This is a genomic window from Micromonospora sp. NPDC049230 (assembly GCF_040647875.1).
Classification (GTDB): domain Bacteria; phylum Actinomycetota; class Actinomycetes; order Mycobacteriales; family Micromonosporaceae; genus Micromonospora.
The window spans coordinates 1-56280 of the sequence record NZ_JBEZCZ010000045.1; the positions used below are offsets into that span (position 1 = coordinate 1).

At 71.9% G+C, this 56280-nt stretch carries 53 protein-coding genes and 2 pseudogenes (1 of these 55 only partly in view); 29 read left to right on the top strand and 26 right to left on the bottom strand.

Going from position 1 to position 56280, the window contains the following annotated elements; genetic code table 11:
* Positions 1–94 precede the first annotated feature (94 nt).
* Complete coding sequence (locus AB0A95_RS28705) at positions 95–1693, bottom strand: cellulase family glycosylhydrolase (RefSeq protein ID WP_357558863.1); 1599 nt, start codon at positions 1691–1693, stop codon at positions 95–97.
* A 1190-nt stretch (positions 1694–2883) separates the two neighbouring features.
* Positions 2884–4092, bottom strand: coding sequence for a DUF349 domain-containing protein (locus AB0A95_RS28710; RefSeq protein WP_357558864.1), 1209 nt, complete (start codon positions 4090–4092; stop codon positions 2884–2886).
* Positions 4093–4242: 150 nt separating this feature from the next.
* On the opposite strand from AB0A95_RS28710, the gene AB0A95_RS28715 reads away from it, so the two are divergent.
* The 3 genes and pseudogenes from AB0A95_RS28715 to dapF form a co-directional block, all read left to right on the top strand.
* Positions 4243–5058: a hypothetical protein gene (locus AB0A95_RS28715; RefSeq protein WP_357558865.1), complete on the top strand. Its 816-nt coding sequence runs from the start codon at positions 4243–4245 to the stop codon at positions 5056–5058.
* Positions 5055–6014 carry a tRNA (adenosine(37)-N6)-dimethylallyltransferase MiaA gene (gene miaA, locus AB0A95_RS28720; protein WP_357558866.1) on the top strand — a complete coding sequence of 320 codons (960 nt, stop codon included), beginning with the start codon at positions 5055–5057 and terminating at the stop codon, positions 6012–6014. The genes AB0A95_RS28715 and miaA overlap by 4 nt, the downstream gene beginning before the upstream one ends.
* A gap of 7 nt (positions 6015–6021) precedes the next feature.
* Positions 6022–6846: pseudogene (gene dapF, locus AB0A95_RS28725) on the top strand (diaminopimelate epimerase); the annotation flags it as partial.
* A gap of 146 nt (positions 6847–6992) precedes the next feature.
* On the opposite strand, the gene AB0A95_RS28730 reads toward dapF, so the two are convergent.
* Positions 6993–8459, bottom strand: a complete 1467-nt coding sequence (locus AB0A95_RS28730) for an NAD-dependent malic enzyme (RefSeq protein WP_357070375.1) — start codon at positions 8457–8459, stop codon at positions 6993–6995.
* Between the two features lie 183 nt (positions 8460–8642).
* Between AB0A95_RS28730 and hflX the strand changes: the two genes are divergently transcribed.
* Entirely contained in the window at positions 8643–10097 is a 1455-nt protein-coding gene (hflX, locus tag AB0A95_RS28735; RefSeq protein ID WP_357558867.1) for a GTPase HflX, read from the top strand.
* Between the two features lie 50 nt (positions 10098–10147).
* Positions 10148–11911: a hypothetical protein gene (locus AB0A95_RS28740; protein ID WP_357558868.1), complete on the top strand. Its 1764-nt coding sequence runs from the start codon at positions 10148–10150 to the stop codon at positions 11909–11911.
* 66 nt (positions 11912–11977) lie between these two features.
* On the opposite strand, the gene lexA is transcribed toward AB0A95_RS28740, so the two are convergent.
* Positions 11978–12763, bottom strand: coding sequence for a transcriptional repressor LexA (lexA, locus tag AB0A95_RS28745; protein ID WP_355064023.1), 786 nt, complete (start codon positions 12761–12763; stop codon positions 11978–11980).
* A gap of 540 nt (positions 12764–13303) precedes the next feature.
* Between lexA and nrdR the strand changes: the two genes are divergently transcribed.
* Positions 13304–13804 carry a transcriptional regulator NrdR gene (nrdR, locus tag AB0A95_RS28750; protein ID WP_357558869.1) on the top strand — a complete coding sequence of 167 codons (501 nt, stop codon included), beginning with the start codon at positions 13304–13306 and terminating at the stop codon, positions 13802–13804.
* A 33-nt stretch (positions 13805–13837) separates the two neighbouring features.
* Positions 13838–16741, top strand: coding sequence for a vitamin B12-dependent ribonucleotide reductase (locus AB0A95_RS28755; RefSeq protein ID WP_357558870.1), 2904 nt, complete (start codon positions 13838–13840; stop codon positions 16739–16741).
* Positions 16742–16903: 162 nt separating this feature from the next.
* On the opposite strand, the gene AB0A95_RS28760 is transcribed toward AB0A95_RS28755, so the two are convergent.
* Together AB0A95_RS28760 and AB0A95_RS28765 are read right to left on the bottom strand one after the other, a co-directional pair.
* A complete protein-coding gene (locus AB0A95_RS28760) occupies positions 16904–17803 on the bottom strand; it encodes a bifunctional 5,10-methylenetetrahydrofolate dehydrogenase/5,10-methenyltetrahydrofolate cyclohydrolase (protein WP_357558871.1) in 900 nt (299 codons plus the stop codon).
* 169 nt (positions 17804–17972) lie between these two features.
* Positions 17973–18284 (bottom strand): NIPSNAP family protein, encoded by a 312-nt coding sequence (locus tag AB0A95_RS28765; protein WP_357558872.1) that lies wholly within the window; start codon positions 18282–18284, stop codon positions 17973–17975.
* Positions 18285–18446: 162 nt separating this feature from the next.
* Between AB0A95_RS28765 and AB0A95_RS28770 the strand changes: the two genes are divergently transcribed.
* The gene (locus AB0A95_RS28770) at positions 18447–19385 is read left to right on the top strand and encodes a DUF2332 family protein (protein WP_357558873.1); all 939 of its coding nucleotides are present in this window, start codon (positions 18447–18449) and stop codon (positions 19383–19385) included.
* A 44-nt stretch (positions 19386–19429) separates the two neighbouring features.
* On the opposite strand, the gene AB0A95_RS28775 is transcribed toward AB0A95_RS28770, so the two are convergent.
* Complete coding sequence (locus AB0A95_RS28775) at positions 19430–20371, bottom strand: MerR family transcriptional regulator (protein WP_357558874.1); 942 nt, start codon at positions 20369–20371, stop codon at positions 19430–19432.
* 47 nt (positions 20372–20418) lie between these two features.
* Complete coding sequence (locus AB0A95_RS28780; protein WP_357558875.1) at positions 20419–20652, bottom strand: dihydrofolate reductase family protein; 234 nt, start codon at positions 20650–20652, stop codon at positions 20419–20421.
* A 131-nt stretch (positions 20653–20783) separates the two neighbouring features.
* Here AB0A95_RS28780 and AB0A95_RS28785 point away from each other — a divergent pair, with 131 nt between their 5' ends.
* The gene (locus AB0A95_RS28785; RefSeq protein ID WP_357558876.1) at positions 20784–21038 is read left to right on the top strand and encodes a DUF5522 domain-containing protein; all 255 of its coding nucleotides are present in this window, start codon (positions 20784–20786) and stop codon (positions 21036–21038) included.
* Between the two features lie 98 nt (positions 21039–21136).
* A complete protein-coding gene (locus AB0A95_RS28790) occupies positions 21137–21685 on the top strand; it encodes a hypothetical protein (RefSeq protein WP_357558877.1) in 549 nt (182 codons plus the stop codon).
* A 22-nt stretch (positions 21686–21707) separates the two neighbouring features.
* Here AB0A95_RS28790 and AB0A95_RS28795 read toward each other — a convergent pair whose 3' ends face one another.
* Positions 21708–22397 (bottom strand): metal-dependent transcriptional regulator, encoded by a 690-nt coding sequence (locus AB0A95_RS28795; RefSeq protein ID WP_357558878.1) that lies wholly within the window; start codon positions 22395–22397, stop codon positions 21708–21710.
* 100 nt (positions 22398–22497) lie between these two features.
* Here AB0A95_RS28795 and AB0A95_RS28800 point away from each other — a divergent pair, with 100 nt between their 5' ends.
* From AB0A95_RS28800 to AB0A95_RS28810, 3 genes are read left to right on the top strand one after another with little or no spacing between them, the layout of a single operon-like run.
* Positions 22498–23358 carry a sulfurtransferase gene (locus tag AB0A95_RS28800; protein WP_357558879.1) on the top strand — a complete coding sequence of 287 codons (861 nt, stop codon included), beginning with the start codon at positions 22498–22500 and terminating at the stop codon, positions 23356–23358.
* Positions 23359–23406: 48 nt separating this feature from the next.
* The gene (locus AB0A95_RS28805) at positions 23407–24588 is read left to right on the top strand and encodes an acetoin utilization protein AcuC (RefSeq protein WP_357558880.1); all 1182 of its coding nucleotides are present in this window, start codon (positions 23407–23409) and stop codon (positions 24586–24588) included.
* Positions 24589–24602: 14 nt separating this feature from the next.
* Positions 24603–27158, top strand: a complete 2556-nt coding sequence (locus AB0A95_RS28810) for a GNAT family N-acetyltransferase (protein WP_357558881.1) — start codon at positions 24603–24605, stop codon at positions 27156–27158.
* Between the two features lie 10 nt (positions 27159–27168).
* Here AB0A95_RS28810 and AB0A95_RS28815 read toward each other — a convergent pair whose 3' ends face one another.
* The 4 genes and pseudogenes from AB0A95_RS28815 to sigB all read right to left on the bottom strand — a co-directional run bounded on the left by AB0A95_RS28815 (position 27169) and on the right by sigB (position 29591).
* Positions 27169–27576, bottom strand: coding sequence for a VOC family protein (locus tag AB0A95_RS28815; protein ID WP_357558882.1), 408 nt, complete (start codon positions 27574–27576; stop codon positions 27169–27171).
* Positions 27573–28080: pseudogene (locus AB0A95_RS28820) on the bottom strand (SRPBCC family protein). Before AB0A95_RS28820 ends, AB0A95_RS28815 begins: the two are co-directional and overlap by 4 nt.
* Positions 28077–28454, bottom strand: coding sequence for a metalloregulator ArsR/SmtB family transcription factor (locus AB0A95_RS28825; RefSeq protein ID WP_357558902.1), 378 nt, complete (start codon positions 28452–28454; stop codon positions 28077–28079). The pseudogene AB0A95_RS28820 and the gene AB0A95_RS28825 overlap by 4 nt, the downstream one beginning before the upstream one ends.
* Before the next feature lie 120 nt (positions 28455–28574).
* Positions 28575–29591, bottom strand: a complete 1017-nt coding sequence (gene sigB, locus AB0A95_RS28830; RefSeq protein ID WP_357558883.1) for an RNA polymerase sigma factor SigB — start codon at positions 29589–29591, stop codon at positions 28575–28577.
* Positions 29592–29822: 231 nt separating this feature from the next.
* Here sigB and AB0A95_RS28835 point away from each other — a divergent pair, with 231 nt between their 5' ends.
* Positions 29823–30611, top strand: a complete 789-nt coding sequence (locus tag AB0A95_RS28835) for a sporulation protein (RefSeq protein WP_357558903.1) — start codon at positions 29823–29825, stop codon at positions 30609–30611.
* A gap of 160 nt (positions 30612–30771) precedes the next feature.
* Here the strand turns inward: AB0A95_RS28835 and dtd are convergent, their stop codons facing one another.
* The 3 genes from dtd to AB0A95_RS28850 all read right to left on the bottom strand — a co-directional run bounded on the left by dtd (position 30772) and on the right by AB0A95_RS28850 (position 33839).
* Complete coding sequence (dtd, locus tag AB0A95_RS28840) at positions 30772–31194, bottom strand: D-aminoacyl-tRNA deacylase (protein ID WP_357558884.1); 423 nt, start codon at positions 31192–31194, stop codon at positions 30772–30774.
* A gap of 82 nt (positions 31195–31276) precedes the next feature.
* Entirely contained in the window at positions 31277–32761 is a 1485-nt protein-coding gene (locus AB0A95_RS28845; RefSeq protein ID WP_357558885.1) for a methyltransferase, read from the bottom strand.
* A gap of 34 nt (positions 32762–32795) precedes the next feature.
* Positions 32796–33839, bottom strand: coding sequence for a CPBP family intramembrane glutamic endopeptidase (locus AB0A95_RS28850; RefSeq protein ID WP_357558886.1), 1044 nt, complete (start codon positions 33837–33839; stop codon positions 32796–32798).
* Between the two features lie 90 nt (positions 33840–33929).
* On the opposite strand from AB0A95_RS28850, the gene AB0A95_RS28855 reads away from it, so the two are divergent.
* Entirely contained in the window at positions 33930–34505 is a 576-nt protein-coding gene (locus AB0A95_RS28855; RefSeq protein ID WP_357558887.1) for an HhH-GPD-type base excision DNA repair protein, read from the top strand.
* A 3-nt stretch (positions 34506–34508) separates the two neighbouring features.
* On the opposite strand, the gene AB0A95_RS28860 is transcribed toward AB0A95_RS28855, so the two are convergent.
* Positions 34509–34820, bottom strand: coding sequence for a hypothetical protein (locus AB0A95_RS28860; RefSeq protein ID WP_074318058.1), 312 nt, complete (start codon positions 34818–34820; stop codon positions 34509–34511).
* Positions 34821–34833: 13 nt separating this feature from the next.
* Positions 34834–35121, bottom strand: a complete 288-nt coding sequence (locus AB0A95_RS28865; RefSeq protein ID WP_124771959.1) for a hypothetical protein — start codon at positions 35119–35121, stop codon at positions 34834–34836.
* 103 nt (positions 35122–35224) lie between these two features.
* On the opposite strand from AB0A95_RS28865, the gene AB0A95_RS28870 reads away from it, so the two are divergent.
* Positions 35225–35584: a DUF3099 domain-containing protein gene (locus tag AB0A95_RS28870; RefSeq protein WP_357070318.1), complete on the top strand. Its 360-nt coding sequence runs from the start codon at positions 35225–35227 to the stop codon at positions 35582–35584.
* A gap of 54 nt (positions 35585–35638) precedes the next feature.
* Here the strand turns inward: AB0A95_RS28870 and AB0A95_RS28875 are convergent, their stop codons facing one another.
* Together AB0A95_RS28875 and AB0A95_RS28880 are read right to left on the bottom strand one after the other, a co-directional pair.
* Positions 35639–36538, bottom strand: coding sequence for a PfkB family carbohydrate kinase (locus AB0A95_RS28875; RefSeq protein ID WP_357558888.1), 900 nt, complete (start codon positions 36536–36538; stop codon positions 35639–35641).
* Positions 36535–37470 (bottom strand): pseudouridine-5'-phosphate glycosidase, encoded by a 936-nt coding sequence (locus tag AB0A95_RS28880; RefSeq protein WP_357558889.1) that lies wholly within the window; start codon positions 37468–37470, stop codon positions 36535–36537. Before AB0A95_RS28880 ends, AB0A95_RS28875 begins: the two co-directional genes overlap by 4 nt.
* An 88-nt stretch (positions 37471–37558) precedes the next feature.
* Here AB0A95_RS28880 and AB0A95_RS28885 point away from each other — a divergent pair, with 88 nt between their 5' ends.
* The 3 genes from AB0A95_RS28885 to AB0A95_RS28895 all read left to right on the top strand — a co-directional run bounded on the left by AB0A95_RS28885 (position 37559) and on the right by AB0A95_RS28895 (position 40391).
* A complete protein-coding gene (locus AB0A95_RS28885; RefSeq protein WP_007456912.1) occupies positions 37559–37777 on the top strand; it encodes a DUF3039 domain-containing protein in 219 nt (72 codons plus the stop codon).
* Between the two features lie 40 nt (positions 37778–37817).
* Positions 37818–38480: a trimeric intracellular cation channel family protein gene (locus tag AB0A95_RS28890; RefSeq protein WP_357558890.1), complete on the top strand. Its 663-nt coding sequence runs from the start codon at positions 37818–37820 to the stop codon at positions 38478–38480.
* A 177-nt stretch (positions 38481–38657) separates the two neighbouring features.
* Positions 38658–40391, top strand: a complete 1734-nt coding sequence (locus AB0A95_RS28895; RefSeq protein WP_357558891.1) for a DEAD/DEAH box helicase — start codon at positions 38658–38660, stop codon at positions 40389–40391.
* Positions 40392–41028: 637 nt separating this feature from the next.
* On the opposite strand, the gene AB0A95_RS28900 is transcribed toward AB0A95_RS28895, so the two are convergent.
* On the bottom strand, positions 41029–41262 hold the full coding sequence (locus AB0A95_RS28900) for a hypothetical protein (RefSeq protein WP_030337431.1): 234 nt from the start codon (positions 41260–41262) through the stop codon (positions 41029–41031).
* Positions 41263–41507: 245 nt separating this feature from the next.
* Positions 41508–43112 (bottom strand): RNA polymerase sigma factor, encoded by a 1605-nt coding sequence (locus AB0A95_RS28905; RefSeq protein ID WP_357558892.1) that lies wholly within the window; start codon positions 43110–43112, stop codon positions 41508–41510.
* Positions 43113–43400: 288 nt separating this feature from the next.
* On the opposite strand from AB0A95_RS28905, the gene AB0A95_RS28910 reads away from it, so the two are divergent.
* Positions 43401–44222 carry an inositol monophosphatase family protein gene (locus AB0A95_RS28910; RefSeq protein ID WP_357558893.1) on the top strand — a complete coding sequence of 274 codons (822 nt, stop codon included), beginning with the start codon at positions 43401–43403 and terminating at the stop codon, positions 44220–44222.
* Positions 44223–44246: 24 nt separating this feature from the next.
* Here AB0A95_RS28910 and AB0A95_RS28915 read toward each other — a convergent pair whose 3' ends face one another.
* Positions 44247–44762 carry a LytR C-terminal domain-containing protein gene (locus tag AB0A95_RS28915; protein WP_357558904.1) on the bottom strand — a complete coding sequence of 172 codons (516 nt, stop codon included), beginning with the start codon at positions 44760–44762 and terminating at the stop codon, positions 44247–44249.
* A gap of 433 nt (positions 44763–45195) precedes the next feature.
* Here AB0A95_RS28915 and AB0A95_RS28920 point away from each other — a divergent pair, with 433 nt between their 5' ends.
* Both AB0A95_RS28920 and AB0A95_RS28925 read left to right on the top strand, forming a co-directional pair.
* Positions 45196–45492 carry a DUF4193 domain-containing protein gene (locus AB0A95_RS28920; RefSeq protein ID WP_007075406.1) on the top strand — a complete coding sequence of 99 codons (297 nt, stop codon included), beginning with the start codon at positions 45196–45198 and terminating at the stop codon, positions 45490–45492.
* Between the two features lie 116 nt (positions 45493–45608).
* Entirely contained in the window at positions 45609–46457 is an 849-nt protein-coding gene (locus AB0A95_RS28925) for a hypothetical protein (RefSeq protein WP_357558894.1), read from the top strand.
* A 19-nt stretch (positions 46458–46476) separates the two neighbouring features.
* Here the strand turns inward: AB0A95_RS28925 and AB0A95_RS28930 are convergent, their stop codons facing one another.
* A complete protein-coding gene (locus AB0A95_RS28930) occupies positions 46477–47004 on the bottom strand; it encodes a DUF3093 domain-containing protein (RefSeq protein ID WP_357558905.1) in 528 nt (175 codons plus the stop codon).
* A 90-nt stretch (positions 47005–47094) separates the two neighbouring features.
* Here AB0A95_RS28930 and dut point away from each other — a divergent pair, with 90 nt between their 5' ends.
* The 4 genes from dut to AB0A95_RS28950 all read left to right on the top strand — a co-directional run bounded on the left by dut (position 47095) and on the right by AB0A95_RS28950 (position 49523).
* Entirely contained in the window at positions 47095–47631 is a 537-nt protein-coding gene (gene dut / locus AB0A95_RS28935) for a dUTP diphosphatase (protein WP_357558895.1), read from the top strand.
* A gap of 25 nt (positions 47632–47656) precedes the next feature.
* The gene (locus AB0A95_RS28940; RefSeq protein WP_357558896.1) at positions 47657–48319 is read left to right on the top strand and encodes a DUF3710 domain-containing protein; all 663 of its coding nucleotides are present in this window, start codon (positions 47657–47659) and stop codon (positions 48317–48319) included.
* A 114-nt stretch (positions 48320–48433) separates the two neighbouring features.
* Positions 48434–48814 carry an OB-fold nucleic acid binding domain-containing protein gene (locus AB0A95_RS28945; protein WP_357070298.1) on the top strand — a complete coding sequence of 127 codons (381 nt, stop codon included), beginning with the start codon at positions 48434–48436 and terminating at the stop codon, positions 48812–48814.
* A 25-nt stretch (positions 48815–48839) separates the two neighbouring features.
* Positions 48840–49523: a DUF3159 domain-containing protein gene (locus tag AB0A95_RS28950; protein ID WP_357558897.1), complete on the top strand. Its 684-nt coding sequence runs from the start codon at positions 48840–48842 to the stop codon at positions 49521–49523.
* Between the two features lie 40 nt (positions 49524–49563).
* On the opposite strand, the gene AB0A95_RS28955 is transcribed toward AB0A95_RS28950, so the two are convergent.
* Positions 49564–50253: a TrkA family potassium uptake protein gene (locus AB0A95_RS28955; protein ID WP_357558898.1), complete on the bottom strand. Its 690-nt coding sequence runs from the start codon at positions 50251–50253 to the stop codon at positions 49564–49566.
* 3 nt (positions 50254–50256) lie between these two features.
* On the bottom strand, positions 50257–50922 hold the full coding sequence (locus AB0A95_RS28960; protein ID WP_357558899.1) for a TrkA family potassium uptake protein: 666 nt from the start codon (positions 50920–50922) through the stop codon (positions 50257–50259).
* A gap of 164 nt (positions 50923–51086) precedes the next feature.
* Between AB0A95_RS28960 and AB0A95_RS28965 the strand changes: the two genes are divergently transcribed.
* The 3 genes from AB0A95_RS28965 to dxs all read left to right on the top strand — a co-directional run.
* Positions 51087–53165: an APC family permease gene (locus AB0A95_RS28965; RefSeq protein WP_357558900.1), complete on the top strand. Its 2079-nt coding sequence runs from the start codon at positions 51087–51089 to the stop codon at positions 53163–53165.
* An 85-nt stretch (positions 53166–53250) separates the two neighbouring features.
* Entirely contained in the window at positions 53251–54474 is a 1224-nt protein-coding gene (locus tag AB0A95_RS28970) for a TRAM domain-containing protein (protein ID WP_357558906.1), read from the top strand.
* Between the two features lie 136 nt (positions 54475–54610).
* Positions 54611–56280 carry the 5' portion of a 1-deoxy-D-xylulose-5-phosphate synthase gene (gene dxs / locus AB0A95_RS28975; RefSeq protein ID WP_357558901.1) on the top strand. The gene runs 277 nt beyond the window's last position, so only the first 1670 of its 1947 coding nucleotides appear in the window; it begins with the start codon at positions 54611–54613; its stop codon lies beyond the right edge, outside the window.

The following is a 56280-nucleotide window of genomic DNA, read 5'->3' on the forward strand; positions in this document are numbered from 1 at the left end:
TCTGTTTCAAACGGCCGGGCCGGGCCGTGGCGGCCCCCCCCCCACCGCCCGTCCCGGGTCGTGCGTCGGAGGCCGGCCAGCACCTCCGAGACACTCAGCAGCTGACGCCGTTGAGCTTCACCGTCGCGGGGGTGCTGGCCGTGCCGTTGGCCGTGAAGCCCACGGTGACCGACCCGCCCGCCGACAGGGACGGGGCGTGGCTCGGAGCGGCCGCGGTGACAGTCGTGCCGGACTGCGTGACTGTGGCGTTCCAGCCACTGCCCAGCGTCACCCCGGACGGCCAACTCCAGGTGACCGACCACGGGTTCACCGCGGCCGTACCGGTGTTCTTCACCGTCACCTCGCCCTGGAAACCACCCTGCCAGGCGTTGACCTGCCGGTAGGTGACCGTGCAGGCACCCGGGGGCGGGGTGGTCGGCCCACCGGTGGGCCCGCCGGTCGTCGGTCCGCCGGTGGGTCCGCCGCCGGACGGGGCGATCAGGTACGGCTGGAGGATCGCCTGCTTGGTGGTGTTGACGTTCGTCCAGTCGTCCAGGGCGATGCCGCCGGTGTCACCCGAGTTCGGGTTCCACGACCAGTAGGTGAAGGACATCCCGGTGACCCCGGTGCCGGTGTACGCCATCAACTTCTCCAGCCACACCTTGTCCTTCGGGTCGGCCAGGGTGCTGCCGAACTCACCCATCATGATCGGCGCGATGTTCTGCTTGTACAGGTACCCGAAGTACTTGTCCCAGATGGCCGGCATGTTCGCCGGGTAGTCCGGGGCGTCGAACCAGGTCTGCCGGTAGACCGAGGTGGCGTACTCGTGCGGCGAGTAGACAAGCCGGTTGGCCACGTTCAGCCGCACCGGGAACTGGCCGGCCTTCGACAGGTTGCCACCCCACCAGCCGCAGTCCTCGTCGTTGCTCGGATCGTTGTCCCAGACGTTGGAGAGACCACCGCTCGGGCAGCTCACCCCCTCGACGAAGATCAACCAGTTGGGCTGGACGCCGAGGATGGCGTTGCCGGCCCGCTCGGCGGCGAGCCGCCAGTCCCGCGTCGTGTCGCCGCAACCCCAGCACGCGCCGGTGGCCGCCGGGTTGGTGCCCTCGGCGTGCGGCTCGTTGTGCAGGTCCGCGCCGATCACCGTCGGGTTGCCCGCGTACCGCTGGGCCAGCATTTTCCAGTCGTTGATCCACGTCGCCTCGGAGACCGTCGGCGTGTACCACAGCGGCGACTGCCCGGCCGACGTCGGCCGGTGCCGATCCAGGATGATCCGCATGCCCTTGCTGCCGGCATAGTCGATCACCTTGTCCAGGATCTGCAACGGCGACAGCCCGATCAGGTCCGGGTTGACGAAGTCGTTGATCCCGGTGGCGGTCGCGCCCGGCTTCAGCGCGTCGTTCGAGTACGGCACCCGCAACGTGTTGTAGCCCAGCCGGGCCATCGTGTCGAGCTGCCCCCGCCACGGGTTGTTCGACCACAGCCCGTGGAAGGTCCTGTTGTCGGTCTCCATGCCGAACCAGTTGATGCCGGTCAACCGGACAGTGGTACCGGTGCTGTCCACGATCTGGTTGCCGTTGGTGTGCAGGTACCCGGTGCCGGTGCCAGCGGCGACGGCCGGGGTGCTGCTGACAGCGGCGGCGAAGAACACGCCAGCCGCGACAGTGGCGAGCGCGGTCAGCGCACCGCCGATAGCGTTGGGACGGAACATTCACGCTCCACTTCGGAGGTCCGACGTCGTCCGATGACGACGTCGGCGGGCGGCCGTCCGCACGTCACGGCCCCTTTTCGGGTACGCGGACAGTGCGCGACGGCCCATGTCACGCGGACGTGGTCACTCGCGGAAGCGCACCGGTGACCCTCGACAGCGGTGTCCCGCCTTCGTCGCCCTCGTACCGGTGGCCCTACCTGGCTCCGTAGCTCATTCTGATCAGCCAGCCTCGATGCGTCAACCTGCGCCCCGCGCCGCCCCGCCCGCGTACCCCGCCGGTCCCCGTAGCTCTTGCTGTCCGTGCTCGTGCTGTCCGTGCTCGTGCTGTCCGTGCTCGTCGGGTGGCCCTCGGGTCGTTCGGGTGGCGCTCGGCTGTTCGGGTGGCGCTCGAATCGTCCGGGTGGCGCTCGGGGTGTCCGGGTCGCCATACGGCGGGCCGGAGGGCTCGGCGGTAGTTGCCGAAAGTCCTCCGACGCCCGACGAACCCATGATCGACTCGACATTCAGAAAACCGGCCCATCCAAGCGGCCCGGACACCCCGAGTTTCAGGAAGCCGAGTCGATCAACGCAATGGGCAGCCGGACACCCGCGCCGGTGGCGCACGGACCCGGAGCAGGGCGGCGACGAGTTCGGGACGGGCCGACCGATCTAACCCAAGATCGTGATCGATCCAGGATGTCCACATCGTTGCGTCAGGGCGGTAGCCGGCGGGTCAGCCGGGACATGACGTGCACGATCGCGGAGTGGGGTGGGCCCCGCCTTGGCGATCATGGAGTTGTGGTGCCGACTTTGGGGGTTTAGGGGCGTTCTGTTGCCCACCACAACTCCATGATCGGTGAGGCAGCGCTGGTTGACGAACAGCCGTTCCACCTAAACGCAAGGATGTCGACATGGGTGTAGTGGTCTCCGGGCGCTCGGATGCCACTACATCCTCGATCGAGCATGATCTTGGCGTCTGCCGGCCGCCCCCAACCCCGGTCTCGACTCTCAAGCACGAGATTCGTGTCAAGATCCAGGCAACTTCCCGGATGTTGCTCCCTCCCGCCGCCTTCGAGGCAGCAACATCCGGGAAGTTGCGTAGATCTTGGCGCGGGCGCGGGCGCGGGCGCGGGCGCGTGGGGGGCGTGGGGGCGCGGACACGCGGAAGCCCCCGGTCCCGAGCGGGACCGGGGGCTTCGGACGTCGTCAGCTCAGCCGGCCTGCTCGGCGAGCTGGAGGAACTGCCGCTTGGCGGCGAGGGCCTGCTCGGCGTCCTTGATCCGGCGGGCGTCCCCGGCGCTCTGGGCCCTAGACAGCCGCTCCTCGGCCTCGGCCACCTGGGCCCGCATCTGGGCGAGCAGCGGGTTGTCCTCCTTGGTGGTGCGGCGCCACGCGGAGTCCATCACCTCGCGGACCTTGTCGTCGATGACGCGTAGCCGGCGCTCCAGCCCGGCGGCTGCCTCACGGGGCACCCGGCCGGCCTCGTGCCACTGTGCCTGGATTTCCCGCAGCTTGGCCTGGGCGCCCTTCGGGTCGGCGTCGATGTCCAACGCCTCGGCCTCGGCGAGCAGGGCCTGCTTGCGTTCCAGGTTGCCGCGCTGCTCGTTGTCCCGGGCGGAGAAGACCTCACTGCGTCGGCTGAAGAAGGCGTCCTGCGCACCCCGGAAACGTTCCCAGAGCTTCTGCTCGGCCTCCTTGGAAGCGCGCGGCGCGGCCTTCCACTGGGTCATCAGATCCTTGAGCTGGTTGGCGGTCGCGGCCCAGTCGGTGGATTCCTGGAGCTTCTCCGCCTCGGCGACCAGCTCCTCCTTGACCGTCTGCGCCTGCTTGCGCTGGGAGTCCAGGGAGGCGAAGTGGGCGCCCCGACGCCTGGTGAAACCGTCCCGGGCGGCGGCGAAACGCTTCCACAGCTCACCGTCGGCCTTCTTGTCGACTCCACGGATGGTCTTCCACTCGTCGAGGATCTCCTTGAGGCGGTCCCCGGCGGTCTTCCATCCGGTGGATTCGGCAGCGAGTTTCTCGGCCTCCTCGACAAGTGCGGTCTTGCGTGCCAGGGCCTCGCCGCGAGCGGCGTCCCGGGCGGCGCGCGCTTCGCCAGCCTTCTCCTCGGCGAAGGTGGCCAGCTTGTCCAGGCGAGCGGCCAGGGCGTCGATGTCGCCGACCACGTTGGCCTCGGGCAGCGTGGTACGGATCCGCCGGATCGTGCTCAGCGAGTGTCCGGCGTCGGCCGCACCCGACTTGAGACGCGCCTCGGTCAGGTCCACCTCGGTTACCAGGTCGGCGAAGCGGCGCGCGAAGTGTGCCAGGCCCTCCTCCGGTGCTCCCGCCTGCCAGGATCCGACAACCCGCTCGCCCTCGGTGGTCTTGACGTACACGGTGCCGTCCGCATCCACCCGTCCGAAGGCAGTCCAGTCGCTCATGTGCCCATCCTCGTTCTCCCGGCGTCGAGGGATCGATCCCCCGTCGCCGCCACGGCGCAGCCAAGTTACTTCCGGCATTGTCACAGGTCCGACCCGGTCCGCGTCGAGCGCCTATCGCCGACCGTGACCATACGGTGTCCTAGGGGCCGAATGACCGGATCGGCGCGGAGACGCTCCGACGATTCCCGCTACGGTGAATGGGTGCCCCTGGTCGCCGCTGCCGTCTGCCCCCATCCGCCCCTGCTCGTGCCCGATGTGGCCGGTTCCGCGGCCCCGGAGTTGGACGACCTTCGGGCGGCCTGCGACACCGCCGTACGCCGACTGCTGGCCGTCGACCCGGACACCGTGGTGTTGCTCGGCACCGGCCCGGTCACCGGCCTGATCCGCACCCCGGCCACCGGCTCGCTCCAGCCGTGGGGTGTCGACCTGGACGTGCCGCTGGTCCGGGGCCAGCCCGACCGGGGTGCGGTGCTGCCGCTGAGCCTGACCATCGGCGCGTGGCTGCTGGCCCGGCACGACGCCCGAGCGCAGGACGCGCCCGGCCCGCGAGCGCAGGACGCGCCCGGCCCGCGAACGTCGGTGACCGCCGTGCAGGTGGCCGCGGACGCCGGCCCTGCCGAGCTGGCCGCGCTCGCGGACGACGTCGGCGGCGCGGGTGACCGGGTGGCGTTGCTGGTGCTCGGGGACGGCTCGGCCTGCCGGGGCGAGAAGGCTCCCGGGTACGACGACGCGCGCGCCCTCCCGTACGACCAGGGGGTTGCCGCGGCGCTGGCCGACGCGGACCTGGACGCCCTGCTCGACCTGGACCCGGTGCTGTCGGCGGAGCTGAAGGCCGCCGGTCGCGCCCCCTGGCAGGTGCTGGCCGGCGCGGCCCGCGCGAGCGGTGGTGGGTGGCGCGGCGAGTTGCTGCACGACGCGGCGCCCTACGGCGTCGCCTACTTCGTGGCCTCCTGGGAGCGGGTGTGACTGGCGAGACCGGTGTGCCGGGCGAGACGGGTGTGACGGGCCTCGCGGCGGGCACTGTCGTCGCGGTGGTCGGCCCGACCGCGGCGGGCAAGTCGGCGCTGAGCATCGCTCTGGCGCACGCGCTCGACGGTGAGGTGGTCAACGCCGACTCGATGCAGCTCTACCGGGGCATGGACATCGGCACGGCCAAGCTGACCCCCGCCGAGCGGGAGGGGGTGCCGCACCACCTGTTGGACATCTGGGAGGTCACCGAGCCGGCGAGTGTCGCGGAGTACCAGCGGCTGGCCCGCGCGGCGGTGGACGACATCCTGTCCCGGGGGCGGGTGCCACTGCTGGTCGGCGGCTCCGGGCTGTACGTGCGGGCGGTGCTGGAGCGCTTCGAGTTCCCCGGCACCGACGCGGCGCTGCGCGAGCGGCTGGAACGGGAGTTGGCCGAGGTCGGCCCGGCACCGCTGTACGCGCGGCTGCGCGCCGCCGACCCGGTGGCCGCCCAGGGCATCCTGCCCGGCAACGGTCGACGGATCGTCCGGGCGCTGGAGGTGATCGAGATCACCGGCGCGCCCTTCACCGCATCGCTGCCGCAACCCACTCCGTACTACCCGGCCGTGCAGCTCGGCGTCGACCTGGACACCGCGCTGCTGGACGAGCGGATCGCGCTGCGGGTCGACCGGATGTGGGCCGACGGCCTGGTGCCGGAGACCCGGGAGCTGGTCGGTCGAGGGCTGCCCGAGGGCCGGACGGCGAGCCGGGCGCTGGGCTACCAGCAGGTGCTGCGCATGCTCGCCGGTGAGCTGACCGAGGCGCTGGCGCACGACGAGACGGTCCGGGCCACCAGGCGTTTCGTCCGCCGGCAGCGGTCCTGGTTCCGGCGCGACCCACGGATCCACTGGTTGGACTCGGCCGCGCCGGACCTGATCGGGGCCGCCCTGCGTCTGGTGCCGGCCGAGTCGCGATAATGGGGGCGTGGAGTTCACCAAGGGCCACGGCACCGGCAACGACTTCGTCCTCCTTCCCGACCCGGACGGTCAGCTCGACCTGACCCCGGAGCTGGTCGCGGCGCTCTGCGACAGGCGGCGGGGCATCGGCGCGGACGGCGTGCTGCGGGTGGTCCGCGCGGCCAAGCATCCGGACGGCGCCGGGCTGGCCGGCGAGGCCGAGTGGTTCATGGACTACTGGAACGCCGACGGGTCGTTCGCCGAGATGTGCGGCAACGGTGCCCGGGTCTTCGTGCGTTACCTGCTCGACACCGGGTTGGCGACGCCCGCCGGCGCGGCGTTGCCGGTGGCCACCCGGGCTGGCGTCGTGCGCGCGCTGGTCGAGGGTGACGCCGTGTCCGTCGAGATGCGCCGACCCCGGGTGTACGACACGTCGACCGCCACCCTGGGCGGACTGACCCTGGCCGGCACCGCCGTGGATCTTGGCAATCCGCACCTGGTCTGTGTCCTGCCGGCCGGCGTGGCGCTGTCCGCGCTGGACCTGACAGTCGCGCCCGGCTTCGACCCGGAGGTGTTCCCGGCCGGCGTGAACGTGGAGTTCATCGTGGCGGGCGATCCGGTCGACGCCGCCGACGCGCACTCGCTGATGCGGGTGTACGAGCGTGGCAGCGCCGAGACCCTGTCCTGCGGCACCGGTGCCTGCGCGGTGGGCGCTGTGGCCCTGCGCGACGCCGGTCGGGACACCGGGGTGGTCGCCGTGGACGTGCCCGGTGGCCGCCTGACGGTCACTGTCACCGCCGACTCCTGCTGGCTGTCCGGCCCCGCGGTCCTAGTAGCCACCGGCGAAGTCAACCTCCCCGACCAACCCCCCGTTCCCGCCCACCCACCCACCGGCCCACCCCACCCCGTTGATCATGAAGTTATTGCCAGCCACCCCGGCGTGTCGCGGCTATAACCTCATGATCAACGGAGCGGGGGGTGGGGGTGGGTGGGTGGGGGTTAGGGGGTGGCGCTGGCGTTTGCTGCGATCTCCGGGAGGTCGGCGGGGCCGGGGTCGGCGGCCGGGAGGGGGCTCGGGTTGTGCGCGGCGGCGCGGACGGCCGCGGCGACGGCCGGTGCGACTCGGGAGTCGAAGACGCTCGGCACGATCACCGTCGGGTTGATCTTGTCTTCACCCACCACGTCGGCGATGGCCCGGGCGGCCGCGATCGCCATCTCCTCGGTGAACTCCTCGGCGTGCGCGTCGAGCATCCCGCGGAACACCCCCGGGAAGGCGAGCACGTTGTTGATCTGGTTCGGCTGGTCCGAGCGGCCGGTGGCGACCACTGCGGCGTGCTTGCGCGCCTCCCGCGGGTCGACCTCCGGATCCGGGTTGGCCAGCGCGAAGACGATCGAGTCCTTGGCCATCTGGGCGATGTCGTCCCCGGTGAGCAGGTTCGGCGCGCTGACCCCGATGAACACGTCGGCGCCCCGGATCGCACCCGGCAGGTCGCCCGAGTAGTTCTCCTTGTTGGTGTTGTCCGCCAGCCACTGCCACGCCGAGTTGAGCCCGGTCAGCCCGCGGTGCAGGGCGCCCTGCCGGTCGTACGCGATGATGTCGCCGACGCCCTGGCGCAGCAGCAGCTTCATGATCGCGGTTCCGGCCGCGCCGGCACCGGAGACGACCACCCGGACGTCCTCCAGCTGCTTGCCGACCACCCGCAACGCGTTGGTCAGCGCGGCCAGCACGCAGATCGCGGTGCCGTGCTGGTCGTCGTGGAAGACCGGGATGTCCAGCGCCTCACGCAGCCGGGCCTCGATCTCGAAGCAGCGCGGCGCGGCGATGTCCTCCAGGTTGATCCCACCGTACGCCGGCGCGATCGCCTTCACGATCTGCACGATCTCGTCGGTGTCCTGGGTGTCCAGCACCACCGGCCAGGCGTCCACCCCGCCGAAGCGCTTGAACAGTGCCGCCTTGCCCTCCATCACCGGCAGCGAGGCGGCCGGGCCCAGGTTGCCCAGGCCGAGCACCGCCGAACCGTCGCTGACCACCGCGACGGTGTTGCGCTTGATGGTCAGTCGCCGGGCGTCCGCCGGGTTCTCGGCGATGGCCATGCAGACCCGGGCAACACCAGGGGTGTACGCCCGGGACAGCTCGTCGCGGTTACGCAGCGCGACCTTCGACGTCACCTCGATCTTGCCGCCCAGGTGCAGCAGGAATGTCCGGTCCGACACCTTCCGCACGTCCACGCCGTCCAGCGCGGTCAGCGCGTCGACGACCTGGTCGGCGTGGCCGGCGTCGGCGGTGTCGCAGGTCAGGTCGACGATCACGTTCGTCGGGTCGGAGTCCACCACGTCCAACGCCGTGACGATCGCGCCGGCCTCGCCGACGGAGGTGGTGAGCCGGCCGATCGAGGACGCGTCCGCGGTTACGGCGATCCGGATGGTGATCGAAAATCCGGCGCTCGGCAGTCGGGTGATGGCCACGGGATCCCTCCGTCACGGCTGTGCGGCCGGTCGGCCGCCGCCCGCATTTCTACCGGGTTGTCGCGGCCGACCAGCATTCGCCCCCACTTTTGGCGACCCTGACCATGGGCATATAGCAGGTGCGTTCGGCGTTGCGTCATGTCAGGATTACGTTCCACTAATCAAAACGGACAGGAGAACCGCTTGCGAGACCAGGAGAGCTTCGTCCCCGTCGAGGACGAGCTCGACGACGTCACCACCGGCGAGATGGATCTGTCGGAGCGACAGTCCCTCCGACGCGTCCCGGGCCTGTCTACCGAGCTCACCGACGTCACCGAGGTGGAATACCGCCAGCTGCGGCTGGAGCGGGTCGTCCTGGTGGGCGTCTGGACCGAGGGCACTGTGGCCGACGCGGAAAATTCGCTGGCCGAGCTTGCCGCGCTGGCCGAGACCGCCGGCTCGCAGGTGCTCGAAGGGCTGATCCAGCGCCGCAGCCGACCCGACCCGGCCACGTACATCGGCCGCGGCAAGGTCGACGACCTCGGCGCGGTGGTGCTCTCCAGCGGCGCCGACACTGTCATCTGCGACGGCGAGTTGTCCCCGTCGCAGCTGCGCAACCTGGAGCAGCGCACCAAGGTCAAGGTCGTCGACCGCACCGCGCTGATCCTCGACATCTTCGCCCAGCACGCCAAGAGCAAGGAAGGTAAGGCCCAGGTCGAGCTGGCCCAACTCGAATACCTGCTGCCTCGGCTGCGGGGTTGGGGTGAGACGCTCTCCCGGCAGACCGGTGGTTCCGGCCGTGGTGGCGGCGCGGGCGGCGGTGTGGGTGTGCGTGGTCCCGGTGAGACCAAGCTGGAGACCGACCGGCGGCGGATCCGCCACCGCATCTCCCGGCTGCGCCGCGAGATCAAGAGCATGCGCACGGTACGCGTGACCAAGCGCGCCCGACGCACCCGCAACTCCGTTCCCGCCGTGGCCATCGCCGGCTACACCAACGCCGGCAAGTCCAGCCTGCTCAACCGGTTGACCAACGCCGGCGTGCTGGTGGAGAACGCGCTGTTCGCGACACTGGACCCGACCACCCGTAAGGCCACCACCTCGGACGGGCGGCTCTACACCCTCTCCGACACCGTCGGTTTCGTCAGGCACCTGCCGCACCAGATCGTCGAGGCGTTCCGTTCGACGCTTGAGGAGGTCGCCGAGGCGGATCTGGTGGTGCACGTCGTCGACGGCACCCACCCGGATCCGGAGGAGCAGGTCCGGGCGGTGCACGCGGTGCTCGCCGAGGTGAGCGCGGAGCGGCTTCCCGAGTTGTTGGTGGTCAACAAGACCGACGCGGCCGACGAGGACACGCTGCTGCGGCTCAAGCGGCTCTGGCCGGACGCGATCTTCGTCTCCGCGCAGTCCGGGCGGGGCATCGACGGGCTGCGTGCGGCGATCGAGGAACGGCTGCCGCGCCCGGCCGTGGAGGTTCGGGCCGTGCTGCCGTACGACCGCGGTGACCTGGTCGCCCGTGCGCATCGCACGGGGGAGGTGCTCAGCACGGCGCACCTGCCGGAGGGCACCCTGCTGCATCTCCGCGTCCCCGCGGAGCTCGCGGCGGAGCTGGCACCGTTCGCCGTCGAGCGACAGGGTCAGGCGGCCGGCAGCCGCTCCTGAGCGGCTACGGTGTTATCCGCCGGAAACGCGTGGCATGCGACACTGGCCGAATGCGCCGCGTTGTTTCCTCGGTCACGGTTGCCCTCGGCCTGCTCGGGGCAACCGTGGCGCTCGCCGGAGTCGCCGCGGCGGCTCCCGCCCCCGGGTCGTCCGAGCAGCAGGCCGCCACTCCCGGCCAGAAGCGGTGCACGATCGCCGACGAGCGGCTGCGGGAGCTGTCCGGTCTGGTCGCCACCAAGAGTGGCTACGTCGTCATCAACGACAGCACCGAGGACGCGGCACGCGAGCGGATCTTCTTCCTCGACACCAAGTGCAAGGTCTCGAAGGAGCCGGTGCGCTATTCGGGGCAGGGCCCGGTCGACACCGAGGATCTCGCGCTCTCCAAGGACGGCAACACCCTGTGGATCGCCGACACCGGTGACAACGCCGACTCGAAGGAGCGCCGCACGCGCGTCGCGCTCTGGTCGATGCCGGTCACCGGCGCGCGGCAGCCGACGCTGCACCGGCTCTCCTACCCGGAGGGCAAGCCGCACGACGCCGAGGCGTTGCTCATCGGCGACGACGGCAAACCGCTGATCATCACGAAGGTCACCAGCGGCAAGGCCGAGATCTACGCGCCGACGGCGGCGCTGCGCAACGGTGACGCCGAGCCGGTGCCGATGCGCAAGGCCGGCGAGATCACGCTGCCGAAGACGCAGACGGAGAACCCGCTCAACACGTTCGGCCGGATCGCCATCACCGGCGCGGCCCGTTCACCGGACGGCTCCCGGGTGGTCGTGCGCACCTACGCCGACGCGTTCGAGTACGACGTGACCGGTGGCGACATCGTCGGTGCGCTCACGACCGGCAAGCCGCGGGTGACGGCGCTGTCCGACCCCTTCGGCGAGGCCATCAGCTACACCTCGGACGGCAAGGCCTTCCTGACCGTCTCGGACGCGTTCCGGTTCACCGACGACGAGCCGCTGGACATCCTCAGCTACACGCCGTCCACCTCGACCACTGTGCCACTGGCCGCGGGGGCGGGTGACGCCAAGCAGGCGGCCTCGAAATCCTGGACCGCTGGGCTGGACTTCGACGACATCACCTACCTGGTCGGCGCGGTCGGGGTGATCGGCCTGCTGCTGGTTGCCGCCGGCATCTTCGGCATCGTCCGGGCCCGTCGCCGGCCGCCGGCCGCCGACGCGACGTCGGAGCCGGCTGGCGAGTCGTTCGGCCCGCGCGCAGGCCGTGCCGGTGGTGGTGCCCCAACCGGCGGTGACCGTAAGGGCGGGGGCGTCTACGGTGGCGGCACGCCGGCGGGTGGTGCCGCCTACGGCGGTGGCGCGGGTCGCGGTGGCCCGGCTCGCGGTGGCGTGGATCGCGGCGGCCCGGCTCCGGCGGGTGGTGGTGCCGTGTATGGCGGTGGCCGACCGGCGGTGGCCGGCGGCGGCTACGGTGCGGCACGGCCGGACGGCGGCGGAGCCGGCGCGTACGGCGGCGGTCGTCCTCCGGCGAGTGGTGGAGGTCGTCCCCCGGTGGCTGGTGGCGGCCGTCCCCCGGCGAGTGGCGGAGGTCGTCCCCCGGTGGCTGGTGGCGGTCGTCCGCAGGGTGCCGGTGGTCGTCCGCAGGGCGGGGGCGGTCGTCCGGGCAGCGGCGTGTACGGCGGGGACGGCGGCGGACCCGGCACCGGTCGTGCGGAGCCACCGCGACGTGGTGGGCAGGAGCCCGGTTACCGGGGTCAGCGGCCTGGCCGTCGTCGTGACGACGATGGGCCCGTCGACCCGTACGGGCAGCATCCCGGGGGCGGTCGCGGCCCTCGGGGCGACCGTTACTGACGAGCGCCCAGCCGCCCCTGCCTACCGGCGTGGGTGAGCGCCAGTGGGCACTCACCCACCGAGCGGTCAGATGCGGCGCAGCACCGCCACGACGCGGCCCATGATGGTGGCGTCGTCGCCGGGGATCGGGTCGAAGGCCGGGTTCTGCGGCATCAGCCAGACGTGCCCGTCGCGCCGCCGGTAGGTCTTGACCGTCGCCTCGCCGTCGAGCATGGCGGCCACGATCTCGCCCGAGTCGGCGGTCGGCTGCTGCCGGACGACCACCCAGTCGCCGTCGCAGATCGCCGCGTCGAGCATCGAGTCGCCCTTGACCTGGAGCATGAAGACCTCGCCCTCGCCCACCAGCTCGCGGGGGAGCGGGAAGATGTCCTCCACGGCCTGCTCGGCGAGGATCGGCCCACCGGCGGCGATCCGACCGAGCATCGGCACGTACGCCGGGGTCGGTCGCTGTGCCCGGGACAGCTCGTCGTCGATGGCCTCGCTGGGGGCGCGGACGTCCACCGCGCGCGGCCGATTGGGGTCGCGGCGCAGGAAGCCCTTCTTTTCCAGCTCCTTGAGCTGGTAGGCGACGCTGGACGGCGACACCAGGCCGACCGCCTCGCCGATCTCCCGCACACTCGGCGGGTAGCCGTGCCGATCCACCCAGGTGCGGATGAACTCCAGGATGCGGCGCTGGCGGGCGGTCAGGTCGACAGTCGCCGGGTCGGGGAAGGCGCTGACGACCGGGGTGACCGGGCGCACTGCGGGTTGACCCGTCCGGCTGCGCGCGGCGCTGCGGCGTCGGGTGGCCGGGGGGCCCGCCTCGGTGATCTGCTGCGGGCTCTTCGGCCGGCTGGCCCGGTCCTCGGTCACGTCCGTCCTCCCTGGTCGGCGCTGGGTGCCTCGTCGGCTCGTGGTGCGTGCGGTGGTGCCACGTTGTTCATGACCGTATAGGTGAGATCGGTCATTTTCAAACATCTGTACGACCTCTCACCGGCGTGTCGGGGTGAAAAACCGCTCCGGTCGTACGGATGTTCTGATAAATGGTACGTCGGATGGCACTGGTGTTCGATGGTCGACCGTTTTCCGACCTGTTCTGACCTCCCGGGTCGGTAACCCGGGCGGGGTCTCGGCGTTGGGTCTTCGGGCGCGCTCGTGGGTGTGGATGGCCGGATGGTCCGTGACGCGCCGGACACGCCCGCCAACTTGACCCGGCTTCCCCGGCGACATACGGTCGACCCCTAGATGTAGTAGTGACACGGGCGTAAGTTGCCCACAGGTTGGGTCCGACTACCGACCGCACTCTCGTAACGTTGATCACGGCGGGCACCCTGAGCGCAGGGCACCGTCGTGGTGGCTCATGCTCGGGTGCGTCCGGTACGACGTGGTTGATCACGATTTAGGAGGTCCGCGATGCGGTGTCCGTACTGCCGGCACGCTGACTCCCGGGTGGTCGACTCGCGGGAGGCCGACGACGGCCAGCTCATCCGACGGCGGCGGTCCTGCCCGGAGTGCGGCAAGCGGTTCACCACCGTCGAGGAGGCGGTCCTCGCGGTCGTCAAGCGCAGCGGGGTGACCGAGCCGTTCAGTCGTACGAAGATCATCGGCGGGGTGCGCAAGGCGTGCCAGGGCCGGCCGGTGGACGACGACTCCCTCGCGCTGCTCGCGCAGCGGGTGGAGGAGACGGTCCGGGCCAAGGGGGCCGCCGAGATCCCCAGCCACGACGTGGGCCTGGCGATCCTGGGCCCGCTGCGCGACCTGGACGAGATCGCCTACCTGCGGTTCGCCAGCGTCTACCGCTCCTTCGACTCGCTCGCCGACTTCGAGCGCGAGATCGAGACGTTGCGGGGCGCGGCGCGCGCCCGGGGGCAGGGTCGGACCGACGCGGTCGAGGCCGCCGGCCCGACCAACTGAATCTGCACAGTTTTTCAGAGATTGGGACGCGCGGTGGGTGACCGCGCAGACGAGGGGGGCGACGGCGTGACAACTAGCCGTGCACGGAGCAAGGCAGGCGCGGGGCTGAAGATCGAGCGGGTGTGGACGACCGAGGGGGTCCACCCGTACGACGAGGTCAGCTGGGAGCGCCGCGACGTCGTGATGACGAACTGGCGGGACGGCTCGATCAACTTCGAGCAGCGGGGGGTCGAGTTCCCGGAGTCGTGGAGCGTCAACGCGGCCAACATCGTCACCACGAAGTACTTCCGGGGCGCGGTGGGGACCCCGGAGCGGGAGTGGTCGCTCAAGCAGTTGATCGACCGGGTGGTCACCACCTATCGCACCGCTGGCGAGGAGTACGGCTACTTCGCCAGCCCCGCCGACGCCGAGGTCTTCGCCCACGAGCTGACCTGGATGCTGCTGCACCAGGTGTTCAGCTTCAACTCGCCGGTCTGGTTCAACGTCGGCACGCCGTCGCCGCAGCAGGTCAGCGCCTGCTTCATCCTGGCCGTGGACGACTCGATGGACTCCATCCTCGACTGGTACAAGGAGGAGGGGCTGATCTTCAAGGGCGGCTCCGGCTCCGGGGTCAACCTGTCGCGGATCCGCTCGTCCCGGGAGCTGCTCTCCTCCGGCGGCACCGCCTCCGGCCCGGTCAGCTTCATGCGCGGCGCGGACGCCTCGGCCGGCACCATCAAGTCCGGCGGCGCGACCCGCCGTGCGGCCAAGATGGTCATCCTCGACGTGGATCACCCGGACATCGAGGAGTTCGTGGTCACCAAGGCGCGCGAGGAGCACAAGATCCGCGCGCTGCGCGACGCCGGGTTCGACATGGACCTCGGCGGCTCCGACATCGTCAGCGTGCAGTACCAGAACGCCAACAACTCGGTCCGCGTCTCCGACGAGTTCATGTCGGCGGTCGAGAACGGCAAGGGCTTCGACCTGCGCGGCCGGCTGGACGGCTCGGTGATCGACACCGTGGACGCCAAGCAGCTGTTCCGCACCATCTCCCAGGCCGCCTGGGAGTGCGCCGACCCCGGCCTGCAGTACGACGACACGATCAACGACTGGCACACCTGCCCGGAGACCGGGCGGATCACCGCGTCGAACCCGTGCTCGGAATACCTGCACCTGGACAACTCCTCGTGCAACCTGGCCTCGCTCAACCTGATGAAGTTCCTCCGCGCCGACGGTGGCTTCGAGGTGGAGAAGTTCGTCAAGTCCGTCGAGTTCGTCATCACCGCGATGGACATCTCGATCTGCTTCGCGGACTTCCCGACCGACAAGATCGGTGAGACCTCCCGCGCCTACCGGCAGCTCGGCATCGGCTACGCCAACCTCGGCGCCCTGCTGATGGCCACCGGCCTGCCCTACGACTCGGAGCAGGGCCGTTCGGTCGCCGCGTCGATCACGTCGCTGATGACCGGCACCGCGTACCGCCGCTCGGCCGAGCTGGCCGGCGTCGTCGGCCCGTACGACGGCTACGCCCGCAACGCCGAGCCGCACAAGCGCGTCATGCGCAAGCACGCCGCCGCCAACGACGAGATCAAGCCGACCAGCCCGGTGGCCACCGCGATCGTCCGCGAGGCGACCAAGCAGTGGACCCAGGGCAACAAGATCGGCGACAAGTTCGGCTGGCGCAACGCGCAGGCCAGCGTCCTCGCCCCGACCGGCACCATCGGCTTCATGATGGACTGCGACACGACCGGCGTGGAGCCGGACCTGGCGCTGGTCAAGTTCAAGAAGCTTGTCGGCGGCGGCTCGATGCAGATCGTCAACCAGACGGTGCCGCGCGCCCTGCGCAGCCTCGGCTACCCCGAGGAGCAGGTCGAGGCGATCGTCGAGCACATCGCCGACCACGGCCACGTGGTGGACGCCCCCGGCCTCAAGCCGGAGCACTACCCGGTCTTCGACTGCGCCATGGGCGAGCGGACCATCGCCCCGATGGGTCACGTGCGGATGATGGCGGCCATCCAGCCGTTCGTCTCCGGCGCCATCTCCAAGACGGTCAACATGCCGGAGGCGGCCACCGTCGAGGACGTCGAGAAGATCTACTTCGAGGGCTGGAAGCTCGGCCTCAAGGCGCTGGCGATCTACCGGGACAACTGCAAGGTCGGCCAGCCGCTCTCGGTGGCCAAGTCCAACAAGGCCACCGAGCCGGCCGCCGTCGAGACCGCACCGGCCGCGCCGGTGGTGGAGAAGGTCATCGAGTACCGGCCGGTGCGCAAGCGCCTGCCGAAGAAGCGCCCGTCCGAGACGGTCAGCTTCTCCGTCGGCGGCGCCGAGGGCTACCTGACCGCGTCGTCCTACCCGGACGACGGCCTCGGCGAGGTCTTCCTCAAGATGTCCAAGCAGGGCTCGACCCTGGCCGGCGTGATGGACGCCTTCTCGGTGGCCATCAGCATCGGCCTCCAGTACGGCGTGCCGCTGGAGACGTTCGTCAGCAAGTTCACAAACATGCGCTTCGAGCCGGCCGGCATGACCGACGACCCGGACGTGCGGATGGCCGCCTCGGTGATGGACTACATCTTCCGTCGCCTGGCGCTGGACTTCCTGCCCTACGAGCGCCGCGCCGAGCTGGGCATCTTCACCGCGTCCGAGCGGGCCGCGCAGCTGCGGGCCGAGGCCGACGCGGAAGCCGCAGCCGTCACCGGCGCGGATCTCACCGCGATGGCGTCGTCCGCGCCGGTGGAGGCCCCGGCCAAGACCGAGGCCGTCGCCCAGCCGGCCCAGGAGATGGCCGACGTGGCCGCCGCCAAGCCGGCTCCGAGCGTGGGCTCCAGCACCGAACTGCTGGAGGCCGTGATCGGCAAGGCCGCCGACGCGCCGCTCTGCTTCACCTGTGGTACGAAGATGCGCCCCGCCGGCAGCTGCTACGTCTGCGAGGGCTGCGGCTCCACAAGCGGCTGTAGCTGACGCACGATCGGCGCTGCCCCGGCCTCCCGCCAGGAGGCCGGGGCAGCGCCGTTTCCGCTGACCGCGTGATCGACTCGAGTTCCAGTAGTCAGGGTGTCGCGCCCGCCCGGACACCCCGACTTCAGCGAACCCGAGTCGATCACGCCCCGAAGCCGCAGGGGTCTACTGGCTTGCGCGTTCGGCGGCGCGTACGGCGTTGCGGAACAGCATCGCCACAGTGGTCGGACCGACTCCGCCGACCCGGGGCGTGATGGCGCCGGCGACCTCGGCGCACGCCTCGTCGACATCCGGCAGGAGGCGCCGCCCCTCGTAGCGGACGCCGGCGCCGATGACGACCGCGCCGGGCTTGACGTGCTCGGGCCGCACGATCCCGGGTACGCCGGCGGCGGCGACGAGGATGTCGGCGCGACGGGTGTAGCGGGCCCAGTCCGGCACGCCCGTGTGGACGACGGTGACCGCGGCGTTGGCGGTCGGGCGTTTCTGGGCGAGCAACATCGCCAGGGGGCGGCCGAGGGTGGCGCCCCGGCCGAGGATGACGACCTCATGGCCGGCGACGGGGATCTCGTAGTACGCCAGGAGGGCTTCGATGCCGGCCGGGGTACACGGCAGTGGGCCGGGCAGGCCGACGGCGAGACGTCCCATGTTCAGCGGATGCATGCCGTCGACGTCCTTGTCCGGGTCGATGGTGAGCAGCGCCGCGTCGTAGTCCAGATGACCTGGCACGGGGTACTGCACGAGCAACCCGTGTACGGCCGGATCGGTGTTGAACCGGGCAACGGCCTGGTGCAGCTCGGCCTGGGTGGCGGTGGCGGGCAGATGCACGTGCGGGGAGGCGAACCCGAGCGCGGCGGCCTGCCGCTGCTTGATGGCGATGTATCCGGCGCTGGCGTCGTCGTCGCCGACGAGGATGGTGGCGAGGCTGGGTGTGATCCCGCGCTCGCGCAGGCGGGCGGCTGCGGCGGCGGTCTCGGCCAGGACGGCTTCGGCGACGGGTGCCCCCGGCAGCAGCCGGGCCGGGCCGGACGGGGCGTGGTGTCGCGCGGACTGACTGGTCGTGGTCATGACGGGTCCTCGACGCAGGCGCCCAGGCGGTCGACGCCCGCGAGAGGCTCCCCGATGGTTGCACCATCCCCGTGCCGCCAGTCGCCGGTGCTTCGATAATGCCCCATCACCAGGGCGGCTGCCCAGTTGGACCGGCAGCGCCGGGCAGTCGGCGATGCGCTCCACGGGCTCAGTCAGTCGGCAGGAGTGGGCGCATGAACGTTCGCTCGTACCGTACGACACAACCCGAGATGTCGCGGATGCTGTCAGCCGCGACGAATTCCGGGTCATTGCCGAACCGTGCGCGGTAACGCTCGTAGGCTGCCAGGCTCTCGAAGCTGAACAGCGCCTCAGCCTTGTCGCTGGCGCCCTCGGCGGGCAGGAAGTATCCGTGGTGTACGCCACCGTGCTTGGCCACCAGCCGCATCCACTCTCGGGCGAAGTCCTCGAACGCTTCGATCTGCGCGGGATCGATGGTGTAGTGCACGACGCAGGTGATCATGACGTCACCATACGGGCCGGTGCTCCGCCGCATGGTCAACTCGGGTTCGCAGTGATCAGGTGATGAAAAGTAGGCGCCAGGGCCGTGTCTGACCTACTTCTCATCACCTGATCAAGGGCGTGTGCGATGTCGAAGCTCAGGGCTGGCTGCGACGATGAGGGCATGACGACGACCGCTGGGGCGTACGCCGAGTTCGGCAGCCGCGAGGCGCGTGGGGTGTCGTCCACGTACGAGCGTCTGGCGCAGGCCGTCGCGCAAGACGATGCCCTGCTCGCCCTGCTCGACGGGCTCCCGCCGGCCAAGCGGCAGCCGAATCTGCTGTTCGGCGTCGTGCGCTGGCTCGGCGGCCCGGTCGACGACCCGGCCACCTTCCACGACTACGTGGTGACGCACTGGCCCGCCGTCGAGGCGGAGCTGCGCACCCGGGCCACCCAGACGAACGAGGCGGGCCGGTGCGCGGTCCTGCTGCCGCTGCTCGCCGCGCTGCCGCAGCCGCTCGCCCTGTTGGAGGTCGGTGCGTCGGCCGGGCTCTGCCTCTACCCCGACCGGTACGCGTACCGCTACGGCGACCATCGGGTGGGCTCGGGTGAGCCGGTCCTGGAGTGCGCGGCAAACGGGTTGGTGCCGCCGGTCCGCGTACCCCGGGTGGTCTGGCGGGCTGGTCTGGACCTCAACCCGCTCGACGTGACCGACCCCGGCGACGTGTCCTGGTTGGATGCCCTGATCTGGCCGGAGCACGCGCACCGGCGGGCCCGGTTGCGGGCCGCGGCGGCGGTCGCGGCGGCCGACCCTCCGCTGCTGGTCCGCGGCGATCTGGTGGACGATCTGCCGGCGTTGGCCGCCCGCGCGCCGGCCGACGCGACGCTCGTGGTCTTCCATACCTCGGTGCTCTACCAGGTGCCGTCGCCGCGTCGGGACGCGTTCGTCCGGCTGGTTCGTCAGTTGCCGGGGCACTGGATCGCGAACGAGGCGCCGGAGGTGCTCCGGTACGACGTGTTGCCCGAGCCGCCGAACGACGCGCTGCACAACGTCCTCGCGCTCGACGGGAAGCCGCTGGCCTGGGCCAGGGGCCACGGCCAGGCGATGACCTGGTTCGGCTGAAACCGCCCAGCCGGCCCAGCCGCCCCAACCCGCCCCCGGCCGGCTCAGCCAACCGGTTCGGGCCCGCGGGCGTGCAGGGCCCGGATGAACCAGTCCACCGCCGGCGCTGTCGCATCGCCTGCCGACCAGCCGTTGAGCACCGCCACCAGGTCGAGGTAGCGGTCCCGGCGGGGATCGTTGGCCGGCTCCAGCCGGTCGAGCAACCGCCGACGCAGGTCGGCGTTGTCGGGGTGACAGTGCAGGCTCGTGTACCGGCTGGTGACTGCCGCGACCACCGGATCGGCGGCCGGGCTGCTCGGGTCGAGGCCATCCGCGAGGGCGGGAGCCACCGCGTCCCGGACCACCGCGACGGCGTCCGGGCGGGGCAGCCCCGGTACGTCGTGGTCGGCGGCGTGTTGCCGCGCCAGCCGCCGCATCAGTGCCCGGAAGTCCGGGTCCCGGCACACCTCGGCCAGCTCCAACCACGCCTCGACCTGCTCGGTGGTGGGGTCGTCGGGAAGCTCCGGTGTCATCGAGACGAGCACACCCGGGTACGCGGGCTGGTCGCCGAGGCCGGCGAAGACGCCGGACAGGAAGTCGGCCACCAGTTGCCCCCGTTCGCGTGTGCTGAGCTGGGCCAACCGGTGTAGCTCGTCGACCTCGGCCGGGGTCGACCCGCGCCGCGCCGCGACGGTGAGCACCGCCTGGCGCAGTCGCAGCACCCGGATCTGCACCGCCAACGCCTCGGCGTGCGCGGCGGCCACCTCGGACAGGGGCACCTCACGGTCCACCACCCGACGGATGGCGGCCAGGTCCACGCCCAGGTCACGCAGCGTCCGGACCAGCTCCAGCCGGGCAACCGCCGCGGCGTCGAAGAGGCGGTAGCCGGTCGGGCTCCGGTCCGTCGGTGGCACGAGCCCGCTGTCGGCGTAGTACCGGATGGTCTTGACGCTCAGGCCGGTGTGCCGGGCCAACTCGCCGATCGTGTACCGCTCCGCACCACTCATGCCCCCACCCTCGCGTCTCCCCCCGCTGGAGACTCAAGCGACAGACGTCAACGAGCCCGCTCGTGGCGGAGCAGGACCACACCGTTGCCGAAGGTGCGGCTCTCCGCAAGCCGCAGCCCGGTCGGGGCGTCCGCCTCGGGAAAGAGCCGGCGACCCCGACCGAGCAGCACCGGGTGGACGTAGATCCGGTACTCGTCGACCTGGTGCCAACCGATGTCGCCACCCGGGCCCTCGAAGAACCCGTCCAACGACACGCTCATGTGCACAACGATCTTTCGCATCGCGTCTCCTCCGTGCTCGTCACAGCGATCGATCCCGAGCATCGTCGGGCCCTACGACGAAAACAGCATGGGTTCGGTCGTGTGAGTCGCCGTCGTAGACTGCTGCGGGTGACGCGGAAGGCCTGCTGCTGGTGACCGGGGAGCGACGACCCCTGGCGGATCGGCCGCTGACCGAGCCGCACCCGTCCCGGCTGTCGCCAGCGCACCCCGACCGGGCCGGGATCCTCGCCGCGCACGCCGCCGCGCTGGCCGCCGACGAGGCCGGCTACCTCGACCCGGCGAGCGGATTGTTCGTGCTCAGCGCCGGTTTCCTGGCCAAGCGCGGCACCTGCTGCGGGCGCGGCTGCCGGCACTGTCCGTACGTGGACGATCCACAGTCGGAATAGGCGTCAGCGGGGGCTTTCGCCCGACACCGACACCCCGTACGGTGTCCGACGGACATCCGGCGGGCGCCTTCCGCCGTCGGTCGGCGAGAGGGTGGAGCGTGCGCGGGCGGATCGTGGTCGGAGGGCTGGCGGGGCTGCTGGTGAGCGGCTGCGCCGCCGAGGCCGAGCCGGTGGCGGTGCCGCCGCCGGTGCCGATCACGGTGGAGGTGGCGGCGGCCTCCTCGGGCGGCGCCTGCCGGCTGCTGGACTTCGCGGTGATCGATCAGGTGGTGAAGACGCGCTTCGACGTGGCGGCGGCCAGCGAACAGGGCGACACGCACACGTGTGTGCTCCGGGCGGGGGATGCGGCGTTGCCGGAGCTGACGCTGAGTGTGTCCGAGACCACTATCGACAAGGCCACCTTCGCCGCGGACGTGGTGCCGGACAAGGCGACGAAGGTCACCGGGCTGGGGCAGCAGGCGTACCGGCGGACCACCGCCGCGGCCAGCGGGCACGGGCCGGTGGCCGAAGTGGGTTGGCTGGCCACCGACGGGCGACTGGCCACGGTGAGCTGGACCGGCGCGCGGGGCAGCGAACGCGCGGCGGCGGAGAAGCTGACCGGTGACCTGGCCGCCCTTGCCAAGAAGGTGGACACCCGGGCGCTGTGACGCGCCCGGGCGGCCGGTTTGGTCAGTTGGCGGCGACGAAGACCCGGGAGGCGACCTCGCGGGGCAGCCGCACCCGGTCGCCCGACCTGTCGATCGACACCCCGTCGCGCTCCTGGGCCACGGTCACCGTGGCGCCCGGGTCGACACCTGCGGCGTGCAGTTGGCGCAGCACGTTGGCGTCCTTCTGCACGCTCTCGCAGATCCGGCGGACCACTACCGGCCCGGAGAGGCCGGGGAAGGCCAGGTTGCGCTCACCCTCGGTGGCCTCGGTGGCCTCCTCGGCCGGCGAGCCCAGCTCCTGTAGACCCGGGATCGGGTTGCCGTACGGGGAGCGGGTCGGCCGGTTGAGCAGGTCGTACACCCGCTTCTCGACCGCGTCGCTCATCACGTGCTCCCAGCGGCAGGCCTCCTCGTGGGCCTCCTCGTAGGGCATGCCGATGACGTTGACCAGCAGCAGCTCGGCGAGGCGGTGCTTGCGCATCACCGACACGGCACTGCCGCGACCCTGTGTGGTGAGTGTCAGGTGCCGGTCGCCCTCGACGGTGAGCAGGCCGTCGCGTTCCATCCGGGCGACGGTCTGGCTCACTGTCGGGCCGCTCTGCTGTAGCCGTTCGGCGATCCGGGCACGCAGCGGCGGCACCCCTTCCTCTTCCAACTCGAGGATGGTGCGCAGGTACATTTCGGTCGTGTCGACCAGGTCGTGAGACTTCATAACGTCAGCGGTCCTCCGGTGCACGATGCTACCTCGGCGAAGGACCAGCGACCGCCGCCGAGCCGTGAGCTGTCGGCACGAATGGTGTTGGATGGTCGCCATGTCCGGTACCCAGGAGCTGTTGGTCGAGGTCGATCGGCTCGCCGACGAGCTCGACCACGCCGATCCGCCCACCCTCCTCGACGTCCGCTGGCGGCTCGTCGGCCCGCCCGGTCGCGACGACTACCTCGCCGGCCACCTGCCCGGCGCGGTCTTCGTCGACCTGGACACCGCGCTCTGTGGGCCGCCGGGAGCCGGCGGTCGACACCCCCTTCCCGACCCGGGGGCCCTGCGGGCCGCGCTGCGGGCCGCCGGTGTCCGCGCTGGTCACCCCGTGGTGGTGTACGACGGCGGCGACGGCCTGGCCGCGGCGCGGGCCTGGTGGACGCTGCGGTGGGCGGGGCACCGTCCGGTGCGCCTGCTGCACGGTGGCTACCCGGCCTGGGTCGCCGCCGACCGGCCCGTCTCCACCGACGCGCCCACCCCGACTCCCGGCGACGTCGAGGTACGTCCCGGTGATCTTCCGGTGCTCGACGCGGGGCAGGCTGCCGAGTTGGCCGCCGCGGACGACGCCGTGCTGCTCGACGTGCGGGCGGCACCCCGCTACCGGGGCGAGGTCGAGCCGATCGACCCGGTCGCCGGACACGTACCGGGAGCGGCGAACCTGCCCTCCGGCGAGTACGTCGGTCCGGACGGGCGATTCCTGGCCGCCGACGCGCTGAGCGAGCGGTTCGCCGCCGCCGGCGTGACCGGCGCGCGGACCGTCGGGGCGTACTGCGGCTCCGGGGTGACCGCCGCGCAGGCGGTGCTCGCGCTGCACCTGGCGGGCCGCACGGACGCCGCGCTCTACGTCGGTTCGTGGAGCAACTGGGTGGCCGACCCGACGCGTCCGATCGCCTCCGGGCCGACATCTGGGCGCTGACCAGCGCGTGCGGTGGGTCGGCGACGGTCCTCGTGCGACGATGGGCGCATGTCCGACGACACGGTGGTGGTGTGGGACGAGTCGCTGCTCGCCTACGACATGGGTGACCATCCGCTCGACCCGGTCCGGGTGGAGCTGACCGTCGCGCTGGCCCGCGAGCTGGGCGTCCTGGATCGGCCCGGGGTGCGGATGGTCAAGCCGGAGCCCGCCGACGACGCCCTGCTCACCCGGGTGCACCACCCGGCCTACCTGGCCGCGGTGCGGGCCGCGCCCCGCGATCCGCTCTTCGCCGGGTACGGGCTGGGCACGTCCGACAACCCGATCTTCGACGGGATGCACGAGGCCAGCGCGCTGATCACCGGTGCGACGGTGGCCGCCGCCGAGGCGGTCTGGCGTGGCGACGCCCGGCGGGCGGTGAACGTGGCCGGTGGCCTGCACCACGCGATGCCCGCCCGTGCCGCCGGCTTCTGTGTCTACAACGACCCGGCGGTGGCCATCGCCCGCCTGCTCGACCTGGGCGCGGAACGGATCGCGTACGTGGACATCGACGTGCACCACGGCGACGGCGTCCAGGAGGTCTTCTGGGACGACCCCCGGGTGCTCACGATCAGCCTGCACGAGACTCCGCTCGCCCTCTTCCCGTACACCGGCTTTCCGGACGAGACGGGTGGGCCGGGCGCGCAGGGCAGCGTGGTCAACATGCCGCTGCCGCCGGGTGTCGACGACACCGGTTGGCAGCGGGCGTTCCACGCGATCGTGCCGTCGGTGCTGCGCGCGTTCCGGCCACAGGTGCTCGTCACCCAGTGCGGCGCCGACGGGCACCGCCTGGACCCGCTCGCCGATCTCAACCTGAGTGTGGACGGGCAGCGGGCCACCTACCTGGCCATGCGGGCACTCGCCGACGAGTTGTGCGACGGCCGCTGGGTGGCCACCGGCGGCGGCGGGTACGCGCTTGTCGAGGTGGTGCCGCGGGCCTGGAGTCACCTGCTCGCCGTGGCCACCGGTGACCCGATCGACCCGGCCACGCTCACCCCGCCGGGCTGGCGGGACCTGGTCGTCTCCCGCCGTCTGGGCCGGGAGGTGCCGCTGCGGATGACCGACGACGCGGACCCGTCGTACGAGCCGTGGCAGCCGACCGGCGAGCCGACCGCCGTGGACCGGGCGATCACGGCGACCCGCAAGGCGGTCTTCCCGCTGCTCGGGCTCGACCCGCACGATCCGCGGGACTGAGCCGGGCCGTCCCGGTGAAGAGCGTGGACCAGCCGGTGGACGTGCTGCTCAGCGACGGCAGCACCGTCCAGTTGCGACAGATCGAGCCGAGCGACGCGCCGGGCATCGTGGCGATGCACAGCCGGTTCTCCGAGCGCACCCGCTACCTTCGGTACTTCTCCCCGTACCCGCGCATCCCGGAACGGGACCTGATCCGTTTCGTCACCGTCGACCACCACGACCGGGAGGCGTTCGTGGTGCTGGCCGCCGATCGGATCGTCGCGGTCGGCCGCTACGAGCGGCTCGGCCCGCAGGCGCCGGACGCCGAGGTGGCCTTCGTGGTGGAGGACGCCTACCAGGGCCGGGGCATTGGTTCGGTGCTGATGGAGCACCTGGCCGACACCGCCCGCCGCAACGACATCATGAGCTTCGTCGCCGAGGTGCTTCCGGCCAACGGGACGATGCTGCGGGTCTTCGCCGACTTCGGTTACCAGGTCCAACGCGAGTACGCCGACGGCGTGGTGCACCTGAGCTTCCCGATCGCCCCCACCGAGGCCACGCTTGAGGTGCAGCGCGGCCGGGAGCACCGCACCGAGGCCCGTTCGATCGCCCGGCTGCTCGCGCCACGCGGCATCGTCGTCTACGGTGCCAGCGGCACCGGCCAGGGCGTCGGCGCGGCGGTGCTCGGGCACCTGCGCGACGGCGGTTTCACCGGCGCGGTGGTGCCGGTGCATCCGAGCGCGTCGACAGTGGCGGGCCTGCCCGCGTACCCGTCGGCTGTCGACGCCGGGACGCCACTGGACCTGGCGGTGGTGGCGGTCCCCCCGGAGGCGGCGACCGCGGTGGTCGCCGACGCCGCGGCCGCCGGGGTGCACGCTCTGGTGGTCATCTCGGCCGGCTTCGCCGAGGCCGGCGCCGAGGGCGCGGCCACGCAGCGGGCGCTGGTCCGCGCGGCGCACGCCGCCGGCATGCGGGTCGTCGGCCCGAACTGTCTGGGCGTGGCCAACACCGACCCGACGGTACGCCTCAACGCCACCCTCGCCCCGGCCCTGCCGCCGGCCGGCCGGGTCGGCATCTTCAGCCAGTCCGGTGCGTTCGGGCTGGCGCTGCTCGCCGAGGCGGACCGGCGTGGCCTCGGCCTGTCCAGTTTCGTCTCGGCCGGTAACCGGGCCGACGTCTCCGGCAACGACCTCCTGCAATATTGGCAGGACGACCCGGGCACCGACGTGATCATGTTGTACCTGGAGACGTTCGGTAACCCGCGCAAGTTCGCCCGGCTGGCCCGGCGGATCGGCCGCGCCAAACCCGTCGTCGCGCTCGCCTCGCCGGCCCGCCCGGTCGGGGTGGGTGACAACGCCGGTCCGGACGAGGTGGCGGTCGCGGCGCTCTTCGCCCAGTCCGGGGTGATCCGGGTGGACACCGTGCCGGAGTTGCTCGACGTGGGTGTGCTGCTGGCCAACCAGCCCTTGCCGGCCGGTGGTCGGGTCGGTGTGGTGGGCAACTCGTCGGCCCTGACCGGCCTGGCCGCCACCGCCTGCGTGGGGCAGGGCCTCACCGTGGCCGAGGGCTATCCCCGCGACGTCGGGCCGAGCACCGGTGCCGCCGAGTTCGCCGCCGCTCTCGAACAGACGGCCGGCGACGAGCGGGTGGACGCCCTGGTGGTGGTCTTCGCCCCGCCGCTTCCTGGCCAGCTGACCGAGGTGGACGCCGACGTGACAGCCGCACTTCCGGCGGCCCTGGCGCTGGGCAAGCCGACTGTGGCGACGTTCCTGGTCGGGCGGCTGCCGCCGGGGGTGCCCGCGTACGGCGGGGTGGAGGAGGCGGTCCGGGCCCTCGCCCGGGTGCACCGGTACGCGCAGTGGCTCCGCCGCCCGCCCGGGGTCGCGCCCGAGCTGCCGGGCGTCGACCGGGTCGCCGCGTCTGCCGCGTTCCGCACCGACGCCACCGACGCGGGGGCGCTGCTGGCCGCGTACGGGATCGACGTGGTGGCGTCGGTGCCCGTCGACTCGGTCGACGCGGCGGTCGACGCGGCGGCACTGCTGGGTTACCCGGTGGCACTCAAGGCGGCCGCCCCGGGGCTGCGGCACCGCCTCGACCTCGGCGCGGTCCGGCTCGACCTGCCCGACGAGCCGACCCTCCGTCGGGCGTACACCGAGGTGGCGGCGGCCTTCGGCGCGGACGCGCTGGTCCAGCCGATGGTCGCGCCCGGGGTGGCGTGTGTGGTGGAGCTTGTGGAAGATCCGGCGTTCGGGCCGGTCGTCGGCTTCGGTCTCGGCGGGGTCGCCACCGAGCTGCTCGGCGACCGGGCCTGGCGGGCGGTGCCGCTGACCGACACCGACGCCGCCGAGCTTGTCGACGAGCCCCGGGCCGCGCCGCTGCTGCGCGGGCATCGGGGTGCCGCGCCGGTCGACCGGAAGGCCCTGGCCGACCTGGTGCTGCGGGTGGGTCAGCTCGCCGACGAACAGCCGCGCGTGCGGTCGTTGACCCTCAACCCGGTGCTCGCCCGCCCGGACGGCATCGCGGTCCTGCACGCCCAGGTCCAGGTGGGCGGTGTGGCCGCCCGCCCGGACACCGGCCCCCGGCGGCTGTGACAGCGCCCGCTCAGGCGCGGCTGGAGATCTGCTGGACACCCCAGGCGTTGCCGTCCGGGTCGGCGAAGAAGACGAAACCGACGTTGTCCAGTGGGTCCGGCACCGGCCGCGGGTTCTGTCCCACCACCTGGATCTCACTGACCTCCACACCCCGCTCGACCAGCTCGGCGTGGGCCCGCTTCAGGTCGGGCACCACCAGTTGCAGGCCTCGGAGCGAGCCCGGCGGCATCTCCGGGACGACGCCCTTGCCGATCACGATCGAGCAACCGGAGCCGGGCGGGGTCAGCTGCACGATCCGCGCGTCGTCGCTGATCACCGTGTCGTGATCGACGGTGAAGCCGAGCTGGTCGGCGTAGAACTTCTTCGCCCGCTCCACATCGGAGACCGGAACGATCACCACTTCCAGGGTCCAGTTCACTGTTGCTCTCCTCGTGTCGTCGTTGGGGAACGCAGCAGGTCGGCGAGCCGGGCGAAGCTCTGCCCGACCCCCCCGGGTCATCGGGTAGCGCAGCACGGTGTCCCGCCCCTGGGCGGTGGCGTAGCGCAGCGTGGTGGTGACAGTCGTCCGCCCGGCCAGTTCGGTGAACTCGTGGCTGACCAGCGTCTCGCCCGGGTAGGACTGGTCCTCGAAGCGCTCGGTGCCGACCAGCCGGCGCGGTGGCTCGATGTGCCGGTAGACCCCAGCCTGGACCATCCGGGCGCCCTGCGGGCCCTGCGACACGAACCGCCACCGGCCGCCGATCCGCAGGTCGACGTCGCACTCCACAAGGCTCCAGCCGCGCGCGCCGTACCACCGGGCCAGCAGTTCGGGTTGGGTGAAGGCGGCGAACACCAGCGGTGCCGGCGCCTCGAACAGCCGACTCAACACGATCTCCCGGTCGCCCGGGGTGTAAACGACGAGCGGGTCGTCGGCGCCGCTCACCCGCGCGACCCGTCCGGTCGGGAGTCTCGGCGGTCGGCGTCGGTCTGGTCGACAGCCCGGAGTTCGTCGAGCAGCGCGTCGAGGCGCTGATAGCTCTCCGCCCAGTAGTCGCGGTAGTCGGCGAGCCAGGCCGTCGCCTCCCGCAGCGGGCGGGCCTCCAACCGGCAGGGTCGGCGTTGGGCGTCCCGCCCCCGGCTGACGAGGCCGGCGCGTTCCAGCACCTTGAGGTGCTTGGAGATGGCCGGCTGGCTCATCGCGAATGGTTCTGCCAGCTCCGTCACCGTCGCCTCCCCGGCTGCGAGCCGGGCGAGGATGGCCCGCCGGGTCGGATCGGCCAGCGCCGCGAAGGTCGCGTCCAGCAGCTCGGTGCCCACCACGTATAACCTCCTGGTTTTATAACCACATGGTTCTATCGTGGAGGGGGGTCACCGTCAAGCACCCGGGCAGCAGGAAAGGCCCCGGCGAACCGCCAGGGCCTTCCACGAGCGTGGGCGTCAGCAGGCGTACGCCTCCAGGCGCTGCGCGCGTTCCGGGGCGCGCAGCTTCAGCAGCGTCACCTTCTCGATCTGCCGGATCCGCTCCCGGGACAGGCCGAACTCCCGCCCGACCTCGTCCAGGGTGCGCTGCCGGCCGTCGTCCAGACCGAACCGGAGCCGGATGACCGCCTGCTCCCGCTGGGACAGGGTGGCCAGCACGATGCTGACCTCGTTGCGCAGCTCGCCCTGGGCGGCGGCGTCACCCGGCTCGGTACGCGGGTCCACCGAGGCCACGAAGTCGCCGAGCGCGCTCTCGCCGTCGTCGCCGACGGCCTGGTCCAGGCTGACCGGCTCCCGGTCGTACGAGATCAGCTCGATGACCTGGATCTCGGGGATCTCCAGAGCGCGGGCGACCTCGGCGACCGTCGGCTCGCGGCCCAGCGTCACCGCCAACTCCCGGCGGGCCCGCACCATCCGGTTGACCTGCTCCACCATGTGCACCGGGATGCGGATGGTGCGGGCCTGGTCGGCCATCGCGCGGGTGATCGCCTGCCGGATCCACCAGGTGGCGTACGTGGAGAACTTGTAACCCTTGGCGTAGTCGAACTTCTCCACAGCGCGGATCAGACCGAGGTTGCCCTCCTGGATCAGGTCGAGGAACGCCATGCCGCGACCGGTGTAGCGCTTGGCGATGCTGACCACCAGCCGCAGGTTCGCCTCCAACAGATGGTCCTTGGCCGCCCGGCCCTCCGCGACGACGAGTTCCAGGTCGGCCCGCAACTCCTCGGAAACCGGGGTGCAGGTGGCCAGCTTCTCGTCCGCGAACAGTCCGGCCTCGATCCGCCGGGCCAGGTCGACCTCCTGCGCGGCGGTCAGCAGCTTCGTCCGGCCGATCCCGTTGAGATACGCCCGGACCAGGTCGGTCGAGATGCCACGCTCGTCGGTGGCGTCCAGGTCGGCGAGGACCTCGGAGGTCCCGTCGGTGTCGGTCGTGGTGGCAAGGCGTGCCCGGTGTTCCGTCATCTGCAGGACCATCTCTGTCTCCCCGTTTCCACGTCTGTGCCGTGCCGCCGGCCCAGTGGTGCCGGTGTGAGACACAGCTTGGCGGGCAGGGCGTAAAACGGGAGTGAGGCGATCGGGCACCCGACAGGAATTGGACCGGATCGTTGGCGTGGAGTGTCGTCCCCCTGTGGGGTTGCCCGCCACAGCTACCTTTCCGACGGTCGGCCACCTCGGGTCGACGAGGACGAAAAGATGGAGGACGGTGTGGTCTTCAAGCGGCTCATGAAGGCGATGGGGGTCGGCGGCCCGTCGGTCGAGACGGTGCTGGCCAACCCGAACTGCCGCCCGGGCGGGCAGTTGGAGGGCCGCATCCAGGTGCTCGGCGGTGACCACCAGGTCGACATCGACCACGTGACCCTCGGCCTGGTCACCCGGGTCGAGGTCGAGAGCGGCGACAGCGACCACGAGACCACCCAGGAGTTCCGCCGCCAGCGGATCACCGGCGCGTTCCGGCTGGAGTCGGGGCAGCGCCACGACATCCCGTTCCGCTTCGACGTGCCGTGGGAGACACCCATCACCGACCTGTACGGGCAGCACCTGCACGGCATGACGATGGGTCTGCGTACGGAGTTGGAGGTCGCCCGCGCCGTCGACAAGGGCGACCTGGACGCGGTGTCGGTGCACCCGCTGCCCGCGCAGGAGCGACTGCTCGACGCGCTGCTGCGACTGGGTTTCCGCTTCGCACGCGCCGATGTGGAGCGCGGTCACATCTACGGCGTACGGCAGACGTTGCCGTTCTATCAGGAGATCGAGTTCGCTCCGGCCCCGCAGTACGCCCGCTCGATCAACCAGTTGGAGGTCACCTTCATCGCCGACGCCCAGCAGATGCAGGTCGTGCTGGAGGTCGACAAGCGCGGTGGCGTCTTCAGCGAGGGCCGGGACGCCTTCGGCCGGTTCACCGTCGACCACGCCACCGCCGACCGCACCGACTGGACCGCCGAACTAGACAACTGGCTCCGCCAGTCCCTAACCCGCCGAGGCCTCTTCTCCTAACCCCCAACCCACCCACCCCGATCCCACCCCCACCCCACCCCCCGTCGAGCCCGTTGATCATGAGGTTATTGCCACGACACGCCGAGGCGGCGAGCAATAACCTCATGATCAGCAGGGTGGGGGCGGGGGGCCGGGGGAGGGGGTTGGGGTTGGGGTTGGGTTAGAGGTCTAGGAGGATTGTGCGGGGGCCGATGTTGGTGCTTTCTACGAGCATGTGGGTGCGGAAGCGGCCCGTCTCGACCTTGGCGCCTCGTTGGCGCAGGGCGTCGACCACCTCGGTGACAAGTGGTTCGGCGACCTCGGCGGGGGCGGCGGCGGTCCAGCTCGGACGTCGGCCCTTGCGCGCGTCGCCGTAGAGGGTGAACTGACTGACTACCAGGATCGGCGCGCCGGTGTCGGCGGCGGACCGGTCGTCGTCCAGGACGCGCAGCTCGTGCACCTTGCGGGCCATGGTCTGAGCGGTCTGCGCCGTGTCGGTGTGGGTCACCCCGAGCAGCACCAGCAGGCCGTTCTCGATCGCGCCGACCACCTCGCCGTCGACTGTCACGCTGGCCCGACCCACGGTCTGCACCACCGCGCGCATCAGCAACCCGCCGCAGAGCCGGCATCCGCCGCGCGGCTGGCAGCCGGCGTGTAACCGGCAGCCGGCGCGGAATCGGCCCGCGTCACTCGGTCACCGCCTCGATGAAGCCGCGTTCCACCAGGTGCGCCACGATCGGGCCGGCGGCCTCGGCCATCTCGTCGGGCTCGACGTCGTGGGCCGCGGCGAGCAGGGCGAGTTGGTCGCGTAGCGGCAGCCGGCCGTCGGCGCCACCGACAAGCGCCAACACCAGCGGGTCGATCTCCTCGGTCCAGCGCAGGCCGTGCGGCATCGCGAGAACCTGCCGGTCCACCGCCCAGCCCTCGTCCCCCATGGTGGCCTCCTGGCGCAGTTGGAGGCCGTCGGCGGCCCGGTAGCGCTCGGCGAGCAACCCGTCGGTGTCGCGTACCCCCAGGAAGTCCTGGCGGTCGAACCAGGCGACGATCTGGTCGCCCAGTGGCGGTTGCACCCGCTGCCGCAGGTCCTCCACGCGGACCACCGGGTCGGCGTGGCCGCCGCGGCGCAGCGACACGATGCCGAAGCCGATCCCCTCCACCTTGTGCGCGTCGAACCAGTCCAGCCAGGCCGCCATCCGCTGCGGGTCGGCGGTTTCGCCGACGTCGGTGAGCCACAGGTCGACGTACGCCATCGGGTCGGCCACCTCGCGCTGGATCACCCAGGCGTCCAGCCCGGTCCCGGCGAACCAGCCGGCCACCCGCTCGTCCCACTCCTCGCCGGCGACGTGCACCCAGTTCGCCAGGTACTGCATGGTGCCGCCCTCGGTGAGCAGCCCGGGGGCGGCGGCGGCCAACTCGGCGCCGATCGCGTCACCGACCCGGCCGGAGTCGCGGTAGACGTGCGTGGTGGTGCCGGGGCCGACCACGAACGGCGGGTTGCTCACCACCAGGTCGAAGCGTCGGCCGGCCACCGGGGCGACCAGGTCGCCGCGCAGCAGCTCCCAGTCCTGGCCGTTGAGGGCGGCGGTGGTCGCCGCGAAGCGCAGCGCCCGCTCGGACAGGTCGGTGGCGGTCACCGAGCGGGCGTGCGTGGCCAGGTGCAGGGCCTGGACGCCGGAGCCGGTGCCCAGGTCAAGTGCGGTGTCGACGGGCCGGCGCATGGTCGCGCCGATCAGGGTCTGGGTGGCCCCACCGACGCCGAGGACGTGCTCGGCGTGCAGCGGTCGCCCCGGCCGAGCGCTGGCCGACACGTCGGCGAGCACCCACCAGTCGTCGCCGTACGGCTCCAGGTCGATGCCGGCGCGCAGGCCACTGCCGTACCGCTCGACCAGCCCACCGGCCAGTGCCTCCTCCAGGCCCAGCGGCGCCAGCGCGGCGGCCACCGCCGCCTCCGACTCGGTCTGGTCGCAGATGAACACCCGGATCAGGGTGCCCAGCGGGTCGCCGTCCTCGGTGGCGCGCAGCGCCGCCCGGTAGTCGTTGCGGGCGACCGCGGCGGTCGCCTGGGCGCCCAGCCGCTCGGCGACGCCACGGCTGGTGAACCCGGTCCGGGTCAGCGCGGCCCGCAGCGCGTCGACACCGGCGGGGGAGAGCAGCATGTCGTGTTCGTCCACTCCGACATCCTGCCTGCCGCCGTGCGACGAGCCGTCACCACCCGCGAGATTCGACCCCGGCAGCCGGCAGCCGCACCTCCGTGCCGGTCGGGAGCGAACCCGTGCCGGTCGGGAACAGGTCCGTGCCGGTCGGGGGCGAGGGCACGCCGGGCACCGCCACGACCAGGGCCGGCGGTACGACTGTCGCCAGCCCTCGACGCGCGGCCAACCGGTCGACGACCAGGGCGTACGCCGACAGGACCACGATGTCGACCAGGACGAGCTGCCACGGGGAGTCGGCCATCGTCTCGTCGGCGGCGAGCTCGCCGAACGCCGCCGCGAGGGTGAAGCCGGTCAGGTTGTTCACCACGTGCAGCGCGATCGCGGCCTCGAGCCCGCCGGTGCGGATCGTCAGCCAGCCCATGAGCGCTCCCATGAAGGCCAGGTCCAGGAAGCCCCAGACAGTGCCCCAGCCGTGCGCGGCGGCGAAGAGCACCGCCTGGAGGGTGATCGCGGGCCAGGGTGTGCGCAGGTACGCGCCGACGGCCTGCAACAGCCAGCCGCGGAAGGCGTACTCCTCGGCAGCCGCCTGGAACGGCACCAGCAGCAGAACCATCAGCAGGCCGGCGGCGAACTCCGGCCAACCCACCCAGGTGGTCACCGGATCGAGGACCGAGCCCTCGTCGGTCAGCCCGAGCAGGAGGTCCGCGCCGAACAGCATGACGATGATCAGCGGGGTGGCGATCAGCAGGCAACGGCCGAGCCAGCCCCACCGAAGCCGGCCGAGCACCGAGGAGACCGTGCCGGCGGGTCGGTCCTGCACGAGCCAGGCGGTGCCGAGCACCAGTGGGAGCAGCAGCGCCAGCGAGGCGAGCAGCAGCGCGGTGTCCGGAATCGGGCCGAAGGTGGGGAACCCGTCGGCGTCGTTCGGGCGGTTGGTGAGCTCGCCCACGACGGCGGCGACGCCGAAGAGCAGGCTGACGACCACCAGTGCCGACACGAGCAGCGCGAGGGTGCCGACGATGGGTTTCCACGAGCGGTGCCGGTCGGTGCGGCCGAGCCGGTGGTACGGGGATCCGGGCGGGGCGGTCCGAAGCATGACGTCGAGCGTGGCAGACCGGCGCCACCTCTCCGCACCGAACGGAGCGTCGGTGTCCGCCCACCTCGGTGCACCAGGCAGGATGTCCACATGACGCTCGTGCTGCCGATCGATCCGGAGGCCAACCGGCTGCTGGAGCGCAGCCCACTGGCCCTGCTGCTCGGCATGGTCCTGGACCAACAGATCCCGATGGAGAAGGCGTTCTCCTCGCCGTACGTGCTGGTGCGGCGGCTCGGCCACGACCTGGACGCGGCGGAGTTGGCCGGGTACGACCCGGAGGCCCTTGTCGCGCTCTTCGCCCAGCCGCCCGCGCTGCACCGGTTCCCGAAGGCGATGGCGGCCCGGGTGCAGGAGGTCTGCCGGGTGCTTGTGGAGCGCTACGACGGTGACGCGGCGCTGCTGTGGTCAGCCGTCGCCGACGGGCCGGAGCTGCTGCGTCGGGTCGCCGAGCTGCCCGGTTTCGGCAGGCAGAAGGCGCAGATCTTCGTGGCCCTGCTCGGTAAGCGCTTCGGGGTGACCCCGCAGGACTGGCGGAAGGCGGCCGGAGACTACGGCGACCCGGGCGCGTACCGGTCGGTGGCTGACGTCACCGACGCCGATTCGCTGAGCCGGGTGCGGGAGTTCAAGCAGCAGATGAAGGCGGCGGCCAAGGCCGCGCGGGGCTGACGCTCAGGCGGCGGTCGGGTGTGCCAGCGAGGCCAGCGCGCGTCGGACGTCGGCGAGCGACACCGTCGCGGAGTCGTCCAGGTCGGCCAGGCCGGCCTCGATCCACTGGCGCATCAGCGTGGTGACACCGATGCCCCGGGCGTCGGCGGCCGCCCGCACCCGCTCGTAGGTCTCCAACGGCAGCCGGACTGATCGGCTCACCATCGGCACGTCGGTGTCGGGGGTGGGCAGATCCACCGCCGGGCTCTCGTCGATCAACTCGGCGATCCGGTCGTCGCCGCTGTGGAACTGCTTGGTCGCGTCGTTACGGTGCATCGTCACGGCCTCCTCATCGGCGATCTCTCCGCACGGCCTCGTCGTAGCGCTTGGACTCGACGTCGCTCAATTCGCGGGCGGAGAGGATGTCCCAGTCGTTGTCGGTGCCATCGGCCTCGGCGAGCAGCACCGCCAGTCGGCGACCCCGACGGGCGGCGGCGTAGACCACCATGACGTCGTCGCCCAGGTGGCGGATGACCCGGCGGGCGCTGTGCAGCGCCTCCCAGACTTCCCCGGGCGTGACGTCGTAGACCCTCAGGTTGGCCAACGCCTCGTCGGTGAAGCTGAACCTGCTGCCCACGTCGGGGAGCGTACCACGCACGTAACACGCATCGCGCTGGGTCGAATTTCGCTGATCAAGTCCCTGCGGTGACAGGATGAGGCGTATCCCTTCGAGGAGGTCCATGGTGAAGCGTCAGGCGTACCAGCCGATTCTGATCACCGACGCCTCGCGCAGCCAGGATGACCAGCTCAACAGTCGCCAGCGCCGTTATGTCCTGATGATGGGCATCCGGGTGTTGTGCATCATCGTCGGCGCGATCCTGGTCGGTGCGAACGCCCCACTGCTCTGGCTCTGGCTGCCGCTCTGCGGCCTCGGCATGGTGCTCATTCCCTGGCTGGCCGTGCTGCTGGCCAACGACCGGCCGCCGAAGGAAGAGCACCGGCTGGCCAACCGGTTCCACCCCCGCCAACAGGACGACACCCCGCCGATGAGCCTCACCGCCGAGGAACGCACCCACAAGGTCATCGACGTCGAGCCCTGACCCGCAGAGCAGGTCAGGGCTCGACCGCTCACAGCCGAGGCCGCGCGCCGCCGTTCACGGTCGAGGCCGCGCGCCGATGGTGGAGACGGCCAGCGCCCCCAGGTCGGTGGCGCGGTTCAGCGCCACGGTCGGGGTGGCACCGGCGAGCCAGGCGGTCAGCAGGCCGGCTGCGAAGGCATCGCCCGCCCCCGTGACGTCCGCCACCGCCACCCGCCGGGCCGGAGCCACCCAGACCGCCGCGCCGCGGTCGACCCAGACCGCGCCGGCCGCGCCGCGCTTGACAACGACCCGCCGCGCCGTCGCCGACAACGCCCGCCCCTGCGCCGCCGGGTCCAGCCCGCCGGCCAGCACCGTGGCCTCGTCCGCGTTGACCAGCAGCAGGTCGACATCGCGTACCCAACTCAGGAACGCCGCCGCACCGACGCGCCGCAACGGCGCCGCGGAGGCCGCGTCGACGCTCGTGGTGAGCCCGCGCTCGCGGGCGGCGGCCAACGCCCGCAGCCCGGCGTCGCGCGACTCGGCGTCCAACAGGGTGTACGCGGACAGGTGCAGATGCCCCGCGTCGGGCACCGCGGCGAGGGCCCGCTCGACGTGCGCGGCGCTCAGCCGCAGGTTCGCGCCCCGCTGGCTGACCATGGTGCGCTCGCCGTCGGTGGCCAGCACGATGACCGTGCCGGTCGGCGCGTCCTCGACCCGCTCGACCGCGCAGTCGACACCCGCCCGCCCCAGCTCGGCCACCCGGTCCCGCCCCGCGTCGTCGGCACCGACGGCGCCGACGAGCGTGACGTCCACCCGCTGCGCGGCGACCCAGGCCGCGGTGTTGGCGGCCTGACCCCCGCCGCCGATACTGACCTCGGCCGCCGTGTCCGAGCCCACCGCGAGCGGCCCGGACAGCACGGCGACCACGTCGGTGATCACGTCCCCGACGACGACCACCCGCGCCGGTCGGGTCATACCGTGGCGGCGGTGTCGCGGGCCGCGGCGGCGACCGCGATCCGCGCGGCCAGGTCGGCGTTGCGCAGGATGATCCGGACGTTGACGGCGAGGCTCGCGCCCTCGGTGGCCGAGTGGAAGTGCGCCAACAGGTACGGGGTGACGGCCTTCCCGGTGATCCCGTCGCGTTCCAGCAGGGCCAGACCGTCGGCGAGCGTCCGGTCGTGCAGCTCCGGGTCGAGCTGCTCGTCGACCGGCAGCGGATTGGCGACGAGCAGCCCGCCGGTGTGCAGCGCGTGCGCGTCCCGGGCGGCGAGCACGGCGGCGACCTGCTCCGGCGAGTCCACCGACCAGTCCAGGTCGAAGCCGGCGTCGGTCAGGTAGAAGCCGGGGAACCGGCGGGTGCGGTAGCCGAGGACGGCGACCCCGAGGGTCTCCAGGCGCTCCAGCGTCGCACCCACGTCGAGGATCGACTTGACCCCCGCGCAGACCACCGCGATCGGGGTCTGGGCCAGGGTGACCAGGTCGGCCGACTCGTCGAAGGTGTGCGCGGCCTCCCGGTGCACCCCACCCAGCCCACCGGTGGCGAACACCCCGATCCCGGCCGCGGCGGCCACCGCACTCGTGGCGGCAACTGTGGTGGCGCCGTCCACACCTGTGGCCGCCGCCACCGCGAGGTCGCGGACGGAGAGCTTGGTCACTCCGTCGACGGTGGCGAGCCGGGTCAGCTGTGCGTCGTCCAGGCCGACCACCAACTCGCCGCCGATCATGCCGATCGTCGCGGGAACGGCCCCGGCGTCCCGGACCGCCCGCTCGATCTCTCTGGCCACCCGCAGGTTCTCCGGTCGGGGAAGGCCGTGCGAGACGATGGTGCTCTCCAGTGCGACGACGGGTCGGCCGTCGCGCAGGGCTTCGGCGACCTCGGTGCCGTAGCTGAGGTGAAAATCAGTCACCCGGGCACCGTACGGGGTCGGGCTCCGGTCGGCCTCAGGTGGACCCGGCCGTGATGACCTGCCAAACTTGACAGTTGGAGGTGCAGACGTGAGCACAGAGGTTCTCGAGCGTCCAGAGCTGAAGGACGCCGACACCGGTCCCGAGATGTTCCACTACGTCCGCAAGGAGAAGATCGCCGAGAGTGCCGTCATGGGCACCTTCGTCGTCGCGCTCTGCGGCGAGACGTTCCCGGTCACCAAGGCGGCCAAGCCGGGTTCGCCGGTCTGCCCCAAGTGCAAGGAGATCTACGACTCGTACCGCGAGTGAACCTCGGCCGGTGCTCCGGCCGGCGACGTAGCCTGCGGCGGTGACCACCTCCACCGCCCTGCTGCTCGCCGACCTGACCGGCGTCGCGGTGTTCGCCGCGTCCGGGGCCTCGGCGGCGGTGGCCAAACGGCTGGACCTGTTCGGTGTCGCGTTCGTCGGGTTCGTGGCCGCGCTCGGCGGTGGGATCTTCCGGGACCTGGTCATCGACGAGATGCCGCCGTTGGCCTTCGCCGACTGGCGGTACGCGGCCACCGCCGCGATCACCGCGCTCGCCGTCTTCTGGCTGCACCCGCAACTGGCCCGGCTGCGCACCACGGTCCTGGTGCTGGACGCGGCGGGCCTGGCGCTCTTCACGGTGACCGGCACGCTCAAGGCACTCGACGCCCGGGTGCCGGCCGTCGGTGCCTGCCTCATCGGCATGCTCACCGCGATCGGCGGCGGGCTCGCCCGCGACCTGCTCACCGCCGAGATCCCGGTCGTGCTGCGCCGGGAGATCTACGCGTTGGCCGCGCTCGCCGGCGCGGTCACCGTGGCGCTGCTGTACGTCACCGGGCAGACCGGCCCCGCGCCGCTCACCGCCGCCGCCGTCCTGGTCTTCGGGCTGCGGCTGATCGCCCTGCGCCGGCGCTGGTCCGCGCCGGTGGCGACACTGCGCCCGCCGCGCAGCGAAGGGGCCGATCCGCGTACCGACCGGGACTGGTGAGGCTCGCGATCGGGCTCACTGATGTGACAGGCGTGGCGTCGCCTGGGCCCGGCGGCCCGCGCTGGTTATGCTGGGTCGGCCTTCGCGGCAGCTACTGCGCGGAGGCGTTTTCATGGGCGGCGGGACTCGTGGCCCTCGCCCGGGGTCCGCCATCGTGCGGTCGGAGAGGAGCTTCGCGTGGCAGCCCGGACGCCGGTGCTCGAGACGTTCCCGGCACTACGCGCCTGGCAGCGCAAGGCCCTGGTGGAATACCTGCGTCGACGTACCGACGACTTCACCGCGGTCGCCACCCCGGGCGCCGGCAAGACCACCTTCGCCCTGCGCATCGCGGCGGAACTGCTCGCCGACGGCACCATCGAGGCGGTCACCGTGGTCGCCCCGACCGAGCACCTGAAGAGCCAGTGGTCCGACGCGGCGGCCCGGGTGGGCATCCAGCTCGACGCCGCGTTCCGCAACGCCGACCTGCACTCGGCGGCCGACTTCCACGGCGCGGTCATCACCTACGCGCAGGTCGGGATGGCCCCGCACGTGCACCGGCGGCGCACCATGACCCGGCGCACCCTGGTCATCCTCGACGAGATCCACCACGCCGGTGACTCCCGGACCTGGGGTGACGGGGTGAAGGCCGCCTTCGAGCCCGCCGTACGCCGGCTGATGCTCACCGGGACGCCGTTCCGCTCCGACGACAACCCGATCCCGTTCGTCAGCTACGAGCGGGGCGGAGACGGGCTGCTGCGCTCCCGCGCCGACTCGGTGTACGGCTACTCCGACGCGCTGCGCGACGGCGTTGTCCGGCCGGTGCTCTTCCTGGCGTACTCCGGGGAGACCCGGTGGCGGACCAACGCGGGGGAGGAGTTGGCCGCCCGCCTCGGCGAGCCGATGACGCAGGATCTGGTGGCCCAGGCGTGGCGTACCGCCCTGGACCCGGCCGGCGACTGGATGCCGCAGGTGCTGCGGGCCGCCGACGCCCGACTCACAGTGCTGCGCAACGCGGGCATGGCCGACGCCGGCGGTCTGATCATCGCCACCGACCAGCAGACCGCCCGCTCGTACGCCAAGCTCATCGAACAGGTCACCGGCGAGAAGGCCGCCGTGGTGCTCTCCGACGACCAGGGCGCGTCCGCCCGGATCGCGACGTTCGCGGCGTCCGACCAGCGGTGGCTGGTAGCGGTGCGGATGGTGTCCGAGGGGGTGGACATCCCGCGACTCGCGGTCGGGGTCTACGCCACAAGCGCCAGCACGCCGCTCTACTTCGCCCAGGCGATCGGCCGCTTCGTGCGGGCCCGCCGACCCGGGGAGACCGCCTCGGTCTTCCTGCCCAGCGTGCCGCACCTGCTCGGGTTGGCCAGCGAGATGGAGACCGAGCGCGACCACGTGCTCGGCAAGCCCAAGGAAGCCGACGGGTTCGACGACGACCTGCTGGAACGCGCGCAGCGCGACGACCAGGCCAGCGGTGAACTGGAGAAGCGGTTCGCCGCGCTCTCCGCCACCGCCGAACTGGACCAGGTGATCTTCGACGGGGCGTCGTTCGGCACCGCGGCCCAGGCCGGCACCCCCGAGGAAGAGGAATACCTCGGCCTGCCCGGCCTCCTCACCGCCGACCAGGTGTCCCTGTTGCTCACCAAACGGCAGGCCGCCCAACTCGCCGCCCAGCGCCGCCGTACGGCCGACGCGGCCGCTCAGCCGGCCGCTGCGGCCACTGCGGCACCACCCGCACCTCTGAGTGCCGCCCAGCGTCGAGTGGCGCTCCGGCGCCAACTGAACGCCCTCGTGGCCGCCCGACACCACCGCACCGGCCAACCCCACGGCAAGATCCATGCCGAGTTGCGCCGACTCTGCGGCGGCCCGCCGAGCGCCCAGGCCACCATCGAGCAGCTAGAGGAACGCATCGCCACCGTCCAGACCCTCTAGCCCCGTCCGGGCCGGGCACTGGGGCCGGGCGGCGTGATCCACTCGGCTTTCTTGAAAACGCGGTGTTCGAGCCAGGCGGAAAGCGCGTCTTCCGTGAAACCGAGTGGATCACGGGGGCCTGGGGTGCTGTCGAGGCTTGCCTGCCCGAAACGGCCGCACCTGCCCCTCCGCGGACGCCCTGATCTCAAGATCGCGCTAGATCCCGGTTGTAGTGGTGTCGGTGCGTCGGGAGGCCCCTACATCCTGGTTCGAGCGTGACCTCGTCGGCCGATGGCGCTTGGACCTCGCTCCCGGCGTCTCGGAGCCGGTGGTTGTCGTCAAGATCCGCGCAGGATCAGGGATGTTGCTGCCTCGCGCGTGTCGGAGGCAGCAACATCGGGGAAGTTGCTCAGATCTGGGCGCGGGGCGCGGGGCGCGGGGCGCGGGGCGCGGGGCGCGGGGCGCGGGGCGCGGGGCGCGGGGCGCGGGGCGCGGGGCGCGGGGCGCTCGGACGGAAAAGCCGGGCGGGGGGCCCCCGGGGGGGGGGGGGGGGGGGGGGGGGGGGGGGGGGGGGGGGGGGGGGGGGGGGCGGCCGCACGTAAACCCCCCCCGGCGCCACCCGGGGGGTGCCCCGGCTCGGCTATGTCGGTTAGCGGATTTAGTTCGCCATCAGATCGGCGCCACGCCAGCTGAAATCGGGCTCCGTTGCGAACCGCTCGGTGATCTTCACGAGATCCTCCGCGTACTTGTTCGCGTGGTGCCCGCAGAACACCAGCTCGCTCCCACCCGCCAGAGTGATCCGGAGCTTCCCGGCAGCATTGCAGCGGTCGCACCGTTCATCGGCGGCTGGGGGTGCCACCGTCTCGGGCGGCGGCGTGAGGGTCGGGGTCATCGCCTTCCTCCTCTGGTCGTCACCGATGAACAATCTCTTCGGTCGTTGCTCACCTATGGTGCAACACCCTTACTAGGCACTGCCTTCCCTGTGTGCCCGCGGGGGACCGAGGTCACACCTGGCAGGGACAGTGTGCCGTGCACCAAGGGTGCCACGTCAACGATCACATTCGTGCATCCGGACGATCACCATCTTGTGTTGCACACCAGGTGGTCAAAACGACACGTACGGTTGACGAAACCCGCTCAGTCCAGGTAATCCCGGAGAACCTGCGACCGGGACGGGTGACGCAGCTTGGACATCGTCTTGGACTCGATCTGCCGGATCCGCTCCCGGGTCACCCCGTAGACCTGGCCGATCTCGTCCAGCGTCCGTGGCTGACCGTCGGTCAGGCCGAAGCGCAGGCGTACCACACCCGCCTCACGCTCGGAGAGCGTCTGCAACACCTGCTGGAGCTGGTCCTGTAGGAGCGAGAACGAGACCGCGTCGACGGCGACCACAGCCTCGGAGTCCTCGATGAAGTCACCGAGCTGGCTGTCACCCTCGTCACCGATGGTCTGGTCCAGAGAGATGGGCTCCCGAGCGTACTGCTGGATCTCCAGCACCTTCTCGGGTGTGATGTCCATCTCCTTGGCCAACTCCTCCGGGGTTGGCTCACGGCCCAGATCCTGGAGCAGCTCGCGCTGTATGCGGCCGAGCTTGTTGATGACCTCCACCATGTGCACCGGGATGCGGATGGTGCGGGCCTGGTCGGCCATCGCGCGGGTGATCGCCTGCCGGATCCACCAGGTGGCGTACGTGGAGAACTTGTAGCCCTTGGTGTAGTCGAACTTCTCCACAGCGCGGATCAGGCCGAGGTTGCCCTCCTGGATCAGGTCGAGGAAGGCCATTCCGCGTCCCGTATACCTCTTGGCCAGCGACACCACCAGACGGAGGTTGGCCTCCAGGAGGTGGTTCTTGGCCCGCTCGCCGTCGCGGGAGATCCAGCCCAGGTCTCGGACCATGTCCCGGACGAGCTTCTCCTCGCCCTCGTCGGCGGCGCGCAGCCGCTCGGCGGCGTAGAGCCCGGCCTCGATCCGCTTGGCCAGCTCCACCTCCTGCTCGGCGTTGAGCAGCGGAACCTTGCCGATCTGCTTCAGGTACGCGCGGACCGAGTCGGCCGAGGCGGTCAGCTCGGCGTCCCGCCGGGCCTGCTTGAGGGCCTCGGACTCCTCGTCGTCCCACTCGAAGTCGTTGTCGGTCGCCGAGGCGGCGGCGTCGGTCTCGGCGGCCTGGGCCAGCTCGGCCGGCTCCTCGACCACCACGTCCTCGATCGCGGCGGCCAGCTCCTCCGGGTCGATCTCGCCGTCGGCGCCCTCGCCCTTGGCCTTGCCGGCGGCCTTGGTCGGCTTGGCGCCGGCAGCCGCGGCCACCGTCGCCTTGGTGGCTCGGGTCGACCTGGTCGCCTTCGCCGGAGCCGCCGCGGCGCCCTCGGCGGGAGTGCCGGTGGCCTTGCGGGCGGCCACCTTGCGCGGCGTCGACGGCGCGTCGTCGGCGGCCGGTGCCTGCTTCGGGGCCGGCGCGGCGGCCTTCTTGGTGGTCTTGGCGGTGGTGGCCCGGGACGCCGGTGTGGTCGACCGGGCCGCGGCGACGCGGCGTCGGGTGCTCGCCGAGCCGTCCACCACTACGGTCACTCCCGCCTCGGAGAGCGCACGCAGAATCTTCTTGGCCTGGGCCGGAGTCACCTCGGCGGACTCGACGGTGCGCGCGAGCTGGGCCGACGTCAGCTGCCCGCCGGCGCTCTGCGCGTGGGCGATCAGGGTGTCGGTGAGCGAGCGAACGTCGGCGCCGGTCTGGCGGGGTTCTGTCACGAATGACCTTCCGGAGGCGAAGAGCGGGCACGGCCGGGTCGTCCGGCACAGCGTGGGGCAACCGGCCGGGCGATGTGGTTGAGGGACCCTCGCGTCCCGGGCCGGCCGGTGGTCGGCGGTCCGTGGCACGTGGGCAGGGGTGAATTGTAACGCCGTCTGCGGCGATCATCCTGCGCCGCACTGCGTAATGACGGTGGGACCGCTGATTCGGCGCTGATGTGGACTTTGTAAGGATGATACCCGCGCGTGGCCCGGAACACCCCGGTCGTGCGGGAAGGGGACGTTGGGATGCCCGGTTCGACGCCGTCACCTCGGGAACTTTTGGCGATCGCGCTCGACGTGGCGCGGGACGCGGCGGCCACCGCGTACCGGATGCGCGTCGAGGGTGTCTCGGTGGCCGCGACCAAGAGCACCGTCACCGACGTGGTCACCGCGGCGGACCGGGCTGTCGAACGGCAGGTGCTCGACGCGCTGAAGCGGTCGCGACCGAACGACGCGGTGCTCGGCGAGGAGTACGGCACGGGGGACACCGGGCCGGTCGCGCCGGGCGGGGTGCGGTGGATCGTCGACCCGATCGACGGCACCGTCAACTACCTGTACGGGCTGCCGTACAGCGCGGTGTCGCTGGCCGCCGAGGTGGACGGGGTGGTGGTCGCCGGTGTGGTGCGCAACGTGAACACCGGCGAGGAGTGGACGGCCACGGCCGGGGGTGGCGCGTGGCGCGACGGCGTCCAGCTGCGCTGCTCCGGCGAGACGGACCTGGGGCAGGCGCTGGTCGGCACCGGGTTCGGCTACGACGCCCGTCGTCGTGCGCACCAGGCCCAGGTCGTGGCGGGGCTGATCGCACACGTGCGGGACATCCGCCGGCTGGGAGCCGCCGCGCTGGACCTCTGCCTGGTCGCGGAGGGCCGGCTCGACGCGTACTTCGAGAAGGGTCTCGCGGCCTGGGACCTGGCGGCGGGTGGGCTGGTGGCCGCCGAGGCGGGCGTGCGGGTCGCCGGCCTGGCCGGTCGGCCGCCGGGGCCGGACCTGGTGGTCGCGGCCCCGCCCGCGCTCTTCACGCCGCTGCACGACCGGCTCGCCGAGTTGGACGCCGCCGGCGGGCCCTGATCGGTCGACCGCCCGGTCACGCCGTCACTTGGCGGGCGGGGACGGGCAGGAGCCCTTGGGTGCCTTCGGGGGGCCGGAGTCGCCGAGCGACTGGTTGACCTCGGTCGTGGTGGCGAGCTGCTGGAAGTTGTTGCCCAGCACCACGTCCACGACGTCGTCGGTGCGCGCCGCGTCGTAGCCCTGGGTGGCGTTGTTGAGGAAGTACGCCTGCAACAGGTGCGCGGAGCCGACGCCCTTCGGGCCGTACCGCAGGACCGCGATGCCGTTGATCTGCTTCTTCTCGGTCGCGGTCTTCTGGACCTGGAACTGCCGGTTGCTCAACTCGTCGGCGACGGTGCGGGCGAGGCCGGGCTGGTCCGTGGCGTTCACCACGTTGATCTTGACGTCCTTGCGCTCGCGCAGGTTCAGGTCGGCCAGCGGCCAGCCGTCCGGGCAGCCCTGGGCCGTGCCTGCGTTGCTCTGGCTGTCCCGCACGATCGCGGTGATCACGAACCCCAGGGCCAGCACCCCCAGCAGGCCGACGATGACGAGTGCTCGCACTCGCGCAAAACTCATCTGGGCACTCCCGGGACTTCAGGTGGGTGGCGGCAGCCGGCGACGATCGGACTGGCCGTCGGCCGTCGAATACGCCGCTGAGGTTAACGGTTGTCCGGCCGTCGCGTGGAAACAGCCCGACATGCCGGCGCGCCGACCGCGAACCGGGTACTACTACCCCTATCTTCGTGTCGCCTGAATCACATTGGGAACAACTTCGGGCGCAGGGGCGTACATCTCAGCCGCAAGGGCGGTATACATGCCTCGCCCAAGGGGGGGTAAGGTTCCGCGCTCGCAGGGGAGTCGCCCCAGCGAGCTCGACCCGTTCGGTCCCCGGGTCGGGTGCCCGACACAAGTGGCGGCCGGCCAGCGGAACCGAAACAGCGTCGTCCGGCGTTACAACCGGAAGCGACAACATCGATATGGGAGAGTGAAACCGATGGCCACCGACTACGACGCCCCGCGTCGCGACGAGGTCGACCTCGGCGAGGACAGCCTGGAAGAGCTCAAGGCACGGCGCGTCGACTCACAGTCGGGCGCGGTGGACGTCGACGAGGCCGAGGTGGCCGAGAGCTTTGAGCTGCCCGGTGCCGATCTGGCCGACGAGGAGCTCACGGTCAAGGTGCTTCCGATGCAGCAGGACGAGTTCCGGTGCGCCCGCTGCTTCCTGGTCCACCACCGTAGCCAGCTGGCGGTCGAGCGTAACGGCGAGCTGATCTGCCGCGAGTGCGTCTGACAACCACGACACCAGCGGCGGCCTCCTGAACGGGGCCGCCGCTGCCGGTGTAGGCATGCGGCCGCTGTGGGTACCTGCTTGACTCGTAGCGGGTAGCCACAGCACCGGGAGGTCCGATGAGCGATCGAGGCGGCACCACCGACGGCGGCACCGACAACCTCGGCGCCACCGACGGCGGCACCGACAAGGCCGGTGATGGCGCGGATGACCTCGGCGCCACCGTCGCCGCGTTGACCGCTGACGACATCGAGCCGGCCCGACGCCGTCAGCTGCTGGCCCGCATGGTCGGGCAGGCCCGTGCCCGGGGCGTCTCCGACCTGTTCAAGCCTCGTGCCGCGATGCGGTGGATGGTCGACGCGGTCGCGGACATCGCCCCACACGTGCCGGTGCGCGACCTGGACACCCTGCGCCAGCACTTCCCCGGCCTGGACGACGCCGCCCTGGCCGACCGGCTCATCCGCAACGCGTCGCGGACCACCGCCGCGATCGGCGCGGCCGGTGGGGGAGTCGCCGCCGTCGAGTGGACGGTGGCACCGACCCTGCTCTCCGCTCCGGTGCTGCTCGCGGCCGAGACGGTGGCCGTGGTCGCGGTGGAGCTGAAGCTGGTCGGTGAGCTGCACGAGATCCACGGTGTGGCGTTGCCCGACGGCGGCAGCCAGCGGGCCGTCGCCCTTGTGCACTCCTGGGCCACCCAGCGCGGCGTCAACCCGATGGTGCCCGGCGTGGGAGTGGGCGCGGTGCTCGGCACCGCCGCCCGCAAGGAGCTGCGGGACATGCTGCTACGGCGCTTCGGTCGCAACCTCACCACGCTCGGGCCGTTCCTGACCGGTGCGGCGGTGGCCAGTTTCCTCAACCGGCGAGCCACCCAGCAGCTGGCCGAGCAACTTCAGGCGGACCTGCGTCGGCGGGGCATCGCCCGACCCGCGCCACCGTCGGCCCTGCCCGGGCCGCCCACCGGCACCTGAGCGGGGCCGGGGCGTCGGCTCAGCCCTGCTCGCCCGCCGGGGGACGGGCGAGCGTCAGCGCGTCCCGCGCGGCCAGCACCGCCTCGGCCAGCTCGACCGGGTGCCGCGTGCTCACCACCCAGAACGGGGTCGGGTCGGCCGGATCGTCGAGCACCACCTGCACGGCGCCGCCGATCCACGGCCGCTGCACGACGAAGGCGAGCGGGTCCGCGCCGACGCCCAGCACCTCACGGCGACCGGCGACGTCCAGCGGGATCACGTCGGCCACGAAGCGCACCGGCAGGCGGGCGTCGTCCACCCGCAGCTCGGAGTCGACGACCGCGACCCGGATCCGGCCCAGCCACCACATCCCGGCGGCGGCGAGCGGCAGCAGCACGGCGAACGGCAGCCAGGCCCGGACGCCGTCGGCGCCCATCCAGATCTCGACGGCCAGCAGCGCGGCGGCCACCAGCCCGGCCAACCACAGCCACCAGGGCAGATCCAGCCGTTCGGCGTACGCCGTGCGGGCGGCGACCGGCGGCTGATCGGCGGACGGGGAGGGCGACATGCTCACTCCTGCGAGGGTACGGCGCACGGCGGGTCGGGGAACCGGCAGGATGGCAGGGTCACCCCGCGAACCCGACGGAAGAGGGGACCCGTGACCGACGTCGTACCCGTGCCCGTGCGGCTGCTCGACCCGGAGCTGCCGTTGCCCACGTACGCCCATCCCGGCGACGCCGGGGCCGACCTGGTGGCGGCCGCGGACGTGGAGCTGCCGCCCGGCGGTCGTGCCCTGGTGCCCACCGGCGTGGCCATCGCGCTGCCGGAGGGGTACGTGGGTCTGGTCCATCCCCGCTCCGGCCTGGCGGCCAGGCTCGGCGTGACGGTGCTCAACGCGCCCGGTACGGTCGACGCCGGCTACCGGGGTGAGATCCTGGTCAACCTGATCAATCATGATCGGGATGTGCCGGCGAAGATCTCCCGTGGCGACCGGATCGCGCAGCTCGTTGTCCAACAGGTCGCGCGGGCGCGGTTCGAGCCGGTGGTCGAGCTGCCCGCGTCCCGGCGCGGGACCGGCGGGCACGGGTCCACCGGTGGTCACGCCGGGCTGGTGCCGTCGCCGGCGGGCCAGGACCGGGTCGAGCAGCGGCCAGACGAGCCGGGCCGCGGGCGGACGGAAGAGGTGGCAGGGTGAGTGTGAACAGCGGAGGGCAGGCGCAGTGATCTTCTCCCGAAAGCGGGCCGATGCCGAACGGCACACCCGTGACGAGCGGGCCGTCGAGGTTCCGGACCAGGGTGATGCGGCGCCGACGTTGGTGCGCGGCCCGTACGACATCTCGGAGAACCACGACGACGTGCAGCGCCTCGATCTGGGCAGTCTGCACATCCCGGCGATCACCGAGGTCGAGGTGCGGGTGCAGGCCGACCCCCAGGGCGTGATCCAGCAGGTCGTGTTGGTGCACGGCGACAACGCGCTCCAGCTGGGTGTCTTCGCCGCGCCGCGATCCGAGGGGATCTGGGACGAGGTGCGCGAGGAGATCCGCCAGTCGCTGCTGCGCGACGGCGCGAGCGCGCAGGAGGTCGACGGCGAGTACGGCCCGGAGCTGCACGCCCAGGTGCGTACCCCGGACGGCGCGACGAACCTGCGGTTCGTCGGCATCGACGGGCCGCGCTGGATGGTCCGTGGTGTGTTCCAGGGGCCGGTGGCGACCGACCCGTCCGTGGCCGGGCCGCTCGTCGAGTGCCTGGACGGCCTGGTGGTCGACCGTGGCCAGGAGGCGAAGCCGGTCCGCGAGCCGCTGCCGCTGCGGCTGCCCCGGGAGATCTCCGACCAGACCGATGCCGACGGGGGAGACGCCGCCGCCGAGCCGCGCCAGGTCTGACCCGCGCACACCGGCCCGCCGGAACCAGCCCCGTCGGCGTACGCTTGCGGGACGGTTCCGGCGCTGCCGGGGCCGGCCGGGGTCGGCGAGCGTGGAGAGGGTGACGCGGAGGTCATGACGACCGACGAGGGCCGGGTGTCGCTGCGGCGCATCCTGCAACGGTTCACCGCCAGCGAGGCCGAGATCGACGCGCAGGAGCTGCGCCGGGAGAGCGCCCAGTGCGGCGGCATCCCGGCCCAGCAGTGCTCCCGGGGTCAACTGGTCTCGGTCGCTGGTCGGCTGCGCACCGTGGTCTACACGCCGCGCACCAACCTGCCGACCCTGGAGGCCGACCTCTACGACGGCACCGACGTGGTCACCCTGGTCTGGTTGGGCCGACGGCACATCGCCGGGATCGAGCCGGGCCGGCACCTGACCGCCCGTGGCCGGGTGGCGGTGCGCGACGACCGCAAGGTCATCTACAACCCCTATTACGAGCTGGACTCGCCGAAGTGACGGCGCTGCGGACGGAAGGCCGGCGATGACGACGGGACAGCACCGGGCGGCACAGCCGGAGACCGGCCCTCCCGAGGAGGAGCCACTGCCGACGATCGCCGAGCAGATGGCCGACCAGCTCGGCGGCTGGCGGGGGCTCGTCGAGTCCAGCATCCCGGTCGTCGTCTTCGTCGTCGCCAACATCATCGGCGACCTGCGACCGGCGGTGATCGCCTCGGTCGCGATCGCGCTGCTGATCGCCGGGTTGCGGCTGGCCCAGCGCCGGCCGATCCGGCACGCCGTCAACGGCCTGTTCGGTGTCGGGATCGGCGCCGCCATCGCCTGGCGCACCGGCGACGAGCGCGACTTCTACCTCCCCGGCATCCTCTACGGCATCGGGTACGGCATCGCCCTGCTGATCTCGGCGGCCATCCGGCAGCCGCTGGTCGGCTGGATCTGGTCGGTGTTGGTCGCGAAGGGCCGCTCGGAATGGCGGGACGACCCGAAGCTGGTGCGGACCTTCACCCAGCTGACAGTGCTCTGGGGTGTGGTGTGGTTGGCCAAGGTGGGCGTGCAGGCCGGGCTCTACCTGGCCCACCAGGACACCGCGCTGGGCGTGGCCCGGCTGGCGCTGGGCTACCCGCCGTACGCGCTGCTGCTGCTGATCACGGTCTGGACGGTGCGGCGGGTCACCCGGGAGTCGCAACCGACCCCGCTGCCCGGCGCCTGAGCGGGGGCCCGGCGACCCTGGCCGCCCTGCGCGCGTCCGCTCAGCGCGAGCCGCGGGTCCGTTCGACGCTGTCCGGCCCGAGGATCACCGCACGGACCTGGTCCTCCACCTCGGCGGTGCAGACGAAGACCAACTCGTCGCCGGCCTCGATCGGGTCGTCCGGGCTGGGCACCAGGACCCGCTTGCCGCGCAGGATCGCCACCAGCGCGGAGTCGCGGGGCAGCGGCACGGCGTGGATCGGCTGCCCGACGTAGGGCGCGGTCGGTGGCAGGGTGATCTCGACAAGGTTCGCCTCGCCCTGCCGGAAGGTCATCAACCGGACCAGGTCGCCGACGGTGACCGCCTCCTCGACAAGCGCGGCCATCACCCGCGGCTTGCTCACCGCGACGTCCACGCCCCACTGCTCGGTGAACAGCCACTCGTTCTCGGCCCGGTTGACCCGGGCGACCACGCGAGGCACCGCGAACTCGGTCTTGGCCAGCAGCGACAGCACCAGGTTGGTCTTGTCGTCACCGGTCGCCGCGACCACCACGTCGCAGCCGGCGACGTTGGCCTCCTCCAGGCTGGTCAGCTCGCACGCGTCGGCCAGCACCCACTCGGCGGCCGGCACCCGGTCCGGGCGCAGCATCTTGGGCTGACGCTCGATGAGCATCACCTGGTGGCCGTTGTCGATCAGCTCCTGGGCGATCGAACGGCCCACGTTGCCCGCGCCCGCGATGGCGACCCGCATGGCTCAGTGCCCCCCTTCCGGCGGTGCCGCCGCCACCGACGTGACAGTCGCCACGATGTCATCGCTGACCAGCATGAACACCTGGTCACCCTCCTGCACGACGGTAGAGCCGGTGGCCAGCGTGCCGATGCCGAAGCGGATCAGATAGGCCACCCGCGCGCCGGACGCGTCCTCCAGCGCTCGTACCGGTCGACCGATCCAGTCCTTGTGCACAGGCACCTCGACGATCGACACGGTGCTCGTGGGGTCGCGGAAGATCTCCACGTTGCCCTCCGGCACCAGATGCCGCAGCATCCGGTCGGCCGTCCAGCGCACCGTCGCCACTGTGGGGATGCCGAGGCGCTCGTAGACCTGCGCGCGGCGCTGGTCGTAGATGCGGGCGGCGACCCGGGACACGCCGAACGTCTCGCGGGCCAGCCGGGCCGAGATGATGTTGGAGTTGTCGCCGCTGGAGACCGCCGCGAAGGCGTCCGCGCGCTCGATGCCGGCCTGGCGCAGCACCTCGCCGTCGAAGCCGGCCCCGGTGACCGTGATCCCGGCGAAGTCGGGGCCGAGGCGGCGGAAGGCGTCGGCGTCCTGGTCGATCACCGCCACCGAGTGCCCCCGGGACTCCAGGCTGTGGGCGAGGGTCGACCCGACCCGGCCACACCCCATGATCACGACGTGCACGCTGTCCCTCCCAAGGTGCGTACCACTCCGGTTGCCGGTGGCCTGACGACTGCGAGCCTGCCACGTCCCGGTGGGGAGCGGGGACCGACCGTACCCCGTCGTGCCGGACAACCACGCTCGCCCACCCCCGTGCTCCCACGGTGGTGGTCGTACTCTTGGCGTTCGTGGCCAGTCCCACCTCGCTGCTGAAGCGGCTTCTCCTCGGTCGACCGTTCCGGTCCGACCGACTTCAGCACACCCTCCTGCCGAAGCGCATCGCGCTGCCCGTGTTCGCCTCCGACGCCCTGTCCAGCGTCGCGTACGCGCCTGACGAGATCCTGCTGACCCTCTCCATCGCCGGCACCTCGGCGTACTTCTTCTCCCCGTGGATCGCGCTGGCCGTTGTCGTGGTGATGCTCACCGTGGTGGCGAGCTACCGGCAGAACGTGTACGCCTACCCCTCCGGTGGCGGCGACTACGAGGTGGCCACCGTCAACCTGGGCCCGAAGTTCGGGGTCGGGGTGGCCAGCGCGCTGCTCGTCGACTACGTGCTCACGGTGGCGGTGTCGGTGTCGTCCGGGGTGGCCAACCTCGGGTCGGTGGTGCCGTTCGTGGCCACCCACAAGGTCCTGATCGCGGTGATCGCGGTGGTCCTGCTGACCGCCGTCAACCTGCGCGGCCTGCGGGAGTCCGGCACCGCGTTCGCCATCCCCACCTACGGCTTCGTCATCGTGATGGGCGGGATGCTGCTCACCGGGTTGTTCCGGGTCTTCGTGCTGGGCGACGACCTCCGGGCGCCCAGCGCCGACCTGGTCATCCAGGCGGAGCACAGTGTGACAGGTTTCGCGCTTGTCTTCCTGCTGCTGCGGACGTTCAGCTCGGGTGCCGCCGCGCTCACCGGTGTCGAGGCGATCTCCAACGGCGTGCCGGCGTTCAAGGCCCCGAAGAGCCGCAACGCCGCCACCACGCTGCTGCTGCTCGGCGCGATCGCGGTGAGCCTGCTGGTCGGGATCATCTGGCTGGCCCGGCTGACCCACCTCCAGTTCGTCGAGGATCCGGGGCTCCAGATCGTCGCCGGCCCGGACGGCTACGTGCAGAAGACGGTGACCACCCAACTCGGCGAGACGGTCTTCGGCTCCGGCTCGATCCTGCTCTACGTGGTGGCCGGCATGACCGCGCTCATCCTCTTCCTGGCCGCGAACACCGCGTTCAACGGCTTTCCGGTGCTCGGCTCGATCCTCGCCCAGGACCGCTACCTGCCCCGCCAGTTCCACACCCGGGGCGACCGGCTGGCCTTCTCCAACGGCATCACCTTCCTGGCCCTGTTCGCGATCGTGCTGATCGTCGGCTTCCAGGCCGAGGTGACCCGGCTCATCCAGCTCTACATCGTCGGGGTCTTCGTCTCGTTCACGGTCTCCCAGGCCGGCATGATCCGGCACTGGAACCGGCGCCTGCGCACCGAGCGGGATCCGGAGGCCCGGCGCCGAATGGTGCGGTCCCGGGCCATCAACACGTTCGGCATGGGCCTGACCGGCACGGTGCTGGTGATCGTGTTGATCACCAAGTTCCTGCTCGGCGCCTGGATCGCGATCGCCGCCATGGCGGTGATCTACCTGCTGATGCTCGCCATCCGGCGACACTACGACCGGGTGGCTGCCGAGCTGACCCCGCCGGACGAGGGCCGGGCCGTGCTGCCCGCCCGCAACCACGCGATCGTGCTGGTCAGCAAACTGCACCAGCCGACGCTGCGGGCCATCGCCTACGCCCGCGCCACCCGACCGGACACGCTGACCGCCGTGACCGTCAACGTGGACGACCAGGACACCCGGGACCTCCAGGCCGACTGGGAGCGGCGGGAGATGGCCATTCCGCTCACGGTGATCGACTCGCCGTACCGGGAGATCACCCGGCCGATCCTGGACTTCGTCGCCAACACCCGCCGCAAGTCGCCCCGGGACGTGGTCACCGTCTTCATTCCGGAGTACGTGGTGGGTCGCTGGTGGGAGAACCTGCTGCACAACCAGAGCGCCCTGCGCCTCAAGGGCCGGCTGCTCTTCGAACCGGGGGTGATGGTGGTCAGCGTGCCGTGGCAGCTCGCGTCGACGGCGAGCAAGAACCTGGACCGGCTGGACGCGACGCTGTCCCGGACCCCGGCACGCGGGCCGCGGGGCACGCTGCCGCCGGCCGACCAGCCGGTGGCCTCCACCCCGGCCCCGGAGACCCGCCCGAGCGACGGCGGCCCGGCCGGGAGCGGCCGTGACTGAGCGAGGCGGGCGCGAGTCCGCGACCCCCGCGCTGTCTGCGTCGTCCTCGTTGCCGTCGTCGTCCTCGTTGCCCTCGTCGTCGTCCGTGCTTGAGCGGGGTCTGGCCGAGGCGGAACAGGTCGAGCTGACCGTCGACGCGGTCGCCCCCGGCGGGCACTGCGTGGCACGGGTGGACGGGCAGGTCGTCTTCGTCCGGCACGCGCTGCCCGGTGAACGGGTCATCGCCGAGGTCACCGAGGTGCACCGGGGGTTCGTCCGGGCCGACGCGGTGACCGTGCTGGACGCCTCCCCGGACCGGGTCGAGCCACCCTGCCCGTACGCGAAGCCGGGCGCCTGCGGGGGCTGCGACCTCCAGCACGTCGCCCCGGCCGCGCAACTGGCCTGGAAGACCGCCGTGATCCGCGAACAGCTCGTCCGCCTGGGTGGGTTGACCGAGGTCGAGCTGGACCGGCTCGGCGTCCGGGTCGAGGCGCTGCCCGGCGGGCTGTTGGGCTGGCGCTCCCGGGTCCGCTACGCAGTGGACGCCGCCGACCGGGCCGGCCTGCTCAAGCACCGGTCGCACGAGGTGGTGCCGATCGACCGCTGCCGGATCGCCCACCCGGCCATCCAGCAGTTGCCGGTGCTCACCGGGCGTTGGCCGGCCGCCGAGGCGGTGGAGACCGTCGCCAGCACCGGCGGGGACGTGACAGTCACCGAGGTCCGCGACGGGGTGCCCACCCCGGTCAGCGGCCCGGCCGAGGTCCGCGAGGTGGCCGCCGGACGGGACTGGACGCTGCCCGCGTCCGCGTTCTGGCAGGTGCACCCCGCCGCGGCGGACACCCTCGCCACGGCGGTGCTGGAGCTGCTGGACCCGCAGCCGGGCGAGAGCGCCTGGGACCTCTACGGCGGTGCCGGGCTGTTCGCCGCGGCCCTCGCCAGCCGGGTCGACGACGCCCGGATCACCCTCGTCGAGTCGAGCCGGGACGGGGTGGACGCGGCCCGGGTCAACCTGGCCGACCTGCCCCAGATCGAGGTGGTCGCCGCCCGGGTGGAGACCGCGCTGACCCGTCGACGGATCACCGGCCCGGTCGACGTGGTGGTGCTCGACCCGCCGCGCTCCGGCGCGGGCGCCCAGGTCGTGCGGGACATCGTCGCCGCCGGCCCGCGAGCGGTCGCGTACGTGGCGTGTGACCCGGCGGCCTTCGCCCGCGACGTGCGCACCTTCACCGAGCTGGGTTGGCGGCTGGCGGCGCTGCGGGGCTTCGACCTGTTCCCGATGACGCAGCACGTCGAGCAGGTCGGGCTGCTGCTGCCCCCGGCCGGGCGTTGACCGGAGATCCGCGTACCCCGGCAGCCCACCGCGGCGGCCGCCGGTCCGGTGCTGACCAGGCGCTCAGCCGACCCGCGCGGCCCGGGGCGCTCGGCCCGGGCTGCGGAGTGTCGGGCGGCCGATAGACTCTCCGGTCATGAGCGTTGAAGAGGACACGGCCAACCACGGCCGGCTGCTGGGCACGGTCCGCGGTCCGCAGGACGTCAAGCGGATGTCCGGTGAGGAACTGGACGTCCTCGCCGCCGAGATCCGGGACTTCCTGATCGCCAAGGTCTCCCGCACCGGTGGGCACGTCGGGCCCAACCTCGGTGTGGTCGAGCTGACACTGGCCATGCACCGCGTCTTCGACTCCCCGCGCGACCGGCTCCTGTTCGACACCGGTCACCAGTCGTACGTGCACAAGATCCTCACTGGGCGCCAGGCCGGCTTCGACAAGCTCCGCCAGCGCGGTGGCCTCTCCGGCTATCCCAGCCAGGCGGAGAGCGAGCACGACCTCATCGAGAACTCGCACGCCTCGACCGCGCTCTCCTACGCCGACGGCCTCGCCAAGGCGTACGCCCTTCGGGGCGAGGCGCGCAGCGTCGTGGCGGTGGTCGGCGACGGCGCGCTGACCGGCGGCATGTGCTGGGAGGCGCTGAACAACATCGCCACCGCCGGCAACCCCCTCGTCATCGTGGTCAACGACAACGGCCGCTCGTACGCCCCGACCATCGGCGGGCTGGCCGACCACCTCTCCTCGCTGCGGCTCAACCCCGGCTACGAGAAGGTCCTCGACACGGTCAAGGACGCTCTCGGCTCCACGCCGCTTGTCGGCCGACCGATGTACGAGGTGCTGCACGCGGTCAAGAAGGGCATCAAGGACGCCGTCGCCCCGCAGGCCATGTTCGAGGACCTCGGCATCAAGTACGTGGGCCCGGTGGACGGGCACGACGTGGCGGCGGTCGAGGCGGCGCTGCGCGCGGCGAAGAACTTCGGCGGCCCGGTGATCGTGCACGCGGTCACCCGCAAGGGCTACGGCTACCGTCCCGCCGAGGAGGACGAGGCGGACTGCCTGCACGGCCCCGGCAGCGCCTTCGACGTCGAGACCGGCGCGCTGCTGGCCGCCCCCTCGGTGAAGTGGACGCACGTCTTCGCCGACGAGCTGCTGGCCGTCGCCGACGAACGCCCGGACGTCGTGGGCATCACCGCCGCGATGGCCGAGCCGACCGGCATCGCCAAGCTGGCCCGCAAGTACCCCGAGCGGGTGTACGACGTGGGCATCGCCGAGCAGCACGCCGCCACCTCGGCGGCCGGCCTGGCGCTCGGCGGCCTGCACCCGGTGGTCGCCGTCTACGCCACCTTTCTCAACCGCGCCTTCGACCAGGTCCTGCTGGACGTGGCGATGCACAGGCTGCCGGTGACCTTCGTGCTGGACCGGGCGGGCATCACCGGCCCGGACGGCCCCAGCCACTACGGCATCTGGGACATGTCCGTCTTCGGGGTGGTTCCCGGCCTGCGCATCGCCGCTCCCCGGGACGCGGCCACGCTGCGCGAGGAACTGCGCGAGGCGGTCGCCGTCGACGACGGCCCCACAGTGGTGCGCTTCCCGACCGGCGCGGTCGCCGCGGACCTGCCGGCGCTACGCCGGGTGGGCCCGGTCGACGTGCTCGCCGAGTCGGCACGCACCGACGTGCTGCTCGTCGCCGTCGGCTCCTTCGGCCAGCTGGGCATGGAGGTTGCCGCCCGGGTCGCCGAGCAGGGCTACGGGGTCACCGTCGTCGACCCCCGCTGGGTGCGCCCGGTGCCGGCGGAGCTTGTCGACCTCGC

Excerpts from the sequence above, each read along its gene's own strand:
- AB0A95_RS28705 (WP_357558863.1), bottom strand. The coding sequence starts at position 1,693 with ATGTTCCGTCCCAACGCTATCGGCGGTGCGCTGACCGCGCTCGCCACT.
- AB0A95_RS28710 (WP_357558864.1), bottom strand. The coding sequence starts at position 4,092 with ATGAGCGACTGGACTGCCTTCGGACGGGTGGATGCGGACGGCACCGTG.
- AB0A95_RS28715 (WP_357558865.1), top strand. The coding sequence starts at position 4,243 with ATGACCGGATCGGCGCGGAGACGCTCCGACGATTCCCGCTACGGTGAA.
- AB0A95_RS28740 (WP_357558868.1), top strand. The coding sequence starts at position 10,148 with ATGCGCCGCGTTGTTTCCTCGGTCACGGTTGCCCTCGGCCTGCTCGGG.
- nrdR (WP_357558869.1), top strand. The coding sequence starts at position 13,304 with ATGCGGTGTCCGTACTGCCGGCACGCTGACTCCCGGGTGGTCGACTCG.
- AB0A95_RS28760 (WP_357558871.1), bottom strand. The coding sequence starts at position 17,803 with ATGACCACGACCAGTCAGTCCGCGCGACACCACGCCCCGTCCGGCCCG.
- AB0A95_RS28765 (WP_357558872.1), bottom strand. The coding sequence starts at position 18,284 with ATGATCACCTGCGTCGTGCACTACACCATCGATCCCGCGCAGATCGAA.
- AB0A95_RS28770 (WP_357558873.1), top strand. The coding sequence starts at position 18,447 with ATGACGACGACCGCTGGGGCGTACGCCGAGTTCGGCAGCCGCGAGGCG.
- AB0A95_RS28775 (WP_357558874.1), bottom strand. The coding sequence starts at position 20,371 with ATGAGTGGTGCGGAGCGGTACACGATCGGCGAGTTGGCCCGGCACACC.
- AB0A95_RS28780 (WP_357558875.1), bottom strand. The coding sequence starts at position 20,652 with ATGCGAAAGATCGTTGTGCACATGAGCGTGTCGTTGGACGGGTTCTTC.
- AB0A95_RS28795 (WP_357558878.1), bottom strand. The coding sequence starts at position 22,397 with ATGAAGTCTCACGACCTGGTCGACACGACCGAAATGTACCTGCGCACC.
- AB0A95_RS28800 (WP_357558879.1), top strand. The coding sequence starts at position 22,498 with ATGTCCGGTACCCAGGAGCTGTTGGTCGAGGTCGATCGGCTCGCCGAC.
- AB0A95_RS28805 (WP_357558880.1), top strand. The coding sequence starts at position 23,407 with ATGTCCGACGACACGGTGGTGGTGTGGGACGAGTCGCTGCTCGCCTAC.
- sigB (WP_357558883.1), bottom strand. The coding sequence starts at position 29,591 with ATGGTCCTGCAGATGACGGAACACCGGGCACGCCTTGCCACCACGACC.
- dtd (WP_357558884.1), bottom strand. The coding sequence starts at position 31,194 with ATGCGCGCGGTGGTGCAGACCGTGGGTCGGGCCAGCGTGACAGTCGAC.
- AB0A95_RS28850 (WP_357558886.1), bottom strand. The coding sequence starts at position 33,839 with ATGCTTCGGACCGCCCCGCCCGGATCCCCGTACCACCGGCTCGGCCGC.
- AB0A95_RS28855 (WP_357558887.1), top strand. The coding sequence starts at position 33,930 with ATGACGCTCGTGCTGCCGATCGATCCGGAGGCCAACCGGCTGCTGGAG.
- AB0A95_RS28860 (WP_074318058.1), bottom strand. The coding sequence starts at position 34,820 with ATGCACCGTAACGACGCGACCAAGCAGTTCCACAGCGGCGACGACCGG.
- AB0A95_RS28870 (WP_357070318.1), top strand. The coding sequence starts at position 35,225 with ATGGTGAAGCGTCAGGCGTACCAGCCGATTCTGATCACCGACGCCTCG.
- AB0A95_RS28875 (WP_357558888.1), bottom strand. The coding sequence starts at position 36,538 with ATGACCCGACCGGCGCGGGTGGTCGTCGTCGGGGACGTGATCACCGAC.
- AB0A95_RS28900 (WP_030337431.1), bottom strand. The coding sequence starts at position 41,262 with ATGACCCCGACCCTCACGCCGCCGCCCGAGACGGTGGCACCCCCAGCC.
- AB0A95_RS28910 (WP_357558893.1), top strand. The coding sequence starts at position 43,401 with ATGCCCGGTTCGACGCCGTCACCTCGGGAACTTTTGGCGATCGCGCTC.
- AB0A95_RS28920 (WP_007075406.1), top strand. The coding sequence starts at position 45,196 with ATGGCCACCGACTACGACGCCCCGCGTCGCGACGAGGTCGACCTCGGC.
- AB0A95_RS28925 (WP_357558894.1), top strand. The coding sequence starts at position 45,609 with ATGAGCGATCGAGGCGGCACCACCGACGGCGGCACCGACAACCTCGGC.
- AB0A95_RS28930 (WP_357558905.1), bottom strand. The coding sequence starts at position 47,004 with ATGTCGCCCTCCCCGTCCGCCGATCAGCCGCCGGTCGCCGCCCGCACG.
- AB0A95_RS28945 (WP_357070298.1), top strand. The coding sequence starts at position 48,434 with ATGACGACCGACGAGGGCCGGGTGTCGCTGCGGCGCATCCTGCAACGG.
- AB0A95_RS28950 (WP_357558897.1), top strand. The coding sequence starts at position 48,840 with ATGACGACGGGACAGCACCGGGCGGCACAGCCGGAGACCGGCCCTCCC.
- AB0A95_RS28955 (WP_357558898.1), bottom strand. The coding sequence starts at position 50,253 with ATGCGGGTCGCCATCGCGGGCGCGGGCAACGTGGGCCGTTCGATCGCC.